49 protein-coding genes (2 of these 49 running past the window's edge) are annotated in these 56669 nt (G+C 75.0%); 23 read left to right on the forward strand and 26 right to left on the reverse strand.

Annotated elements, in window-relative coordinates; genetic code table 11:
• On the forward strand, positions 1-352 hold the 3' portion of the coding sequence (locus tag ACIRS1_RS01170; RefSeq protein WP_402835848.1) for a DUF1990 family protein. 215 nt of this gene lie to the left of the window's left edge; only the last 352 of its 567 coding nucleotides appear in the window; its start codon lies off the left edge, out of view; it ends in the stop codon at positions 350-352.
• 209 nt (positions 353-561) lie between these two features.
• Here ACIRS1_RS01170 and ACIRS1_RS01175 read toward each other — a convergent pair whose 3' ends face one another.
• On the reverse strand, positions 562-1008 hold the full coding sequence (locus ACIRS1_RS01175) for a YjbQ family protein (RefSeq protein ID WP_387897202.1): 447 nt from the start codon (positions 1006-1008) through the stop codon (positions 562-564).
• Between the two features lie 259 nt (positions 1009-1267).
• Positions 1268-1534: a hypothetical protein gene (locus ACIRS1_RS01180; protein ID WP_360219649.1), complete on the reverse strand. Its 267-nt coding sequence runs from the start codon at positions 1532-1534 to the stop codon at positions 1268-1270.
• A 768-nt stretch (positions 1535-2302) separates the two neighbouring features.
• Between ACIRS1_RS01180 and ACIRS1_RS01185 the strand changes: the two genes are divergently transcribed.
• The gene (locus tag ACIRS1_RS01185) at positions 2303-4501 is read left to right on the forward strand and encodes a CDP-glycerol glycerophosphotransferase family protein (RefSeq protein WP_402835851.1); all 2199 of its coding nucleotides are present in this window, start codon (positions 2303-2305) and stop codon (positions 4499-4501) included.
• A 191-nt stretch (positions 4502-4692) separates the two neighbouring features.
• On the opposite strand, the gene ACIRS1_RS01190 is transcribed toward ACIRS1_RS01185, so the two are convergent.
• On the reverse strand, positions 4693-4905 hold the full coding sequence (locus tag ACIRS1_RS01190; protein WP_360219655.1) for an EF-hand domain-containing protein: 213 nt from the start codon (positions 4903-4905) through the stop codon (positions 4693-4695).
• Between the two features lie 173 nt (positions 4906-5078).
• Here ACIRS1_RS01190 and ACIRS1_RS01195 point away from each other — a divergent pair, with 173 nt between their 5' ends.
• Positions 5079-5747, forward strand: a complete 669-nt coding sequence (locus ACIRS1_RS01195) for a lysophospholipid acyltransferase family protein (RefSeq protein ID WP_360219658.1) — start codon at positions 5079-5081, stop codon at positions 5745-5747.
• Positions 5748-5825: 78 nt separating this feature from the next.
• Here ACIRS1_RS01195 and ACIRS1_RS01200 read toward each other — a convergent pair whose 3' ends face one another.
• Together ACIRS1_RS01200 and ACIRS1_RS01205 are read right to left on the reverse strand one after the other, a co-directional pair.
• On the reverse strand, positions 5826-7706 hold the full coding sequence (locus ACIRS1_RS01200; RefSeq protein WP_402835853.1) for an ABC transporter ATP-binding protein: 1881 nt from the start codon (positions 7704-7706) through the stop codon (positions 5826-5828).
• A gap of 226 nt (positions 7707-7932) precedes the next feature.
• The gene (locus ACIRS1_RS01205) at positions 7933-8706 is read right to left on the reverse strand and encodes an SDR family NAD(P)-dependent oxidoreductase (protein ID WP_360219664.1); all 774 of its coding nucleotides are present in this window, start codon (positions 8704-8706) and stop codon (positions 7933-7935) included.
• 155 nt (positions 8707-8861) lie between these two features.
• On the opposite strand from ACIRS1_RS01205, the gene ACIRS1_RS01210 reads away from it, so the two are divergent.
• From ACIRS1_RS01210 to ACIRS1_RS01225, 4 genes are all read left to right on the forward strand, one after another.
• Positions 8862-9068, forward strand: a complete 207-nt coding sequence (locus ACIRS1_RS01210; protein WP_360219667.1) for a hypothetical protein — start codon at positions 8862-8864, stop codon at positions 9066-9068.
• An 80-nt stretch (positions 9069-9148) separates the two neighbouring features.
• Positions 9149-9883, forward strand: a complete 735-nt coding sequence (locus tag ACIRS1_RS01215; RefSeq protein ID WP_402835856.1) for a hypothetical protein — start codon at positions 9149-9151, stop codon at positions 9881-9883.
• On the forward strand, positions 9880-10815 hold the full coding sequence (locus ACIRS1_RS01220; RefSeq protein WP_402835858.1) for a DUF6895 family protein: 936 nt from the start codon (positions 9880-9882) through the stop codon (positions 10813-10815). The genes ACIRS1_RS01215 and ACIRS1_RS01220 overlap by 4 nt, the downstream gene beginning before the upstream one ends.
• Positions 10812-11903, forward strand: coding sequence for a serine hydrolase domain-containing protein (locus ACIRS1_RS01225; RefSeq protein ID WP_402835860.1), 1092 nt, complete (start codon positions 10812-10814; stop codon positions 11901-11903). The genes ACIRS1_RS01220 and ACIRS1_RS01225 overlap by 4 nt, the downstream gene beginning before the upstream one ends.
• Before the next feature lie 104 nt (positions 11904-12007).
• On the opposite strand, the gene ACIRS1_RS01230 is transcribed toward ACIRS1_RS01225, so the two are convergent.
• Entirely contained in the window at positions 12008-12670 is a 663-nt protein-coding gene (locus tag ACIRS1_RS01230) for a LysE family translocator (RefSeq protein WP_402835862.1), read from the reverse strand.
• A gap of 147 nt (positions 12671-12817) precedes the next feature.
• Here ACIRS1_RS01230 and ACIRS1_RS01235 point away from each other — a divergent pair, with 147 nt between their 5' ends.
• Entirely contained in the window at positions 12818-14167 is a 1350-nt protein-coding gene (locus ACIRS1_RS01235; protein WP_402835864.1) for a PLP-dependent aminotransferase family protein, read from the forward strand.
• Positions 14168-14274: 107 nt separating this feature from the next.
• Here ACIRS1_RS01235 and ACIRS1_RS01240 read toward each other — a convergent pair whose 3' ends face one another.
• The 3 genes from ACIRS1_RS01240 to ACIRS1_RS01250 are packed head-to-tail and all read right to left on the reverse strand — an operon-like array spanning position 14275 to position 17833.
• Entirely contained in the window at positions 14275-15210 is a 936-nt protein-coding gene (locus tag ACIRS1_RS01240) for an SDR family oxidoreductase (protein WP_402835866.1), read from the reverse strand.
• Entirely contained in the window at positions 15207-16241 is a 1035-nt protein-coding gene (locus ACIRS1_RS01245; RefSeq protein ID WP_402835867.1) for an alpha/beta fold hydrolase, read from the reverse strand. Before ACIRS1_RS01245 ends, ACIRS1_RS01240 begins: the two co-directional genes overlap by 4 nt.
• Entirely contained in the window at positions 16238-17833 is a 1596-nt protein-coding gene (locus ACIRS1_RS01250) for a flavin-containing monooxygenase (RefSeq protein ID WP_402835869.1), read from the reverse strand. Before ACIRS1_RS01250 ends, ACIRS1_RS01245 begins: the two co-directional genes overlap by 4 nt.
• Positions 17834-18097: 264 nt before the next feature.
• Here ACIRS1_RS01250 and ACIRS1_RS01255 point away from each other — a divergent pair, with 264 nt between their 5' ends.
• From ACIRS1_RS01255 to ACIRS1_RS01265, 3 genes are all read left to right on the forward strand, one after another.
• Positions 18098-18886, forward strand: a complete 789-nt coding sequence (locus tag ACIRS1_RS01255) for a MerR family transcriptional regulator (protein WP_402835871.1) — start codon at positions 18098-18100, stop codon at positions 18884-18886.
• 59 nt (positions 18887-18945) lie between these two features.
• A complete protein-coding gene (locus ACIRS1_RS01260; RefSeq protein WP_402835873.1) occupies positions 18946-19947 on the forward strand; it encodes an ABC transporter substrate-binding protein in 1002 nt (333 codons plus the stop codon).
• 324 nt (positions 19948-20271) lie between these two features.
• A complete protein-coding gene (locus ACIRS1_RS01265; protein WP_402835875.1) occupies positions 20272-21522 on the forward strand; it encodes an MFS transporter in 1251 nt (416 codons plus the stop codon).
• Between the two features lie 237 nt (positions 21523-21759).
• Here the strand turns inward: ACIRS1_RS01265 and ACIRS1_RS01270 are convergent, their stop codons facing one another.
• The 6 genes from ACIRS1_RS01270 to ACIRS1_RS01295 form a co-directional block, all read right to left on the reverse strand.
• Positions 21760-23415, reverse strand: a complete 1656-nt coding sequence (locus ACIRS1_RS01270; RefSeq protein WP_402835877.1) for a M4 family metallopeptidase — start codon at positions 23413-23415, stop codon at positions 21760-21762.
• Between the two features lie 649 nt (positions 23416-24064).
• A complete protein-coding gene (locus ACIRS1_RS01275; RefSeq protein ID WP_402835879.1) occupies positions 24065-26296 on the reverse strand; it encodes a serine/threonine-protein kinase in 2232 nt (743 codons plus the stop codon).
• A 111-nt stretch (positions 26297-26407) separates the two neighbouring features.
• The gene (locus tag ACIRS1_RS01280; RefSeq protein WP_402835881.1) at positions 26408-27226 is read right to left on the reverse strand and encodes an alpha/beta fold hydrolase; all 819 of its coding nucleotides are present in this window, start codon (positions 27224-27226) and stop codon (positions 26408-26410) included.
• A gap of 680 nt (positions 27227-27906) precedes the next feature.
• A complete protein-coding gene (locus tag ACIRS1_RS01285; protein ID WP_387897180.1) occupies positions 27907-28665 on the reverse strand; it encodes a dienelactone hydrolase family protein in 759 nt (252 codons plus the stop codon).
• Between the two features lie 72 nt (positions 28666-28737).
• Entirely contained in the window at positions 28738-29139 is a 402-nt protein-coding gene (locus ACIRS1_RS01290; protein WP_360219712.1) for a VOC family protein, read from the reverse strand.
• Positions 29140-29245: 106 nt separating this feature from the next.
• A complete protein-coding gene (locus ACIRS1_RS01295; protein WP_402835883.1) occupies positions 29246-30046 on the reverse strand; it encodes a (2Fe-2S)-binding protein in 801 nt (266 codons plus the stop codon).
• 242 nt (positions 30047-30288) lie between these two features.
• Here ACIRS1_RS01295 and ACIRS1_RS01300 point away from each other — a divergent pair, with 242 nt between their 5' ends.
• The 10 genes from ACIRS1_RS01300 (at position 30289) to ACIRS1_RS01345 (ending at position 42458) form a co-directional block, all read left to right on the forward strand.
• The gene (locus ACIRS1_RS01300) at positions 30289-31254 is read left to right on the forward strand and encodes a FecCD family ABC transporter permease (RefSeq protein WP_402836289.1); all 966 of its coding nucleotides are present in this window, start codon (positions 30289-30291) and stop codon (positions 31252-31254) included.
• Positions 31251-32285 (forward strand): FecCD family ABC transporter permease, encoded by a 1035-nt coding sequence (locus ACIRS1_RS01305; RefSeq protein ID WP_402835885.1) that lies wholly within the window; start codon positions 31251-31253, stop codon positions 32283-32285. The genes ACIRS1_RS01300 and ACIRS1_RS01305 overlap by 4 nt, the downstream gene beginning before the upstream one ends.
• Entirely contained in the window at positions 32285-33118 is an 834-nt protein-coding gene (locus ACIRS1_RS01310) for an ABC transporter ATP-binding protein (RefSeq protein WP_402835887.1), read from the forward strand. Before ACIRS1_RS01305 ends, ACIRS1_RS01310 begins: the two co-directional genes overlap by 1 nt.
• A 74-nt stretch (positions 33119-33192) precedes the next feature.
• Positions 33193-34194: an ABC transporter substrate-binding protein gene (locus tag ACIRS1_RS01315; protein WP_402835888.1), complete on the forward strand. Its 1002-nt coding sequence runs from the start codon at positions 33193-33195 to the stop codon at positions 34192-34194.
• Positions 34195-34290: 96 nt separating this feature from the next.
• On the forward strand, positions 34291-35499 hold the full coding sequence (locus tag ACIRS1_RS01320; RefSeq protein ID WP_402835890.1) for an acetyl-CoA carboxylase biotin carboxylase subunit family protein: 1209 nt from the start codon (positions 34291-34293) through the stop codon (positions 35497-35499).
• Entirely contained in the window at positions 35496-37235 is a 1740-nt protein-coding gene (locus ACIRS1_RS01325; RefSeq protein WP_402835892.1) for an IucA/IucC family protein, read from the forward strand. The genes ACIRS1_RS01320 and ACIRS1_RS01325 overlap by 4 nt, the downstream gene beginning before the upstream one ends.
• The gene (locus ACIRS1_RS01330) at positions 37232-38452 is read left to right on the forward strand and encodes an MFS transporter (RefSeq protein ID WP_402835894.1); all 1221 of its coding nucleotides are present in this window, start codon (positions 37232-37234) and stop codon (positions 38450-38452) included. The genes ACIRS1_RS01325 and ACIRS1_RS01330 overlap by 4 nt, the downstream gene beginning before the upstream one ends.
• Positions 38449-40203, forward strand: coding sequence for an IucA/IucC family protein (locus ACIRS1_RS01335; protein ID WP_402835896.1), 1755 nt, complete (start codon positions 38449-38451; stop codon positions 40201-40203). The genes ACIRS1_RS01330 and ACIRS1_RS01335 overlap by 4 nt, the downstream gene beginning before the upstream one ends.
• Positions 40200-41444, forward strand: a complete 1245-nt coding sequence (locus ACIRS1_RS01340) for a type III PLP-dependent enzyme (protein WP_402835898.1) — start codon at positions 40200-40202, stop codon at positions 41442-41444. The genes ACIRS1_RS01335 and ACIRS1_RS01340 overlap by 4 nt, the downstream gene beginning before the upstream one ends.
• Positions 41445-41660: 216 nt before the next feature.
• Positions 41661-42458, forward strand: a complete 798-nt coding sequence (locus ACIRS1_RS01345; protein WP_402836291.1) for an inositol monophosphatase family protein — start codon at positions 41661-41663, stop codon at positions 42456-42458.
• Between the two features lie 91 nt (positions 42459-42549).
• Here the strand turns inward: ACIRS1_RS01345 and ACIRS1_RS01350 are convergent, their stop codons facing one another.
• From ACIRS1_RS01350 to ACIRS1_RS01375, 6 genes are all read right to left on the reverse strand, one after another.
• Complete coding sequence (locus ACIRS1_RS01350; protein ID WP_402835899.1) at positions 42550-43755, reverse strand: cytochrome P450; 1206 nt, start codon at positions 43753-43755, stop codon at positions 42550-42552.
• 137 nt (positions 43756-43892) lie between these two features.
• Positions 43893-44663 (reverse strand): tRNA-dependent cyclodipeptide synthase, encoded by a 771-nt coding sequence (locus tag ACIRS1_RS01355; protein ID WP_402835901.1) that lies wholly within the window; start codon positions 44661-44663, stop codon positions 43893-43895.
• Between the two features lie 435 nt (positions 44664-45098).
• A complete protein-coding gene (locus tag ACIRS1_RS01360; protein WP_402835903.1) occupies positions 45099-46562 on the reverse strand; it encodes a pyridoxal phosphate-dependent decarboxylase family protein in 1464 nt (487 codons plus the stop codon).
• A 203-nt stretch (positions 46563-46765) separates the two neighbouring features.
• Complete coding sequence (locus ACIRS1_RS01365; RefSeq protein WP_402835905.1) at positions 46766-48235, reverse strand: diaminobutyrate--2-oxoglutarate transaminase; 1470 nt, start codon at positions 48233-48235, stop codon at positions 46766-46768.
• 132 nt (positions 48236-48367) lie between these two features.
• Positions 48368-49087 carry a response regulator gene (locus tag ACIRS1_RS01370; RefSeq protein WP_402835907.1) on the reverse strand — a complete coding sequence of 240 codons (720 nt, stop codon included), beginning with the start codon at positions 49085-49087 and terminating at the stop codon, positions 48368-48370.
• The gene (locus ACIRS1_RS01375) at positions 49084-50880 is read right to left on the reverse strand and encodes an ATP-binding protein (RefSeq protein WP_402835908.1); all 1797 of its coding nucleotides are present in this window, start codon (positions 50878-50880) and stop codon (positions 49084-49086) included. Before ACIRS1_RS01375 ends, ACIRS1_RS01370 begins: the two co-directional genes overlap by 4 nt.
• A 163-nt stretch (positions 50881-51043) precedes the next feature.
• On the opposite strand from ACIRS1_RS01375, the gene ACIRS1_RS01380 reads away from it, so the two are divergent.
• A complete protein-coding gene (locus ACIRS1_RS01380; RefSeq protein WP_402835910.1) occupies positions 51044-52507 on the forward strand; it encodes a cation:dicarboxylate symporter family transporter in 1464 nt (487 codons plus the stop codon).
• 284 nt (positions 52508-52791) lie between these two features.
• Here the strand turns inward: ACIRS1_RS01380 and ACIRS1_RS01385 are convergent, their stop codons facing one another.
• Both ACIRS1_RS01385 and ACIRS1_RS01390 read right to left on the reverse strand, forming a co-directional pair.
• Positions 52792-53757: a hypothetical protein gene (locus tag ACIRS1_RS01385; protein ID WP_402835912.1), complete on the reverse strand. Its 966-nt coding sequence runs from the start codon at positions 53755-53757 to the stop codon at positions 52792-52794.
• 86 nt (positions 53758-53843) lie between these two features.
• Positions 53844-54515 (reverse strand): RNA polymerase sigma factor, encoded by a 672-nt coding sequence (locus ACIRS1_RS01390; protein WP_402835914.1) that lies wholly within the window; start codon positions 54513-54515, stop codon positions 53844-53846.
• 319 nt (positions 54516-54834) lie between these two features.
• Between ACIRS1_RS01390 and ACIRS1_RS01395 the strand changes: the two genes are divergently transcribed.
• Positions 54835-55263, forward strand: coding sequence for a hypothetical protein (locus ACIRS1_RS01395; RefSeq protein WP_402835916.1), 429 nt, complete (start codon positions 54835-54837; stop codon positions 55261-55263).
• Between the two features lie 49 nt (positions 55264-55312).
• Here the strand turns inward: ACIRS1_RS01395 and ACIRS1_RS01400 are convergent, their stop codons facing one another.
• The 3 genes from ACIRS1_RS01400 to ACIRS1_RS01410 form a co-directional block, all read right to left on the reverse strand.
• Entirely contained in the window at positions 55313-55975 is a 663-nt protein-coding gene (locus tag ACIRS1_RS01400) for a GTP-binding protein (protein WP_402835917.1), read from the reverse strand.
• Positions 55956-56399, reverse strand: a complete 444-nt coding sequence (locus ACIRS1_RS01405) for a DUF742 domain-containing protein (protein WP_402835919.1) — start codon at positions 56397-56399, stop codon at positions 55956-55958. Before ACIRS1_RS01405 ends, ACIRS1_RS01400 begins: the two co-directional genes overlap by 20 nt.
• Before the next feature lie 265 nt (positions 56400-56664).
• Positions 56665-56669 carry the 3' end of a nitrate- and nitrite sensing domain-containing protein gene (locus ACIRS1_RS01410; protein ID WP_402835921.1) on the reverse strand. 3025 nt of this gene lie beyond the right edge of the window, so 5 of the gene's 3030 nt are visible here — the last part of the coding sequence; its start codon lies off the right edge, out of view — the gene reads right to left on this strand; it ends in the stop codon at positions 56665-56667.

Consider the following 56669-nt stretch of genomic DNA (forward strand, 5'->3'; position numbering starts at 1 on the left):
GCACGCGCCGGCCGAGGAGGGGGCGACGGTCCTGTTGCGGCTGAGCCTGCCGGGCGGGCGGTGGCCGCGGCTGGTCATCCCCTGCCGGGTGGTGTGGACGGTGGACCGGCCGGACCGGATCGGCTTCGCCTACGGCACGCTGCCCGGGCACCCGGAGTGCGGCGAGGAGGCGTTCCTGGTGTCGATGGACGCCGACGGAGCGGTGTGGTTCGAGGTGGCCGCGTTCTCCCGGCTGAGCGCCTGGTACGCGCGGCTGGGGCGACCGGTGGCGCAGCTCTGCCAGTACCTGGCGATCGAGCGCTACCTCGCCGCGGTGGCCGCCGCGGTCGCGGACCCCGCCGCGCACGGCTGACCGCGCGCGGGGCGGCGAGCCCCGGCCGACGGGCCCGAGCCGGCGGACGCGGGCCGGCGGATATGGGCCGGCAAGACGCGCTCGCGCCGACCGGAGCGTTCGCCCACCGCCCCGCCCAGGCACGGCGCGGCACGGCACGGCCCGGCGTGGCGCGGTGCCGTGCCGTGCCGGACTGGCCAGGTCCGGCCAGGTCCGGTCCGGTCGGCCGCTCAGCCGAGGAAGGAGAGCCGGACGGTTCGGCGCGGGTTGTCCCCGTTGGTGTCGATCAGCACCACGGACTGCCAGATGCCGAGCGCCAGTTGGCCCCCGATCACCGGCAGCGTGGCGTGCGGGGCGACCAGGCCGGGGACGACGTGGTCCCGTCCGTGTCCGGGGCTGCCGTGGCGGTGGCGCCAGCGGTCGTCGGCGGGGAGTAGCTCGCGCAGGACGGCGAGGAAGTCCTCGTCGCTGCCGGAGCCCGTCTCCAGGACGGCAATCCCCGCGGTGGCGTGCGGGACGAAGACGTTGAGCAGGCCGTCGCGGCCGGCGGCCCGCTCGGTGAGGAACCCGGTGCAGCGGTCGGTGATGTCGAGCGCGACCTCGCGGCTGCCCGTGGTGATCTCGAAGGTGGTGGTCTGGAAGGGGCTGGTGGGGGTGGAGTGGGTGTTGTCCGCCATGGCGCCATCCTCACCCACCGGGCCCGTGCCCGCGCAGTACCTCGCCGACTCCGCTCGCCGGGCCGGCACGCGGGCGTAGGGTGAGAGGTTTAGACCAGACGGGGCGCTCTGGGGCGGTGCCCGGGCCGTGGCCGGCCCCGCGCACTCCCCGGGTACGCCGAAGACCCGACGGTCCTGGTGGTCCGTCGGGTCGGGATCCCGGTGTGCGCGGCGGGCCGAGGCCCCCCGGCCGGGATTCCCGGGCCAGGGCCCGGAGGCCCTAGCCGCGTCCGCCGAAGAGGCTGCGGCGCAGCCGCCGCAGCGGCGACAGCAGCGAGACCCGCACGTGGCGGCGCCGGGTCGCCGGAGCGTCCGCGCCGCGCGGGGTCAGCTCCCTTATCAGCCCGAGCGCCTCGGCGGTGTCCACCGCCGGGAGCGCGGGCGCGCCGAGCACGGCCAGGTGTCGCTCGATCCGGCGGCCGGTCGTGCCGACACCGCACTGGATCGCCGGCACACGGGGCCGAGTCCGCACTTGCATGTGTTCCATCAGTTCTTCCCACCCCTACGAGGCGCCAGGGCCAGAGGCGAAGACTATCCGCGATGGACGGCCTTCGCGCAACCGTCCCTGGTGTTGTGCCACCGTACCGTGCGGCGTCAACTGACGATGCACCAGGGGCTACCCGGCCGGTCACGACTAGGCATCAATGATGGTGCACGACCAGCCGTTCGTCACCGGTGTCCGGAGGCACTGGCCCGGCGCCCGGTCCGGCCGAGTGCGCCGAGTGCGCCGGGCGCACCCGGCCGTCGCCGACGAGGGAACGACCGAGGGAACGACCGAGGGGGAGGACGGCGGGGCCGCGAGAGGGAGGACGGCGGAGGCGACGGCGGGAACGACGCGCGGCACATATAAAGGGGACAACCCCCCGGAGGTCGACATGGAGACCGGTCGACAGATCCCCCCGACTTCATGAAGTGAACACATTCGAGGGATTGACTCCCGGGATTCCTCCAAGCAATATCTCTGAGAACGCGCAGGTGCCCGCACCGCACCGATCGCGCGTTCGAGTGGTGAAGAACTCCGGCTCCTGCGAGCCACTGCCCGGCCGCCTCGACGCTGCGGCGGCCAGGCTCGCCAGGTGCCCGGACCGGCGGCCGGCCGTAGAGGGTCGGCCGGGCCGCCACCAGGCTGCCGGTGCCGCCCCGCCAGGGGCCCGGCACCGGCGGCTCCGGGGCCAGGGGCCCGTCCACCCGCCCCGATCCGGCCGACCGGACGTCCCCGCAGGTCGCGCCGCGCCGGTCGGTAGACTCGGCCAGCGTGTCCCTCCTCCTCAGCATCGTGCTCCCGGTCCACGGCGTGGAGCGGTTCCTCCCGCACTGCCTCGACTCGATCCTCGGCGACACCCCCGCCGCGGAGTCCCGCTTCGAGGTGATCGCGGTCGACGACCGCTCCCCCGACGGCTGCGGCGCGATCCTGGACGAGTACGCCGCCCGCGACCCCCGGCTGCGGGTCCTGCACCTCACCGAGAACCAGGGCCTCGGCGGCGCCCGCACCGCCGCACTGCCGCACGTGCGCGGCGAGTACGTCTGGTTCGTGGACAGCGACGACCGGCTGCCCGAGCGCACCGTCAGCGTCGTCCTGGACGAGCTGCGCCAGGAGCAGCGCCGCGAGACCCCCGCCGACGTCCTGATCACCGACTTCACCCACGTGTACCCCGACGGCGGGACCGAGCCCAACCCGTGGCGCCACGTGCTGCTGGGCTCCCCGCTGGTCGACGGCTGCACCCTGGCCGAGCACCCGGCGCTGTTCAACACCGTGATGTCGGTCTGGAACAAGGTGTTCCGCCGCGCCTACCTGGAGGGCCTCGGCGTCTCCTTCGGCCGCGGCTACTACGAGGACATCTCGGTCACCTACCCCGCACTGCTGGCGGCCGGGCGGCTGCGCTACCTGGACCGGCCCTGCTACGTCTACCGGCGCGGCCGGGAGGGCGCGATCACCGCGACCGCCTCCCCCCGGCACGCCGACGTCTTCGCCCAGTACGAGGCGATCTTCGCCTTCCTGGACCGCCCGGACCGCCCCGGGGAGCCCGTCCCGGCCTCGCTGCGCACCCTGGTCTTCGACCGGACCGTCCGGCAGGCCCTGAACGTCTACGACAGCCCCGGGCTCGTCCCCGTCGACCGGCGCAAGGAGTTCTTCCGCCGGATCACCCAGCACTTCGCCCGCCACCGCCCCGACGGCTACCAGTTCCCTGGCGGCGTGCGCGGCGTGCAGTACCGGCTGGCCGCCCGCGGTGCCCGGATCGCGTACGCCGAGCTGCGGCGCACCGGCCGCCTGCCTCGGGAACTCAAGCGCGGGGCGCGCGCGGTGGCCCCGGCGGTGAAGAAGGGCGTGCGCAGCAGCGCCCGGTTCACCGCGTACAACGCCTTCCGCCAGCTGCCGCTGGACGAGAACCTGGCCGTCTACGCGGCCTACTGGCACCGCGGCTACGCGTGCAGCCCGGCGGCGATCTACGAGAAGGCCAGGGAGCTGGCACCGCAGGTCCGGGGCGTGTGGGTGGTGGAGAACCGCAAGCAGGCCGCCACCATGCCGCCCGGGGTGCCGTACGTGATCGTCAACACACCCGCCTACCTCAAGGTGATGGCGACCGCCAAGTACTTCGTGAACAACGTCAACTTCCCGCGCACGATGGCGAAGCGGCCGGGCACGGTGCACGTCCAGACCCAGCACGGCACCCCCCTCAAGGCCATGGGCATGGACCTGCGGGACCGCCCCGAGGCGGCCGGCGGGATGGACTTCGACCGGCTCCGGGAGGCGATCGACCGCTGGGACTTCCTGGTCTCCTCCAACCCGCACACCAGCGAGCACTTCGCCCGCGCCTTCCCCGGCCGGTACGAGATGCTGGACACCGGGTACCCGCGCAACGACCGGCTGGCCAACGCCACCCGGGACGAGGTGCGCGCCATGCGCGAGCGGTTCGGGCTGCGGCCCGGCGGCACCGCCGTGCTGTACGCCCCGACCCACCGCGGCGACCAGGGCGGGTACGTCCCGCTGGTGGACGTGCGGGAGCTGGCCCGGCGGCTGGGCCCGCACTACACGCTGCTGGTGCGCACCCACTACTTCCACACCGGCGGCCCGGGGGACCTCGCGGCGGACGAGGGCTCGGCGGAGATCGTGGACGTCTCGGCGCACCCCACGGTGGAGGACCTCTACCTCGCGGCGGACGTGCTGGTGACGGACTACTCGTCGATGATGTTCGACTACGCCGTGCTGGACCGTCCGGTCGTGGTCTTCGCGCCCGACTGGGAGGAGTACCAGCGGGTGCGCGGCGTCTACTTCGACCTGTTCGCCGAACCGCCGGGGGCCGTCACGGTGGATCCGGAGGGGCTGGTGAAGGCGCTGCTGGCCGGCGATCCGGAGCCGGCCGCGCGGGCGCGGTTCCGGGCCCGGTTCTGCCCGTGGGACGACGGCGGGGCCTCGGAGCGGGTGGTGCGCCGGGTCTTCCCGGTGCCGTCCTGACGCCGGAACCGGGTCCGGTGCGAGAGCCGGCTCCTGACCCGGGAGCCGGGTCCTGACGCACGGGCGACGTCCCGGCCCCGCGGCGAACGCCTCGGCCCGGCGGATCCCCGCGGTGCGGGTGCGGGTAGGGAGCGGTTGGCTGCGGACGGGGCCGGTGCCGCCGTACGGCGACCGGCCCCGTCGGCGCGGGCTCAGCGCCGGCGGGCGGCCAGGAACTCGTCGAAGGTCAGCACACCGTCGTGGTCGGTGTCCATCGTGTTGATCAGCGCCTCGGCCATCGAGATGGTGACGTCGTGGTCGCCCATCTCGTTGGCGGCCAGCGCGTACTCGGCCGGGGTGATCCTGCCGTCGCCGTCCTTGTCGAAACGGTCGAACATGGCCTTGATCGCCTCAGTGGTCTCCATCGTGCCCTCCTGGTACTGCGGGTTGTGCTCGGTGCGGACGGCGGTACCCTACCCGGCCGTGGTGTGCGCCACGGTCGGCGGGAGTGGACGGGCGCGGGGGTGGGTGTCGTAGTCTGCGGATCTGATTGCAGGCCCGGGCACCTCCCGGGCGTTCGTTCGTCCAGGGAGGGACCATGCTCGACCTCGTCACCAGGCTGCTGCTGAAACCCGTCTCGCGCGGCATCTGGCGCCCGTCCATCGAGGGCATCGAGAACGTGCCGCGCAAGGGCGGGGTCATCCTGGCCAGCAACCACCTGTCCTTCATCGACAGCGTGGTGATCCCGCTGACCGCCCCGCGCCGGGTCCACTTCCTCGCCAAGGCCGAGTACTTCACCGGGACGGGGCTCAAGGGCCGGCTCTCCAAGGGCTTCTTCGAGTCGATCGGCGCGGTGCCGGTGGAGCGCGGCACCTACCGCTCCGCCCAGGCCTCGCTGGAGTCCGCGCTGGAGATCCTCGAGGACGGCAAGGCCTTCGGCATCTACCCGGAGGGCACCCGCTCGCTCGACGGGCGGCTCTACCGGGGCAAGACGGGCGTCGCCTGGCTGGCCCTCACCGCCGGCGTCCCCGTGGTGCCGGTGGCGCTGGAGGGGCCGGAGCACATCCTGCCGGTCGGCAAGCGGCTGCCGCGGCTCAGGAAGGTGACGGTCCGTTTCGGCGAGCCGCTGCACTTCGACGAGCTGCACGGGCAGGCCCGCTCGCTGAAGGCCCGTCGACAGGTGACCGACGAGGTGATGGCGGCGATCCAGCGGCTCTCCGGCCAGGAGGTCGCGGAGAACTACAACGAGGTGCCGAAGGCCGCGTAGGCCCGTCCGGCGACCCGGGCCGGCCGGTCGCTCCCGCGCGACCCGCCGCCCGGGTGCCCGGGTGCCCGGGTGCCCGGCTCACCGGACCAGGACGGCCGGCTCCTGGTCCAGGAGGACCGGCCCCGCGGCCGCGACGCCCGGCTCCAGGACGGGCGCGACCGGCTCCGGCGCCTCCCTGCGCAGCAGTGCCGCGTAGCGCCCGTCCAGCTCGACCAGCTCGTCGTGGGTGCCGAGTTCGACGACCTCGCCGCGGTCCAGGACGGCGATCTGGTCGGCGGTGCGTACGGTGGAGAGCCGGTGCGCGATGGTGATCGTGGTGCGGCCCGCGGCCAGGGTGTCCACGGCCTGCTGGACGGCGCGCTCGGTGCGGTTGTCCAGGGCGCTGGTGGCCTCGTCGAGGATGAGCACCGGCGGGTTGCGCAGGATCGTCCGGGCCAGCGCGAGGCGTTGCTTCTCGCCACCGGAGAAGCGGTAGCCGCGCTCGCCGACCAGCGTGTCGTAGCCGTCCGGCAGGGCGGCGACGGTCTCGTGGACCTGCGCGGCCCGGGCGGCCTCGACGAGTTCGGCGTCGGTGGCGTCCGGCTTGGCGAAGCGCAGGTTCTCGGCGACCGAGGCGTGGAAGAGGTAGGTCTCCTGGGAGACCACGCCGACCGCGCGGGCCAGCGTGTCGAAGGACAGCTCGCGCACGTCCACGCCGTCGATGGCGACCCGGCCGCCCGTGACGTCGTACAGCCTCGGCACCAGGTAGCTGAGCGTGGTCTTGCCGGAGCCCGTCTCGCCGACCACGGCCAGCGAGCTCCCGGCCGGGACGACCAGGTCGACGCCGGACAGCGTGGGCCGCTCCTGGTCCGGGTCGTAGCGGAAGTCCACGCCCTCGAAGCGGACCTCGCCGCGGACCTCGGCCAGGCCGACCGCCCCGGCCGGCTCGGCGATCTCCACCGGCAGGTCCAGGTACTCGAAGATGCGCTGGAAGAGCGCGAGCGAGGTCTGCACCTGCACGCCCGTGGAGAGCAGGCTGACGGTCGGGCGGAACAGGCCCTGCTGGAGGGTCACGAAGGCGACCAGGGTGCCGACCGAGACGATCGGGGCGCCGTCGGCGGCGGACAGCCCGGCGGCCCAGTAGATCAGCGCGGGCATCGCGGCCATCACGATCTGGATGGTGTTCATCCGCCAGCGGCCGGCCATGCTGGCCCGCACCTCCAGGTCGGCGAGCTGGTCAGACTGGCCGGTGAACTCGCGGGCGAGCGAGTCGGAGCGGCCCATCGTGCGGCCGAGCAGGATGCCGCTGACGGAGAGCGACTCCTGGACGGCCGAACTCATCGCGGCCAGCTGCTTCTGCCGTTCGGTGGTGATCCGCTTGCGCTCGTTGCCGACCCGGCGGCTGATCCAGACGAACAGCGGCAGCAGCACCAGCGAGACGACGGTCAGGCGCCAGTCGAGCGCGACCATGGCGACCACCGAGGCGATCACCGCGGTGAAGTTGGAGACCAGGCTGGTCGCGGTGGACGTCACCGTGGACTGCATGCCGCCGATGTCGTTGGCGATCCGGGACTGCACCTCACCGGTGCGGGTGCGGGTGAAGAAGGCGAGCGACTGCCGCTGCAGGTGGCCGTAGACGGCGGTGCGCAGGTCGTGCATGACGCGCTGGCCGACGGTGGTGGAGATCAGCGTCTGCAGCACGCTGAAGACGCTGTTCACCACGGCCGCGGCGATCATGCCGAGCACGAGCAGGCTGAGCAGTCCGGTGCGGCTCTGCGGGATGGCGGTGTCCAGCACGGCCCTCAGCAGGAACGGCGAGACGACCGAGACGACGGCGGAGGCGGCGACCAGCAGCCCGACGACGGCCAGTCGCCCCGCGTACGGGCGGAACAGCGCGAGGATGCGCCGCCACTGGGCCGGCGGGCGGGGGGCGCCCTCGGCGCGTTCGGGGGCGGTCCAGTCGGTGGCGTCGGGCCTCAAGGGCGGGCCTCCCAGGGTGTGCCGGGGTCGGCGGTCGGGCGGCCGCCAGCATAGCGAGAATAGCTCATAGTTAGACAAGCTAATAGTGAGGGTTACTCTATTCCCGCGCGGCCGCGGTGCCCGGCCGCCGACCGCCGACCCCGACCGGGCCGCCGACCGACCCGACCGGGCGGTCGGCCGACCGGCCGCCCGGCGTCACGATCCGCCCGCCCGGTCGGCCGGCGCCTCAGTCCGTCCGGTAGGTGCGCGCCGCCTTCGAGGACACGCCGCCGAGCTTGCCCGGGGGCAGCATCCGCGCGACGGCGACCGCCACCTTGTAACGACGGCCCGGCACCGACAACGACCTGCCGCGCGCCAGGTCGCGCATCGCCTCGTCGACCACCCGCTCTGCCGAGAGCCAGGACCAGGCCGGGATGTTGCCGGTGCCCATGCCCGCCCGCTCGTGGAACTCGGTCCGGGTGAAGCCCGGGCACAGCGCCATCATCCGCACGCCCGTGCCACCGAGGTCGCGCAGCACGCCCTGGGTGAAGCTCACCACCCACGCCTTGCTCGCCCCGTAGGTGCCCCGCGGCAGGAAGGCCGCCACCGAGGCGACGTTGACGACCGCACCCCGGCCGCGCTCGCGCATCCCCGGCAGGGCTGCCGTGGTCAGCCGCAGCACCGCCTCGACGTGGACCTTCACCATGTCCAGCTCCGCCTGCAGCGGAACGGCCCCGAAGGCGCCCTTGTTGCCGAACCCGGCGTTGTTGATCAGCAGGTCCACCGGGCGCCCGGCGTCGCCCAGCCGGGCCTCGACGGCGGCGATGCCCTCGTCCGTCGCGAGGTCGGCGGTCAGCACCTCCACCTCGACGCCGTACTCGGCGTGCAGGTCGGAGCTCGCCCGCTCCAGACGCCCGGTGTCCCGGGCCACCAGGACGAGACGGTAGCCGCCGCGGGCGAGTCGGCGGGCGAAAGCGGCTCCGATGCCGGCGGTCGCGCCGGTGATCAAGGCAGTGGTCATGCCCCTGACCGTACCGACTCCCCGCAGCCGAGCCCACACCCAGGGCAACGTCCCTGCTCAGCGGACTGCGGATGCAGGCGATCGGTCGTGCTCGTAGTGTCGGACAGAGGCATCGCCCGAACGGGTGATGAAATCCAGGCGAGGAGGCACATCTGATGCTTACTCAGTTCCGCACGGAAACCGCTTCGGCGTCACCCAGCGCGACGCTCGCCGAGGCCGAGACACTCGCGAGCCTGATGGTGGAGGACGAGGCCGTCGTGTCCGACGCGCCCACGTACCTGCCGGAGGCCGCGGGTGCCGCCCTGCTGCTCGGCCTGCTCCTGGCATCGCCGAAGCCGCCGAAGGAGAAGCCGACCCGGTGACGCGGGCCGGCCACACCACCTGAAGGCCGGGCCGGCCCCGCGAACGGGCCGGCCCGCCCCACCAAGGAGGAACACCACCGATGCCATTCGCCGAGACCTCGCTCCGCGACGACTACGCCGCGGCGGTCGAGCGGGTGGCGGGCCGGACCCTCGACGCCCTCCGGGGCGGCGGGGGTGCGGCCGCACTCGTCGACCCCGACACCGCCGTACCCCGCCCGCTGCTGGCCGCCGTGCGACTGCTCGGCGCCGACCTCCTCTCCCCCCAGCTGCTCACCGGAGCCGAACCCGACGGCCCCGCCGCCGCCCTGCTGGCCGAGGCCCGCCGGGCGCTCCCGGCACCGGCACCCCCCTCCCGAGAGGCCGCGCTGGTGATCGGATGGCAGGACTGGGCCGCCGGACAGGTGCTCGCCCGCACACCCTACGGCGAGGCCGTACCACCGCCTGCCCCGCTGCCGGGCCCCGACGAGCTGGGCTGGCAGGCCTGGTCGGTGCGGATGGCGCAGCTGTCCGTCCTCGCCCTGCCCGGACTCGACGGCCCGGTGCACGACACCGCCCGGGCCCGGGTCCTGGCCCTCGCCCGCGGCACCGTCCGCTCGATGATGCGCCGCGACCTCACCACCGCCGCCCGGCTCGCCCGCTGGCTCGGCTGGGCCGCCGCCGAAGGCCGACCGCTGCCGCTCGACGTCGACCCCGTCCTGGACCGGATCCGGCTGGCCGGCGACGGGAGCGCCCGCACCGGGCTCGAACTCGCCGTCGCCCGCCTGCTGCTCGACCGCTCCCGGCCGTCGACCGCCGAAGGGAACCAGGCCCCATGACCGACACCCACGTCCTCTCCGTCGCCCAGCAGGTCGGCTCCCGCGCGATGACCTGGCTGCACGCCGCCCACCGCGACGGCCTCGGCCGGATCCCCGACAACACCGTCGTCGACCTCGCCACCCCCAACGACGCCTACAAGCCGCTCGGCGAGATCGCCCTGGTCGCCTCCGTCGTCCTGCGCGACGGCGTCGCCGGGCCCGCCGGCACCCGGGCCGCCCGGGAACTGCTCGACTACGCGTGGGAGGAGGTCCGCGAGGGCGACCTGCTGTACGAACGCCAGCTGCGCCACGTCACGATGAGCGACCCGCTGGAGCTCTACGGCCACTTCGCCCGGGCCGGCTACCGCCACCCCGCCCTGGAGGAGCTCCTCGAATCGATCAGCCGCCTGCGCGCGGCCCACGCCACCGAGATCCAGGCCAACCGGCGGCTCGCCGTCGCCAACGCCCGCCGGCTGGTGGGGCTCAGCCACCAGCCGGACTGGGACGCGCTCGCCGCCCGCACCTGGCTCGGCGCCACGCCTGAGCCCTGGGCCGTCGAATGGGAGATCGCCTACCAGATCACGCACACCGTCTTCCACCTCACCGACTGGGGCGCCCACCCGGACGGCCTGCCCGAGCCGATGCGCGACCACGTCCGCGACTGGCTCCCGGTCTGGCTCGACGTCTGGCTGGAGATCGGGCAGTGGGACCTCGCCCTCGAACTCCTCATCGTCGACGCCTGCATCGGCGAACCGGCCACCGGCCGACAGGGCTGGGACGCGCTGGCCGCCGTCCAGCACGACGACGGACTGGTGCCGCGCGAGGCCAACGAGGCGGTGAGCGCGGACCGCGACGAGTCCTTCCGGGAGCACCAGCACACCGCCGTGGTCGCGGTCCTGGCCGGCGACGTCACCCTGGCCCGGGCGCTGGGCACCGGCGCGGCAGCCGCGTGAACGCACTGGACACCGCGGTGGCGGCGGTGGTGCGGGCGGCCGAACCCCACGCCACCGCCGTCACGGTGGCCGTGGCGCGGGGAGAACGGCAGGAGGTGCGCTGCCACGGGCGGACCGGGCGCGGCCGGGCAGCGGCCTGCACACCGGACACCGTCTTCGAACTCGGCTCGGTGAGCAAGACGTTCACCGCCCTCCTGCTGGCCGAGATGGCGGCCCGCGGCGAACTCGCCCTGGACGACCCGCTGGAGCACCGGCTGCCGCCGAACTGGCCACCGGTGCCCAGCCGTTGCTCCCAACCCGTCCGGCTGCTGCACCTGGCCACCCACACCTCGGGCCTGCCCCGGCTGCCGCCCGGGCTCCTGGCGGCCGCCCTGCCCCGCTGGCGCAGCAACCCCTACGCGGCGTTCGGGGACGACGACCTGCGGACGGCGCTGGCCCGAACCGCCCCTCGACGCAGGCCCGGTGAGCACTACCGGTACTCCAACTACGGAGTCGGGCTGCTCGGGCGGGCACTCGCCGAGACGGGCCGCTCCCCGTACGGGACGCTGCTCGCGGAACGGATCTGCGGGCCGCTCGGACTGCGCGCCACCGGGTGCGCACCGGACGCGCCGGGGCGGGCGACCGGGCACCTGCGCGGCCGGGAACTACCGCCGTGGCACGCCCCCGGACTGCCGGGAGCGGCCGCGGTGCGGGCCAGCGGGGCCGATGTGCTGCGCTACCTGCGGGCCCACCTCGACGGCCTGAACGGCATGAACGGCCTGAGCGGCATGAACGGCCTGGACGGTCCGAACGGCCTGGACGCCGCGGTGGGGACCTCCCTGGGGGCCGCCCTGCGGGAGGTGCAGCGGCCGCGGCTTCGACTGCCGCGGTCGGGCGACGAGGTCTGCCTGGTGTGGAACCACCGCCGCTCGGGCGGACACGACCTGTACTTCCACGCGGGGGCGACCAGGGGCTTCACGGTGCTCGTCGGGTTCTCGCCGCAGACGGCGGCCGCGGTGGCGGCGCTGGCCAACACCGGGTCGACGCTCGGCTCGCACGTCGTCCAGGCCGGGTACGAGGTGCTGCGGGTGGCAGCCCGGACGGCGTAGGTCCGTCGGGCGGATCCCGGCGAGTCCGGCGGCTCCCGGCGGCGCGGCGGATCCCGGCGGATCCCGGCGGATCCCGCGGGCCCGCGGCTCCCCGGCCGGGGAGCCTAGGCCGCGACGGCCTTGGCGCGGTCGGCGGCGATGTGCACCGCCAGGCCGGCGAGGACGGTGCCCATCGCGTAGCGCTGGACGCGCAGCCAGGCCGGGCGGCGGTTGAGGAAGGCCGCGATGCCGCCCGCACTCATCGCGATCAGGCCGTTCACGGTCACCGCGATCGCGATCTGCGTCAGACCCAGCACCAGGCTCTGCAGGGCGACGTGGCCGCGTTCGGGGGCCACGAACTGGGGCAGCAGCGAGATGTACATGATGGCGATCTTGGGGTTGAGCAGGCAGGTCAGGAAGCCCATCGCGAACAGGCGCCGCGGCGGGTCCGGGGTCAGCTGCTGCGGGGCGAAGACGGCCGTACCGCCCGGCTTCACCGCCTTCCACGCCAGCCAGAGCAGGTAGCCGGCACCCGCCAGCTTGATCCCGGTGTAGAGGGCGGGCACCACCGAGAAGACCGCGGCCACGCCCGCCGTCACCGCGACGAGGTAGACCAGGAATCCGACCGCGACCCCGAGCAGCGAGATCAGCCCGGCGCGGCGGCCCTGCGCGATCGAGCGCGAGACCAGGTAGATCATGTTCGGCCCCGGCGACAGCACCATGCCCAGTGCCACGACGGCGATCCCGAGTACCGCGTGGCCGTCCACGGCCGATGTCAACGCGTCCATGCAGGGAGGCTAGGACGGGTCACCGGCTCGGTGCAATGATGACTTTGCGCTCGGTGCAATGGCGCCGGCGGAGCCGGCCCACGGCACCGGGACGAGCCGGGACGGCACCGGGACGGTACCGGGCGACAGTACGGAGGGACGACACCGATGGACGACTACCGCCTGATCGCCGACCGGGTCGCCGCCGACATCACCGACGGACGCCTGCGGCCCGGGCAGCAGCTGCCCACCCAACGCGCCTTCGCCCGCAGCCGGGGCATCGCCGCCTCGACGGCGGGACGCGTCTACCGGGAACTCGCCCGGCGCGGACTGACCGTCGGCGAGGTCGGGCGCGGCACCTTCGTCCGCGCCGGGCGGAGCACGGAGGACGGCCGCATCGCGCTCGCCGAACCGACCAGCGCACCCGTCGACCTGGAACTCAACTACCCCGTCACCCCCGGGCAGGCCGAACTGCTCGCCGGCGGACTCGCGCCGCTGCTGCGGCCGGACGCGCTCGGCGACGCCCTGCGGCCGGTCGGCGCGGCCGGCACGGACGCGGCCCGGCAGGCCTTCGCCGGCCTGCTCTCCGCCGGCTCCTGGCAGGCCGAGCCCGCGGACCTGCTGTTCGCGGGCAACGGACGGCAGGCCGCCGCGGGGGCGCTGTCCGCACTCGTGCCGCCCGGGCAGCGGCTGGGCGTGGAGGCGCTCACCTATCCGGTGGTCAAGGCCGTGGCGCAGCGACTGGGCATCCGCCTGGTGCCGCTGGCCGTGGACGAGGACGGGCTGCTGCCCGAGGCCGTCGCGGCCGCCCACCGCGCGGCTCCGCTGCGCGCCGTGTACGTGCAGCCCCGGCTGCAGAACCCGCTCGGTGCGAGCATGCCGCCCGCGCGGCTGGCGGCGCTCGCGGAGGAACTGCGACGGCTCGACCTGCCGGTGGTCGAGGACGCCGTCTGGTCGTTCCTGCGGCCGGACCTGACGCCGTTGGCCGCGTTGGCCCCAGAGCGCACCGTTCTCGTGGACAGCCTGTCCAAGCGGCTCGCGCCCGGGCTGACCAGCGGGTTCGCGCTCGCCCCCGGCGCGCTGCGCGAGCAGGTGGCGGGCGCGCTGCGGTCGGGCGGGTGGACGCCGAACGGGTTCGCGCTGGAGGCGGCGGTGCGCTGGATCGGGGACGGCACCCTGGCCGCGACCGAGGCCGCCAAGCGGGCCGACGCGGCGGACCGGCAGGCGCTGGCGCGCGAGGTGCTGGCGGGGCAGCGGGTGCGAGCCGACCCGTGCTCGTACTACCTGTGGTGGGAGCTGCCGGGGGCCTGGCGGGCGGAGGCCTTCGTGGCGGCGGCCGCGCGGGCCGGGATCTCGATCACACCCGCGGCGGCGTTCGCCGTGGACCCGCGCCGGTCACCGGCCGCGGTCCGGGTCGGGCTCGCCTCGCCGACCCTGCCGGTGCTGGCACGGGCCCTGGGGACGCTGGCGCGGATCGCGACGGCGGGGGCCGGAGGGGCGGGGGGCCGGGGCGGCTGACGGCTGACGGCTGACGGCTGACGGCTGACGGCTGACGGCTGACGGCTGACGGCGAACAGATAACAGCTGACAGATTTCAACATCTGTCAGCTGTTATCTGTTATCTGTTACTTGTCATCCGTCACCGGGGCGTCGGCGCCGCGCCCCGGGCCGCTGTGGCTCCGCCGGACCGCCGTGTCCGCCGCGCCCCCGGCGCCGACGGCGCGCAGCCGGGAGGCCGCGGTGGCCGCGAGCTGCGGGGCGAGCTTGGCGACGTCACGGGAGCCCACCGCCGCGATCAGGCTCGGCAGCACCCAGCGGACGGGCTGCATCCCGCGCAGCCAGGCCTGGGCGTAGACGTGGGCGGACCGGCGGGCGATGCCCGCGGCGATCCGCTCCACCGCCGGCTCCAGCGGGTACGTCTTGTTCGCCGGCCACGGCAGTCGGGTGCGCATCTGCCGCAGCACGGTGTCCTCGTCGGCCCCGCGCACCATGTCCGTGTCGGTCCAACTCAGGTACCCCACACCGACCTTGACCCCCTGGTGGGCGACCTCGGCGCGGAGCGAGTGGGCGAAGGCCTCCACCCCGGACTTGCTGGCGCAGTACGCGCTCATCAGCGGCGCGGGCGTCAGCGCGGCCAGCGAGGCGATCTGCAGCAGGTAGCCCCGGCTCTCGGTCAGTGCGGGCAGGAAGGCCCGGGCGGTGGCGACGCTGCCGAGCAGGTTCACCTCGATCACCCGGGTGAAGGCGCGGTGGTCGCTGTCCGCGAGCGGCCCGCCGATGGCGATGCCGGCGTTGGCGACCACGGTGTCGATCCGGCCGTGGTGCTCCTTGATCCGGCGGGCGGCGTCGGTCAGCGCGTCGAGGTCGGTGACGTCGACCTCCCAGCTGGTCGCGCCGGGCCCGCACTGCGCCGCGACGGCCTTGAGCTCCTCGGGTTCCAGGCCGAGGAGGGCGACGGTGGCTCCGCGCCGCGCGAGCGTGCGGGCCAGCGAGGCGCCGACCCCGCGGGCGGCTCCGGTGATGACGACGACCTGTGCGGACAGCGGCGGAACGGCGTTCATGCGACGGCGGTCCTCTCGGTGGCGGGGCCGGCAGGGGTTTCGGCGGACACGGTGGGCTCGGCGGTGGGCGCTGCGGTGGGCTCGACGGCGGGCTCGGCGGCGGGCTCGGTAGCCGGCTTACCGGACAGGTACGCGGCGGCCAGCCGGTGGATCTCGGCGGCGACCTCCACCGGCCGCTCCAGCGGGGCCATGTGACCGACCCCCGGCAGCAGCAACAGCCCCTGTGGGTCGGCGAGTTCGGCGACCATCCGGTGCGCGTGCACGGGCGGGGTCAGCCGGTCGGCGGTGCCGACCACGACCGCCGTCGGCACGGTGAGCCGGGCGAGCCCGGCGTGGACGTCCAGCCGGTCGAGGACGCCGGCCCAGTGGACGCGCACGCCCGTCGGGCAGGCGTGCACGATCCGCGCCGTCGCCTCGACCTGCCCGGCCGCCGAACCCGGCCCCATGGTGGCGTACTTGAGCGCGGCGCGGCTGACGGACGTGACCGGCCCGAGCGGCAGCCGGGAGCGCAGCAGCTGCCGGTGCAGGAAGCGGCGCAGCCACGGCGGGCGCACCCCACCCGGCAGGACGGTGAGCCGGTCCACCAGCTCGGACGGCCCGGTGGAGATCAGGACGGCGACGGCGGTGCGCTCGGCGACCCCGGGGCGCCCGCCGGCGGCCATGATGGTCATCCCGCCCATGCTGTGCCCGGCGAGCACGGCCCGCTCCCCCGCCGGTACGGTCCGGGCGAGCACGGCGGCGAGGTCCTCGGCGAGCGCGCGGGTGGAGTAGCGGGCCCGGCTCGGCGGGATCTCGCTCCGCCCGTGGCCGCGCTGGTCGTACGCCACCACCCGGTACCGGTCGGCGAGTCGGCGGATCACCGGGGCCCAGAAGGCGGTCGAGCAGGTCCAGCCGTGGGCGAGCACCACGGTCGGCGCCCCGGGCTGGCCGTGCACCTCGACGTGCAGCCTGATGCCGTCGGCCGAGCGCACGCTCAACTCCTCGACGGGCGTGGGCGGGACGTACTCGGCGGGCAGACGGACGGCGCTCATGCGGACACCTCCTGGACGGCGGGGGCGGTGGTCGGTGCGGTGCGCATGATCAGTTCGTACTCGCCGAGGTCGACTCTTCGGGTGGCACGGCGGAACGCGGTGGTGGAGCCGGGCCAGAGCACGGTGTTCCGGCCGTTCGGGTCGAGGTACCAGCTGCGGCAGCCGCCGGTCGTCCAGACGGTGCGGTCCATACGGTGCTGGAGTTCGAGGTTCCACTGGCGCTGGGCGCGGACGGTGGGCTGCATCGCGGTGGCGCCGACGGTGTCGAGGGTGGTGAGCGCGTCGATCAGGTAGTTCAGCTGGGACTCGATCATCAGGATCATCGAGCTGTTCCCGAGGCCGGTGTTGGGGCCGATCACGAAGAAGAGGTTCGGGAAGCCGTGCACGGTCGAGCCGCGCAGGGCCTCCATGCCGCCCTTCCACTGCTCGGCCAGACTGGTGCCGTCGGCGCCGAACACCCGGGCGCCGATGGGCATGTCGGTGACGTGGAAGCCGGTGCCGAAGACGATGGCGTCCACCTCGTGCTCGGTGCCGTCGGCGGCGACCAGGGTGGAGCCGCGCAGTTCGCGCAGGCCCGAGGCGACCACCTCGGTGTTGGCGGCGGCGAGCGCGGGGTAGTAGGTGTTGCTGAGCAGGATGCGCTTGCAGCCGATGCGGTAGTCGGGGGTGAGCTTGGCGCGCAGGGCCGGGTCGGCGACGCCCTGGGCGAGGTGGCGTTCGGCAAACTGCTGGACCACCTTCAGCATGCCCGGGCGGCGGACGAAGGCGTCGACCTGGAGCTCGCGGAGCGCGAACAGGGTGCCGCGACGGATCCTGCCGGTGACGGGCAGGCGGTCGTGCAACCACTTCTCGAGCTGGCTGATCTCGCGGTCCCGGCGCGGCAGGACCCAGGCGGGGGTGCGCTGGAAGACCGTCAGCTTCCCGACCTCCGGCTGGATCGACGGGATGATCTGGGCGGCGGAGGCGCCGGTGCCGACGATGGCGACCCGCTTGCCGGCCAGGTCGTAGTCGTGGTCCCAGCGGGAGGAGTGGAACACCTTGCCGGGGAAGGAGGCGAGCCCGGGCAGGTCGGGGATCTGCGGGTCGGCGAGCGGTCCGGCCGCGGACACCACGGCGTCGGCGGTCCACTGGCCGGCCGAGGTGGTGATCCGCCAGCGGGTCCGCTCCGCCTCCCAGCGCGCCTCCAGCACCTCGGCCCCGAAGCGCAGGTGGGGGCGGAGGCCGAAGACGGTGGCGACCTTCTCCAGGTAGGCGCGGATGTCGGGCTGGCCGGAGAAGCTGCGCGGCCATTCGGGGTTGGGCGCGAAGGAGAAGGAGTAGAGGTGCGAGGGCACGTCGCAGGCGCAGCCCGGGTAGCTGTTGTCGCGCCAGGTGCCGCCGACCGAGTCCGCGCGTTCCAGGACGACGAAGTCGGTGATGCCGGCACGGCGCAGCCGTACCGCCGCGCCGAGGCCGCCGAACCCGGAGCCGATCACCGCCACCCGCACGTGCGGGGCGGCCTCTCCCACCGGGACGGCCTCGCCCACCGGGGCGGCCTCCTCCGCCGGGGCGCCGGACGCGCCGGAGCGGGGGCGCTTGCTGCTGGATGCCATGCGGCCTCCTCCTGAGGGTGGGCGGTGATCTTCGGGCTGCCTGACGGGTGCCGCCCATCATGTGCGGGCGGCACCGCCGGTGCCACTCATCACGTGCGAGCGGCGCCGTCGGGGCCGCGGTGGTGCTGCCTCCCGGGGGCCGGCCCCGGGACCCTGCCAATCGCGCCAGTAATCACTGGCACGATTGGCAGGGTAGCCCTTGCTGACACCGGATGGAAGAAGCGCGACCATCCTGATTCGGGAACCGCCCGAGGCGACGGACCTATGCTGATCGCCGTGGACAAGGTCAGAGCTGCTGCCGACGACAAAAAGCGCGAGTACCGCGTGGAGGAACTGGCCGAGGCGGCCGGCATCACCACCCGGACCCTGCGCTTCTACCGCGAGCGCAAACTCCTCCAGCCTCCCCGCAAGGAGGGCCGGATCGCCTGGTACGGCGAGGAGCACCTCGCCCGGCTGCGGATGATCGGCGAACTGCTGGAGCGCGGCCACACCCTGGGCGGCATCGCCGAGCTGATCGGCGCCGGCGAGAGCGGGCGGGACGTCGCCGAGCTGATCGGGCTGGAGGCCGCGATCGTCGCACCCTGGTCGGACGAGACTCCGGTGCGCCTGGACTGGGACGAACTGAGCGCCGTCTTCGGGGACCAGCTCACCGAGGAGAACACCGCCGAGTCGATCTCCCAGGGCTTCATCTCGGTCGACGACGACGGGATCACCCACGTCAGCCGACGGCTGATGGACGCCACCACCGCGCTGGTCGCCGAGGGCGTGCCGCTCTCGGCCGTCCTGGACGCCAGCAGGCGCACCCAGGAGCACGTGGACGCCATCGCGGAGGTCTTCGTCGACCTGGTCGGCGAGCACCTGCTCGGCGCCCTGGCCGGCGACGCCCCGCTGCCGCCCGGCGAGGCCGCGCGGCTCACCGAACGCATAGTGCGGGTCCGGCCGCTGGCCCGTACGGTCGTCGACGCCCAGTTCGCCCTGGCGATGGACCGCCGCGTGCAGGCCGACTACGACGACCTGCTGCGCCAGCGGCGCGAGACCGACCCCGACGCATGACCACCCCGACGGACGGGCAGGAATTCCCGCGCCCCGCACGCCCGTTGGAGGATCCGCCGATGCCCCGACCGCTCAGCCGCCGCACCGCACTCGGCCTCGCCGCCCGGCTCGCCCCGGGCCTCGTGCTCGGTCCCGCGCTCACCGGCTGCGGGGCGGACCAGCCCTCCCCGGGCACCGGCGCGTCCGCCCCGGGGGGCGGCCCTTCCGGCGGCGCCGGCTCCCGCACCGTCCGGCACGCCCGCGGCGAGACCCGGGTACCCGCCAGGGCGGCCCGGGTAGTGGTGCTGGACACCGACGCACTGGACTCGGCGGTCACCCTCGGCCTCACCCCCGTCGGCGCGACCACCGTCTCCGCGGGCGCGCCCTTCCCCGGCTACCTGCCCGCCGACCGGCTGGCGGGGACGAAGGCCGTCGGAGCCATCGGCCAGCCCAGCCTGGAGGCGATCGCCGCGCTGCGGCCGGACCTCATCCTGAGCAACCAGGTCCGCGACGACCAGCGGTACGACGAACTGTCGAAGATCGCGCCGACGGTGCTCTCCAAGACCACCGGGCCGACCTGGAAGGAGAACGTCCGGCTGCACGCCGAGGCGCTGGGGCGGCAGGGCGAGGCCGAGGCGGCCGACGCGGCGTACCGGACCAAGGCCCGGGACCTCGTCACCGCGCTCGGCGGCCCGGCCCGGGCCGCCGCCACCCGGGTCGCGATGGCCCGCTTCCTGGCCGGTGCACCGACCAGGCTCTACCTCAACGACACCTTCGTCGGCTCGCTGTTCAAGGACCTCGGGCTCGGCCGCCCCGCCAACCAGGACAAGCCCGGGTTCTCCGTCGAGATCAGCCCCGAACAGGTCGACCAGGCGGCGGCCGACGCCATCTTCTACTCGGTCTACGGGGACGCGGCCAAGTCCGACCAGGGCAGGATCACCGAGGGAGCGCTCTGGAAGAACCTGGACGCCGTCCGCAACGGCCGGGTGTTCCGCGTGGACGACAACCTGTGGATGCTCGGCATCGGCTACACCGGCGCCGGCCTGATCCTGGACCAGATCCGGGCGGACCTCACCGGCTGACGACCGACCACCGACCACCGACGGCTGACGGCTGACGGCTGACGGCTGACGGCGCACAGAACAGGATTGACGACGAGTCAGGCCCGTCGGCCGACCCGCCGCCGGGCCGCCGGACTGTCGGAAGCCACCGGCGCGGGGCGACCGCGTTGTCCACTCCTCCAACCCCTCCCCCGCCCACACCCCGACTGCACTGGGTGATCGGACGGTTACCCGGCCGCACCGGCCGCCCCTACCGTCGAGGCTCACCCGCAGGTCGCAGTCGCCTGACCGGGCCGACGACGGGAGGCGGGCGCCCGCGTCGGCTCCGTTTGGGGTCGTGCGCCGATGTCCGTGTCCATGGTCGTCAAGTTCCGAACAGCCGCCCGACTGACCGGCGGCCGGGTGCTGCTGTGGTCGCTGCTCGGCCGGCTGCCGAACGCGATGAGCCCGATCGGCACCCTGCTGCTGGTCAGCCGGAACACCGGCAGCGTGTGGTGCGGCTCCCTGGTGGCCGGGGCGCTGGCGGGCGGGCAGGCCGTCGGCGGCCCGCTGGTGGGCCGTCTCGCCGACCGGCGCGGGCAACGGACGGTCGGGCTGGTCGCCGCACTGGTGAACGCCACCGCGCTGGTCGCCCTGGTGGCGGCCTCGGAGGACGGGCTGGCCCTCGGCTGGCAGGTCGCGGCGGCGGCGCTGATCGGCCTGTCCGTCCCGCTGGTGGGCCCGCTGTCCCGCAGCCGGTGGGTCCGACTGGCCGCCGGGGAGCCGGAGTTGACTTCCACCATGCTGTCGCTGGACGGAATCGTGGACGAGATCGGCTTCACCGCCGGGCCCGCGCTGGTCGGCGTGCTCGCCACCGCCGTCTCCCCCTCGGTCGGGCTGCTCACGGCCGCCGCCCTGTCCGGCGTCTGCGCCACCCTGTTCGCACTGCACCCGACCGCCTCCCCGGGCGTCCCCAAGTCCCCGGCGGGGACGGGCGAGCGGCTGCTGAGCACCCCGTACGTCCTACTGCTGGCCGGGATGGCGCTGCTCGGCGCGTGCTTCGGCTCCGTGCAGGTCGGGGTGACGGCCACGACCGAGGCCCTCGGCCGGGCGGGCGCCGCCGGGCTGCTCTACGGCTTCATCGGCTGCACCAGCTCCGTGGCCGGGATCGCCACGGCCGCCCTCCCCGCCCGGTGGGGGCTGCCGTCCCGGCTGCGGGCCGGCACGGTGCTGCTGTTCACCGCCTCCTGCGTCCTGCTGGTCTCCGGCGGCGGACTGTGGACGCTGACCGCGGCCGTCGGCCTGCTCGGGGTGGCGGTGGCCCCGCAGATGATCACGATGTTCGGCCTGGTGGAGCGGACGGTCCCGGCCGCCCGGCTGGGCGAGGCGATGGCCGTGCTGGTCAGCGCGCTGATCCTGGCCCAGTCGGCCGGCACCTTCCTGGGCGGCTGGGCCACCACGCACTTCTCGCCCGCCGCGCCGTTCGCCGTGACCGCCGCCGCGGCCGCCACCGCCCTGCTGCTGGCCGCCTGCACCGCGACGGAGCGCCGCTACCGCCGCCGCGAACCGAGCGCCCCGGCCACACCGGACCCGGTCGGTGAACCGGTGGGCCGGTGAACCGGTAGGTCGGTGAACCGGTAGGTCGGTGAACCGGTAGGTCGGTGAACCGGTAGGTCGGTGAACCGGTAGGTCGGTGAACCGGTAGGTCGATGAGCACCGGAGGGCGACGGCGGGGGCGACGGTGAGCGCACGACGGCGGGGGTGACGGTGGTCCGCACACCGTCACCCCCGCCGTTCCGTCCTGCCGGCCGGCACCCACGGCCGGCAGGACCGTCGGTCAGGCCGCCACCGGCCTCAGTTGACGTTCACCGCCGTCCAGGCGGCGGCGACGGCGTTGCACTCGGCACTGTCGGCGCCGTACAGGTCCGAGGCCGCGCTGAGGGTGCCCGCCCGGGCGCCCGCGTAGTCGGTGGTGGAGGTGAAGTAGACGGTCAGGGCGCGGTACCAGATCTGCGCGGCCTTGTCCCGGCCGATGCCGCTGAGCGTCGAGCCGTCGGAGGTCGGGCTGTTGTAGTCGAACCCGTTGATGCTCTTCGCGCCGCTGCCCTCGGACAGCAGGTAGAAGAAGTGGTTCGCCACGCCGGACGAGAAGTGCACGTCCAGGTTGCCGACGTCGGCGGACCAGGAGTCCGCGGACTGGCCGTCCTTGCTGGGCTGGTCCATGTAGCGCAGCGGGCTGCCGTCGCCGCGCAGGTTGACCAGCTCGCCGATCTGGTAGTTCGGCGGGTTGGAGGGCAGGTTGGCGTACCACTCGACCATCGTGCCCATGATGTCGGAGGTGGCCTCGTTCAGGCCTCCGGACTCCCCGGAGTAGTTGAGGTTCGCGGTGGCGGCGGTGACGCCGTGGCTCATCTCGTGCCCGGCGACGTCGATCTCGGTGAGCGGGTGGGTGTCGCCGCTGCCGTCCCCGTACGTCATGCAGAAGCAGTCGTCGCTCCAGAACGCGTTGACGTAGTTGGAGCCGTAGTGCACGCGGCTGGCGGCGCCGACGCCGTCGTTGCGGATGCCGTTGCGGCCGAAGGCGCTCTTGTAGAAGTCCCAGGTCGTGGCGGCACCGAACTGGGCGTCCACGGCGGCGGACTCGCGGTTGCCGGCGGTGCCGTCGCCGAAGGAGTTGGACGTGTTGGCGAACGGGGAGCCGCTGCCCGTGGTCCCGTTGTTCATGTCGCTGGTGGACTGGCCGCCGCGGGAGTCGTCCTTCAGCGAGTAGCTCGACCCCTCCTGCGCGGTGGTGAGCGGCACCTGGCCGACGAAGACGCCGGTGCCAGTGCCGGCGGCGGTCTGCACCTTCTCGTGGGTGGACAGGACCTTGCCGCTGGCGGCGTCGGTGACGAGGACCTGGCTGCTCGGGGTGCCGTCGGCGCGCACGCCCTCGACCGTGGTGCGGTAGGCCAGGCGCGGGTTGCCGTCGCTCGCCCAGACCACCAGCTCGGCCTTGCCGGTCTGGTGCACGGCGCTCAGCGGGGACTCGTCCTTGTCGGCGGCCACGCCGACGGTGGCCTGGACCGCGCCGGTGGCCTGCGCGGCCGCCTGGTCGGCCGGGATCTGCGGGGTGAGGCTCGGCAGGCTCAGCTGCGCGGCGACGGCCTTGTTCACCGCCTTCACCGAGCCGTCGGCCTTCTGGTGGACGACCAGGTCGCCGCCGAGCACCGGCAGGCCGGCGTAGGTGCGCTCGAAGCGCAGGTGGCGGGTGCCGTCCTTGTCCACGACGGCGTCCTTGGCGACGAGCCGTTCCTGCGCGCCCAGGGCGAGGGCGCCGGTGAGCGGGCCGGACTGGTCGCCGGCCAGCGCCAGCACGGCCGCGTGCTGCCGGGCGGCCTGGGCGGCACGGGCTTCCCCGGCCTGGCCGACGGGGGCGGGGCTGGCCTGGGCGGCGGTGCTCACCTGGATCACACCGGTCAGGAGGGCCGTGGCCGAGAGAACGGCGACGGCCGCGAGCTTACGCTTCACGTACGAGTCCTTCCGGGAAACCGCGGCTGGCCGCGGTCACGCCGCGTCCCGGGGGCCGGGGTCGGCACCTGTGGGGGCGGAACGGGCGCTGACGTGCTGAAACCCCGGGCGTTCGAGCGGCGGGCCACCGAGGGGTGGGAGTGGGGGCCGGCGCCGGGGTTGAGAAGAAGCATGACGATGCACCAGATGAATTGACAGGTCTGCTTCAGGAATTGGCCAGGTCCCGCCAGCCCGGACCGCCTTCCACGGGGTAGGCAAAACAGGGCAATTCGACCCACCCCGACAGCAGTTCCCATCCGAACCATCACCGCCGACCTGCACCGATGCGCGGCCGGCGGCCGAACGCCCTCCGGGTCGACCGCCCCGAGTGGCCGCACATCGACTTTTACACCGCTGTAGAACTTCCCATACGGAATCTTGACATCCGGTTGGCGAGGTCCCGCCACCGGCCACCCTTGCCCTCGGCCGCCGCGACTGCTAGCCCCGGCTGCTCGCGTGTTCGCCCGACTCCGGTGCGCAGTCGGCGAGTTGAACGCGAAGGCCACCCGGCGGGCGGCCCGACGGACGGCTGTCGACGCACCGTCAGCTTCGCGTGGCGCTGCGTGAAGTGCACCAGACGACAAGGTGGTTGGCGGAAACGGCGGAGCCGTTACTGGAAGCGCCACTCCTGGGCGGCGTTGCCCGGCGTGCAGGCGACCATGGTGACCGGGCTGCCCGGGCCGTTGTTGGTCATGCAGACCTGGTTCTGGAAGTCGGCCAGGGTGTAGGAGCCCTGGGCCGTGCCGTTGCGCACCGTCCAGTTGGTCAGGAAGCTGAAGCCGCCGTTCAGCACCACCTTGCCGTCCGTGGTCTGGACGAGCTGCGGGCCGCCGCTGTTGCAGGCGTTGAACAGGATCCAGGCCCCGGGGTTGGTCGCCCGCACCCAGCCGTACTGGGAGGCGCCGCCGACCACGACCGGGTTGTCGCCGCCGCTGAGCGAGTCGCGGGACAGTCCGATGGGGCGGCCGTCCTGCACGCTGACGATGGTCGTCCAGCTGGTGCCGCCGCAGGACGCGGGGCGGGCCGGGGTCTGCGGCGCGGGCGGGTTGCCGCCACCCGACGGGGAGCCCCCGCCGGCCGGTGAACCGCCCCCGGCCGGGGACCCGCCACCGGCGGCGGCGCCACCGGCCGCGTTCTGGGCGGGCGGCTGCGGGTTGGGGTTGGCCGGCTGGTTGGGCGTGCCGCCGCCCGCGCCACCGTTCTGGCCGCCCGAGGCTCCGCCCCCGGACTGCGTACCGCCCGAGGCGGCTCCTCCGGAGGCGGACCCGCCGGCTGCCGCGCCGCCGCCCGCACCGGCTCCGCTGCCACGGCCCGCCGAGGTGCCGCTGCCGGCCTGCCCGGGCGCGGGGGCGGGCACCGGCGCGCCCTGCTGGTTCGGGGCGCCCGCCGACGGGTCGGCCGCGGGGGTCACCGCCGGGGTGTCGGACGGGGTCGGGGTGTCGGACGGGGTCGGGGTGGCGGGCGTCGTGGTGGCGGCGGCCGTGGGGGTCTCGGTACCCGCCGCGGGCGCCGCCGGCGCCGTCACGACCACGGTGGCCTGGGCGGCGGGCGGCACGGCCGCGTCCGAGCGGCCGGGCCCGCGGTCGACCAGCAGGACGGTGGCGGTGCCCAGCGAGATCACCACGGGAATGACGACCGGCACCAGCAGTGCCCGCCGCGAGCGGCGCCGGACCGGCTCGGTGACCGCCTGCGGCTCCACCTTCGCGACCTCGTCCGGTGCGGGGCGGTCGGCGGCTCCGCCGGCGGGCGCCGCGCCGTCCGCGGCCTTCTCCTCCGGTGCGCCTGCGGCGGCACCAGGGGCACCGGCGGCACCTCCGGGAGCAGCTCCCCTGAGGTCGATCGTCCCGCTGTCCGCCCGGGCGCCGGCGCCGTTCGCGCCCTCGGCACCCGCCCCGCCGGCACCTACCCCGCCGCCACCCGCCCCGCCGGCCGCGGCCCGCGCCGCTGCCGCCATCTCGGCGGCGTCGGCGTAACGGTCCTCGGGCTTCTTCGCCAGCGCCCTCGCGACCAGCTCCCGGACCGCCGCCGGGAAGGTCTCCGGCAGGTCCGGGGCCGGCTGCCGGACGTGCTTGAGGGCGACCTCCAGCACCCCCTCACCCGTGAACGGCGGCCGCCCGGTGAGCAGTTCGTAGCAGACCACGCCGATCGAGTAGAGGTCGGCGGCCGGGCCGGTCCCCAGGCCCTCGGCCTGCTCGGGGGCCATGTAGAGCGCCGTCCCGACGATCGCGTGCGAGGCGGTGATCTTGGTGCTGGCGATCGCCCGGGCGATCCCGAAGTCCGTGATGGTCACCCGGCCGTCGGCGCGCAGCATCAGGTTGGACGGCTTGAGGTCGCGGTGCACGATCTCGCGGAGGTGCGCGGCGTGCAGTCCGTCCAGGGCGGCCGCGACCAGGCCGAGCGCGCGGCCGGGCGCCATCGGGCCCTCCTCGGCGAGCACCCGGTCCACCGGCCGCCCGTCGATCAGCTCCATGACGATGTAGGCGCAGCGCTCCTCACCGCCGCCGTCCCCGCCGCCGCCGTCTCCGTCCCCGCCGCCGTCAGCCCCGTCGGCCCCGCCGTCGTCACCGGAGCCGCCCGCCGCGCCCGCCGGGCGCCCGCCGGTCTCGCCGTAGTCGTGCACGTCCACGACCGCCGGATGGTCGATCGCGGCGACGAGCTGGGCCTCCCGCCGGAAGCGCTGGATGAAGGTGTCGTCCTCGAACAGCGCCGAGTGCAGGATCTTGACGGCGACGGGGCGTGCCAGCACCGTGTCCTCGGCCCGCCAGACGGTGCCCATGCCCCCGCCGCCGATCCGCTCGACCAGCGTGTAGCGCCCGCCGAGCACGGCACCCGGACCCCTCATACCGCTTCCCCCATGTGTCATGACCCTCCCCAGCGGGCCGTTCGGCCCCCAGTGTGCCAGAGGGGGCCGAAGGCCCAGCAGGGGCCGTCCGAAGGGCGGTTGGGGTCCGGATCAGGCGTTCCGGGCCTGTCGGGCGTGCTCGACGACCTCCAGGACGGCGGCGACGACGGCCTCCGGCTGGTCGGTGTGGACGGCGTGGCCGGCTCCCCTGACCACGATGTGCGAGCCCCGGACGGCCCCCTCCGCGATCCTCGACTGCAGGATGGTCCAGCGCTCGCGCAGTGCCCTGGGCAGCCCGTCGCTCGCGCTCAGCACCGTCACCGGCACGTCGGGCAGCCGTCCGGCGGAGCGCCTGCTGCGGAGCTCGGGGACGGCGAGGGCGGCCAGTCGGTTCTCGTCGAGCGCGGCGCGCCACTGGTGGCGGCGGGCGACCTTGACCGCCACAGTCCCGGCCGCCGTCCCGCTCCCCACGCCGCCGGCCCCGTGCGCCGCACCCGTGACGCCGGGGGCACCGGGCGCCAGCGCCTCCCGGATCAGCCCGAGGCTCAGCAGGACGGCATCGGCGGTGCGGACGGCCGGCGGCTGGAACTCCTCGTGGGACGGGTCCACCAGGACCAGTCCGGCGACCAGCTCGGGCTGCTGCCAGGCCAGGAGTTGGGCCAGCAGGCCGCCCCAACCGTGCCCGACCAGGACGGCCGGTCCGGCGTCCAGGTGCTCCACCAGGGCGGCCAGGTCACCGACCGGGGTCTCCAGGGTCGGGCCGGCGGACCGCTCCGGGTCGCTCGCGCCGAGCCCGGCCCGGTCGTAGGCCACCACCCGGCTGTGCGCGGCGAGTTCGGGCAGCACCGGCGCCCAGGTCTGCGCCGGGCTGCCGCAGTCCGCGAGCAGGACCACCGGCGGGCCGCCGAGCCCCGCCTCGGACCATCGCAACGCCCTTCCGGAGCGGTCGAGTTCGCCCCGGCGAACCCCTCCGGGGACGCGTTCGCCGAGCGCCTCCCGGCCCGCGGCTCCCCCCGCCCGCGGGCGCGGCGCCGTCCGTCCGCCGTTCCGGGTGGTCCGTGCGTCGATTCTGTTCAGCGTGTTGCGCATGTGCGTTTCCCCCTGGGTACTGTCCGCGCCCCGGCTCGGGTGCCGGGTGTCGCGGGTTCTCCTGCAAACCGCGGCGGTCGTGGCCGCGGACGCCTCCACCGGCGGCCCGGCCCCGGGCCGCCGGTCGTCCATCGGGCCCGGTCGTTCATCGGGCCCCGACCGTCCATCGGGCTCCGACCGTCCGTCAGGCGCCGGGCCGTGGAGGCAGACAGGCCTCAGACCCTGGCCTCCCGGCGACACGGCAGCCCGAATCCTTCGTGTCCGTCAGGTGACCTCCCGGCGAAGAGCGGGCGCCCTCCGGCGCCGGCGTCCGGCGCTCCCGGTCCTGCACCCGGCCCCTCGCCGCCCCGTCCCGCCCCGTCAAGCCCTGCCCCCGTCCCGCCCTGTCGCGACCCATCCCGCCCCCTGGCCGTCCGGCCCGTGATCCACCCCGTCATCAGCCCCGTCATCGGCCCCCGGCAGGCCTCGGGCCCGTGTCACCGCCCGCCCGCCCCCGTACGCGCGGGCCGGCTCAGGGCGGCTCAGGCCTGCAGCGTCCGCTTCAGCAGGTCGAGCAGCGCGTCCCAGTGCCGTGCGTCCCCGGCCGCGTCGTAACGGGTGGTGTCGGCCTGGGTGTAGCCGTGCAGGGCGCCCGGGTAGACCTCCGCCCGGTGCCGGACGCCGGCCGCGGTGAGGGCCTCGGCGAGCCTGGTCATCTGCTCGGCGGGCATCGACCCGTCCTGGTCGGCGTGGCCGAAGTACAGCTCGGCGGTGATCCGGTGGGCCCCGAGGTGCGGGCTGTCCGGTGCCGGGGTGGCGAGGTTGCCGCCGTGGAACCCGGCCGCGGCCGCGACCCGCTCCGGGTGGCTGGCGGCCGTCCGCAGGGCGAGCACGGCGCCGCGGCAGTAGCCGGTGAGGCCGACCGGGCCGTCCTGGACGAGCGGGGAGTCGGCCAGCCACCGCAGGTACGCGTCGGCGTCGCGGGTGGTCGCCTCGGGGGTGAGCGTGGCGAGCAGCGGGATGAGCCGGTCGAAGACCGACGGGTCGCCGTCCGGGTCGATGAGCTCCGGCAGGTCGACGACGGGCGCCCGGCCCTGCCGGTAGTAGCAGTTGGGGACCAGCACGGTGTAGCCGGCGGCGGCGAGGCGGTCGGCCGTCCGGCGCAGGTGGGGCCGCAGTCCGAAGGCGTCCATGTAGAGGATGACGCCGGGGTGGGCCCGGCCGTCGTCGGGGTGGGCGAGGTAGGCGTCGGCGGTGCCGTCCGCCGTCGGGACGTCCACGGTGGTTCCGCGCGTGCTCATGGTGAGGGGCCTCCTTCGGTCCGCGCGGAAGGGTAGCCGTTCGGGCCCGGCCGAGCACGGCAATTTCCCGGCTCAGGCTCCCCAGCCGCGCGAGCAGAGCACCAGGCGGTAGCCGTCCGGGTCGGCCACCGTGACGCCGAACTCCTCCCAGTACGGGTTGTGGGCGGGCACCCGGGTGCCGCCGGCCGCCTCCAGCCGGGCGACCAGGGCGTCGTCCACCGGCGCGCCGAGGTAGACCACGAACAGGTCGTCGACCGTCGGGGTGGGCTCCAGCGGGTGCTCCGGATCGTGGGTGAGCTCGAAGTGCCAGGCGCCCCCGGGCGGTCCGACCATGAGCAGGTCGTGCTCGCCGGACACCCGCTCGGTGGTGCGCCACAGCACGTCGAGGCCGAGACCGCCCACGTAGAAGTGCTCGGCCGCCCGGAGGTCCCGCGAGGGGCGGGCGATCCGGACCCGTGTCGTCGCATCGATCATGCTCGTGACCCTAGCCGATGCCACTGACACCGGAGCGGCCCCGCCGGGTCGCCTCCGGCCGGCCGGAGGCGACCCGGCCGCCCCCGCCCGCTCCCCGGACGTGCCGTCAGAACCTGCGCAGCCGTTCCTCGTCACCGGTGCGCGGGCAGGTCAGGCAGGCGGTGGCGGCGGGCCCGACGGCGTAGTAGAGGCAGCAGCCGAGCCGGGTGCGGGTGTGGTGGCCGCGCCCGTCGGGGGTGTGCAGCCGGCGGAAGTCGGCGGCGCCGGGCAGCGGGAGGGTGCCGCCGGGCAGCAGCGCCCCGGCGGCCGCGACGGCGGCGTCCTCGTCGCCGAGCATCCGGCCGAGGTACCAGACGGCGGAGGCGAGGTCGTCCGTCACCATGCCCCACAGGGCGCGGCCCCGGCGGCGGGTGGGGGCGGCGAAGGCCGCGAGCAGCGGTTCGAGGTGGCCGACGACGGCGGCCCGCAGCTCGGCGCGCAGCTCGTCGTCTCCGGGGAGCTCGACGTGGCCCCGCGGACGCAGGGCGAGGTCGCCGGTGGGGGCGTGCAGCCACAGGTCGGAAGGGTCGATGACGGGGACCCGCCGGGAGAGGTGCCAGGGGCCGGCGATGAGCAGGCAGACCGACCAGGCGTAGTGGTGCAGCAGCCGGGACGCGGTGACGTGGGGCCGGGGGACGCGGCCGTGTTCGGCGGCGATGCGCTCCTCCGCGCCGGCCAGCACGGCGGCCAGGGCCCGTTCGTCGTCGGCGATCCGGGGCGCGCCGTACCAGCCGTCGGCGGCCTCGGGCGCCGGGTCCGCGGCGTCGAGCAGACGCAGGCTCAGCACCGGGCAGAGGCCGAGCAGCCTCCGGTAGTCACCGAGCAGCGCGGACGCCGGTGCGACGGGCAGGGGTGGTCCCGGGATCATCTTCGCTCCCTAGATCGACTCCACATGATCGAATAAGGTGAGGCTCACCTTACAATGTCGCGGATGGCATGCCATCTCGGGCCGTGCCCTCGTGCCGGTCCGCGGTCGAACGGGCGGCGGGCGGGCGCCCGAGATTGACGAACTTAGGCAAACCTAACCTAAGATGTCGACTCGTGTTGAGAACCGACCCGACGGCCGCCACGGCCCCGGCGACGCCCCGGTCCTCGGCGGTCCGGCGGCCCCTGCTGCTGATCGCCGGAGCGGGCGCGCTCGTGCTGTGCGCCGCGCTGAGCCTCGCGCTCGGCTCCCGATCCATCCCGCTGTCCACCGTCGTGGACGCGCTGACCGGAGCCGCCCACGGCGGCGACGCCGACGTCGTGACGGGCCTTCGGCTGCCCCGCACGGTGATCGGGCTGGCCGTCGGAGCCGCGCTCGGCGTCGCCGGGGCCGTCGCCCAGGGCGTCACCCGCAACCCGCTGGCCTCCCCCGTCACCCTCGGGATCAACGCCGGCGCCGGCCTCGCCGTCGTCGCCGCGATCTACGCGCTGGGCCTCGCCCGGCCCGTCCAGTACGTCTGGTTCGCCTTCGCCGGAGCCGCCGTCGCCGCCGTCGCCGCGTACGCGATGTCCCGCCGCGGCGGGGACCTCGACCCCGTCCGGCTCGCCCTCGGCGGCACCGTGCTCACCGTGGTGCTCACCTCCTGGACCTCCGCCCTGATGCTGGCCAGTCACCGCACCCTGGACGAGGCCCGGTTCTGGCTGGCCGGCTCGATCGCCGGGCGGCAGCTCGACGCCCTCCTGCCGGTGCTGCCGTTCCTGGCCGTCGGCCTGCTGGGCGCCCTGGGCATCTCCCCCGCGCTCAACGCCCTCGCCCTCGGCGACGAGACCGCCCAGTCGCTGGGCGTGCCGGTCGCCCGGATCCGGCTCGCCGGCGGGCTCGCCGTCGTGCTGCTCGCCGGCAGCGCCGTCGCCGTCGCCGGACCGGTCGCCTTCATCGGCCTGGCCGCGCCGCACCTGGTCCGCCCGCTGCTCGGCAACGACCACCGCTGGCTGCTGCCCGGCTGCCTGATCACCGGTCCGCTGCTGCTGCTCACCGCCGACGTGCTCGGCCGGCTCGTGGTGCGCCCCTCCGAGATCGAGGTCGGCATCGTGACCGCCTTCCTCGGGGCCCCGCTGCTCGCGGTGCTCGCCCGGAAGGTGGCCCGGTGACCGCGCTCGCCCTGCCCGTCCGCACCCTCGCCCGGCGCCGGGCCCGCACCGCCGCCTGGTCGGCCCTGGCCGCCGTCCTGCTGGTCCTGCTCACCGGCGTCGCGCTGGGCACCGGACGGCTGAGCATCTCCGCCTGGGACGCGCTGCGCGCCCTCGTCGGACAGGGCGACCCCGGAAACGTGCTGGTGGTGCGGCAGTTCCGCGCACCGCGCGTGGTGTCGGCGCTCATCGCGGGCGCCGCACTGGCGATGGCCGGCTCCATGCTGCAGCGGCTCTTCCGCAACCCGCTCGCCTCCCCCGACACCATCGGCGTCACCGGCGGAGCCTCCTTCGGCGCCGTCCTGATGATCGCCACGGGCGCCTCCCAGCAGCTGATCCCGCTGGCCGCGCTCGGCGGCGGGCTGCTCGCGGCCCTGCTGCTCGGCGGCTTCGCCTGGAAGTCCCGGATGGCCGTCACCCGCCTGGTGCTGGTCGGCCTGGCGGTCCAGCAGGGCCTGGCCGCCGCCGTGAACCTGATGATCGTCCGGTTCCCGGCCGAACTGGCCTCCTCCGCGATGCAGTGGACCACCGGCTCGCTCTACGGCCGCAACTGGACCGAGGTGTGGATCGGCGGCACGGCCATCGCCCTCACCGCCGGCGCCGTGCTGCTCTGCCAGCGCCGGGTCGCCGTCCTCGACCTCGGCGACGACTCCGCCGGCGGGCTCGGCCTCGACCCCGGGCGCGACCGTCTCCTCCTGCTGCTGCTCGGCATCACCCTCGCCTCGCTGGCCGCCGCCCTCACCGGCCCGGTCGCCTTCGTCGCGCTCGCCGTGCCGCACCTCGTCCGACTGCTCGCCGGTCCCCCCACCCTCGGCACCCTCGGGCTCACCGCGCTCACCGGCGCCGTCCTGCTGCTCGGCGCCGACCTCCTCGTGCTCCACGTGATCCCCGTCCACGGCCTGCCGGTCGGTGCCGTCACCGCCACCCTCGGCGCGCCCTGGCTCCTGGCGCTGATGATCCGCCAGGGCCGGCTCCCCGTGAGGAACAGCTGATGACCACGGCCCCCACCGTCGACCCCACCGCCAACCGGCTCGCCGCCCACGGCCTCCACCTGCGCTACGGCGACCGCACCGTCGTCGACGGACTCGACCTCGAACTGCCCGGCGGCGCCGTCACCGCGATCGTCGGACCGAACGCCTGCGGCAAGTCCACCCTGCTGCGCGGACTGGTCCGCCTGCTCGGCCCGGCCGCCGGCACCGTCACCCTGGACGGCTCCGACATCCACCGGATGCCCGCCCGGGCGCTCGCCAAGCGGATGGGCCTGCTCCCGCAGCAGCCGGTCACCCCCGAGGCGATCACCGTCGAGGCACTCGTCCGACTGGGCCGCTACCCGCACCAGCGGATGCTCAGCCCGTGGTCCGCGGCCGACCAGGAGGCCGTCGAGGAGGCGCTGCGGCGCACCGGCACCGCCGAACTGCGCGACCAGCAGGTCGACCGGCTCTCCGGCGGGCAACGCCAGCGCGCCTGGATCGCGCTCGCGCTCGCCCAGGACACCGAGCTGCTGCTGCTCGACGAGCCGACCACCTTCCTCGACCTCCGCCACCAGCTCGACGTCCTCGACCTGGTGGCCGACCTGCACGCCGAGGCCGGCCGCACCGTCGTCATGGTGCTGCACGACCTCGGACAGGCCGCCCGGTACGCCGACCACCTGGTGGTGCTCAAGGACGGCCGGCTGGCCGCCGCCGGCGCGCCCTCCGAGGTGCTCACCGCCGAGCTGGTCGAGGCCGTCTTCCAGGTGCCCTGCCGGGTGGTGCCCGACCCGGAGACCGGCACGCCGCTGGTCGTCCCCCGGGCCCGGACCCGCGCCGGAGCCGCCGCCGGCTGACGGCCGCGCCCGGACACCCCTCCTCCCGTCTCTCCCCTCCCCGTCCCCCGTTCGACCGGATCCAAGGAACCCCCATGAACCGCCGACTGCCCGTCGCCGTCCTCGCCGCCGCCCTCTCCACCACGCTGCTCGCCGCCTGCGGCAGCGACGGCGGGACCAAGCAGGGCGGGGACGCCGCCCAGGCCGGCGCCTCCGCGAGCGCCGGAGCCACCGCCGGCTTCCCGCGGACCGTCACCCACGCCGCCGGAACGGCCCAGATCAAGGCGCAGCCCCAGCGCGTCGTGGTGCTCGACAGCGGCGAGCTGGACGACGTCACGCTGCTCGGCATCACGCCCGTCGGCGCGGTGTCGCCGCACATGAAGACCGAGGGCGGGTTCCCCTCCTACCTCAAGGACAAGATCAAGGACACCAAGGACGTCGGCCCGATGAACGAGCCGAACCTGGAGCTGATCGCCTCCCTCAAGCCCGACCTGATCCTCTCCTCCAAGGTCCGCCACGCCAAGGTCTACGACCAGCTGAACGCGATCGCCCCGACCGTGCTCGCCGAGACCACCGGCTTCCCGTGGAAGCAGAACCTCGCCCTCTACGCCCAGGCCCTCGGCAAGGAGGACCAGGCGAAGAAGGCGCTCGCCGACTACGAGGCGCGCGCGGCCAAGCTCGGCGAGGCGATCAAGGCGAAGAACGGCGGCACCGTGCCGACCGCCTCGGTGGTCCGCTTCGTCGCCGGGCCGACCCGCCTGTACGCCAAGTCCTCCTACAGCGGCGTCGTCCTCAAGGACGTCGGCCTCACCCGCCCGGCCCCCCAGGACGTCGACCAGAACATCCTCGAGGTCAGCGCCGAGCAGATCAACCAGGCCGACGCCGACCTGGTGTTCGTCACCACCGCCGACGACCCGTCCAAGACCAAGGAGAGCGAGGTCCAGCAGACCCCGGTCTGGAAGGGCCTGAACGCGGTCAAGAACGGCAAGGTCTTCAACGTCCCGGACGAGACCTGGATGTCCGGCATCGGCGTCCAGGCCGCCGACGCGATGCTCGTCGACATCGCCAAGGCCGCGGGCGTCGACGCCCCGAAGTAACCGCCGACCGCCGGCGGCGGGCGGGCGCGGGGCGCCCGGTCCGCCCGCCGCCGCCGGCTCGCCACCACCCCGAGGACAACCCGAGGACCCCTCCCCATGCGGCTCTACCTGCTCGCCCTCAACCCCACCGACTCGGTCACCGATGGCTTCCTGCCCGCCGCCGACCGGCTCGGGCTCGACGTCACCGTCCTGACCGACCACGCCGAGCCCCACCTGAAGGCCTACGCCGACCTCCCGTTCACCGCACCCGAGGTGCTGGAGTGCGACGTCCGGGACTTCCGCGCGGTGATCAGCCTGCTCTCCCGGCACCACGCGCCAGACGCGGTGTTCAGCAACAGCGACCACCTGCAGACCCAGACCGCCCTGGCCGCCGAGTACTTCGGCCTGCCCGCGAAGGACTGGAAGGCCGCGCTGCGGGCCAAGGACAAGGGCCAGCTGCGCCGCCACCTCGCCCTGACCGGCCAGGACGCCGTCTGGTCCGCCGAGCTGGCCCCCGGACAGGATCCGGCCGAGCTGGACCCGCCGTTCCCGTGCGTGGTCAAACCGCGCGAGGGCGTGGCCAGCGAGGACGTCGTCCTGGTCGCCGACGCCGCCGAACTCGCGGCGCGCTGCCGGGAGATCCAGCACCGCCGGGCCGGCGCCACGCTCGTCGTCGAGGAGTTCCTGGAGGGGCCGCTGTGCACCCTGGAGACGCTCGGCGACGGCCGCCGCCGGCACGTCCTCGGCGGCTTCCGCACCCGCCTGTCGCCGCCGCCGGACTTCATCGAGGAGGTCCTCGAGTTCGTCCCCGCCCACCCCGCCGCGGTGGTCGGGCAGGTGCTCGCCCAGCTGGACGCGATCGGCGTCGGACTCGGCGCCTGCCACACCGAGTTCGTCGTCCAGCCGGACGGCCGCGCCCGGATCATCGAGGTCAACTACCGCGCCATCGGCGACCAGTGCGACCTGATGCTCGCCGAGATCCTCGGCGTCCCGCTCTTCGAGCACATCCTCGCCGTCCACCTCGGCCGCGAACTCCCCGCCGACCTCGGCGAGTCGTGCGCCGCCACCCCGCGCCGGGCCCGCAACGAGGCGGTCCTCGCCGACCGCGCCGGCGTGCTCACCGCCGCCCCCGGACCGTACGACGAGGAACGCGACGGCGTCCGGCTCGCCTACCGCCCGCTGCGCCCGCTCGGCGAGCGGCACGAGCACTACCGCACCAACCGGGACTACCTCGGCGTCATCTGGGCCGTCGGCACCGACCAGGGCGCGGTGGACACCGCCGTTGCCCGCTTCCTCGCCGCCAACCGCTGGGAGGTCACCCCGTGACCGCCGACGAGCAGCTCACCCTGCGCGTGCTCTCCGCCCTGCTGCGCGAGGACGTCCTCGGCCTGCGCACCCGCTCCGCCGCGCAGGAGCGCGCCGACGGCCGCTGGCTCGTCCCGGCGGACGCCCCGCTCGCCCTGCCCGTCACCGCCGAGGGGTTCCAGAGCGAGTACGCCGCCCGGCTGCCGCTGCTGGAGCTCGACGGGCGGACGGTCACCGGTCTGGACGCCGTCGTGGCGGCCCTCACCGCCCTGGCCGAGGCCGAGGACCGGCCCGGCTGGGCGGCCTTCGCCGAGGAGTGCCGGCAGACCCTCGCCACCATGGAGCTGCACGAACGGGCCCGCGACGAGGTGCACGCCCGGCTCACCGACCTGTACGGCGCGGACCCGGCCGACTGGACCGGCCCGGCCGCCGCACTCGGCCACGACACCCTCGCCGCCTACCTCGACCACCCCGTCTACCCGACCGCGCGCGGCCGGGCCGGTCTCGACGAGGCACAACTGCGCTCCTACGCGCCCGAGTTCCACCCTGCCTTCGAACTGCGCTGGCTGGCCGTGCCGACGGACGCACTCACCACCCACGGCGAACACCCGCTGCCGAGCTGGTGGCCCACCCCGGCCTGGCTCGGCCTGGCGGACGCGTGCCCGGGCGACGGCTGGACCACCCTGCCGGTCCACCCGCTCACCGTCGGGACCGCACTGGAGGAGGCGCTGGCGGCCACCGGCCTGGCCGGCCACGCGGTGCTCGCCGACCGGCCCTACCTGACCGTCGTGCCGACGCTCTCCATGCGCACCGTCGCCGTCGCCGACGACCCCACCTGCCACCTCAAGCTCCCGCTCGCCACCGCCACCCTGGGCCGGCTCAACCGCCGCACCATCAAGCCGGGGACGCTGCTCGACGGCGCCGCCGGCCAGCGCCTGGTCGAGGCCGTGCTGGCCCGCGAGCCGCGGTTCGCCGACCGGATCCTGCACGCCGACGAGCAGAGCTGGGCGCACGCCGGGCACGAGCTGCTGGCCGTGCTGCTGCGGCGCTACCCGGCCGGGCTGGAGCGGGCCGTCACCGTCCCGTTGGCCGCCCTGCTGGCCCCCGCACCCGGCGGGCGCCTGGTGCTCGACCATCTCGCCGACCGCTTCCACGGCGGCGACCCCCTCGCCCTCTACGACGCCCTGCTGGAGCTGCTGCTCGACTGGCAGGCCACCCTGTTCGGCTACGGCGTCGCCCTGGAGTCGCACCAGCAGAACACCTCGCTGGTTCTCGACGAAAACGGCCTGCGCCTGCTCTACAAGGACGACGACGGCCCGCGCGTGCACACCGCCCGGCTCACCGCGACGCTCGGCGAACTCGCCCCGGCCCGCGAGGAGTTCGACGACACCCGGATCTTCGGCGAGGACGACCGGCCGCTCACCGACCTGTTCACCACCATCACCGGCCACCTGTGCACCGGCGCGCTCGCCTTCGGCCTCGCCGCGCACGGCCGCGCCGGACTCGACGAGCTGCTGGCCCTGCTGCGCAAGCGCCTGGCCGAGGCCGTCGACCGGATCGGACCGGCCGGCGCGGCGCTGCGCACCGACCTGCTGGAGGCCGACCGCCTGCCGGTCAAGGCCATGGTCACCGCCGGAACCCTGCTCAGCAAGCAGCGCTCCGGCGCCGCCGACGTCAACAAGCACTACACGACCGGCCCCAACTACCTGCTGGAGCGGGCGATACCGGGCAGGTCCCCGGCCGGGGACGCCCGATGAGCGTGGAAACCCTCCCGCAGCGGACCGGCGGCCGCACCACCGCGGCGGACGGGATCGGCCGACGCCAGGTGCACGCCGTGGCGGCCTGCTACTTCGTCGCCTCCTTCGCCGCACTCGGCCTGCCGCCCTACCTCACCACCATCCTGCCGACCCTCGGGGACCCGCAGGCCCGCTGGGCCGGGGTGCTCTACGTCGTCCCGACGGTGTTCAGCGCGCTCGGCGCGCCGCTGTGGGGCCGGCTGGCCGACCGCTTCGGCCGCAAGCGGCTGCTGCTGCGCGCGCAACTCGGGCTCACCGTCTCCTTCCTGCTGGCCGGGGCCGCCGACAGCCTGCCCGCGTTCACCGCCGCGCTGGTGCTGCAGGGGTTCCTCGGCGGCACCTTCGCCGCCACCAACGGCTACCTCGCCGCCGCCCTCGACGGCTCCAGGCTGTCCCGCGCGCTCACCCTGATGCAGGGCTCCGCCCGCGCCGCCCTGGTGACCGCACCCATCCTGGTCGGCGCGCTGTCCCCCTGGATCGACCCGCACCGCCAGTACCTGGTGATGGCCGTCCTGCCGCTCGCCGCGGCCGTGTTCCTCGCCCTGCTGCCCGAGCCGGCCCGCCCGGCGACCGGCGCGGACCCCGCGGAGCCCGCCGGGCCGGCGGCGAGCACACCGCTCCTGCCGCTCTACGCCTTCGAGTTCGCGTTCGTCTTCGCCACCGTCATCTCCTTCCCCTACCTCATCGCGCTCGCCGAACAGCGGCTGCCGGGCGTCTCCGGCACCACCACCGGAGTACTGTTCGCCGTGCCGCACCTGTGCTACCTGGTCTTCGCCGCGCGCACCCACACCGCCTTCCACACCCGCCCGCACACCGGCATCGCGCTCGGCTTCGGCCTCGTCGCGCTGGGCCTGGCCGGGCACGCCGTCGCGTACTCGCTGCCCGTCTTCGTCGCGGTGCGGCTGCTGCTCGGGGCCGGACTGACCCTCGGCCTGGTGAGCCTGTCCGTGCTCGCCGCCGGGGCCGCCCGCGGCCGCCAGCCGGGCCGGATGTTCGGCACCCTCGAACTCGTCTCCAAGGGCGGCGCCGTGGCCGCCGGCGCGGTGGCCGCGCTGGCCAACGGCCGGTACGGCGCCGCCGCCCCCGTGGTGGCGGGCACGGCCGCCGCTCTCCTGGCCGCCGTCGCGGCCACCGCACTCACCCTCCCGTCCCTCCGCCAGCGATGGAGTCGCCGATGACCGACGAGCCGATCACCCACGCCCGGGTCAGTCACCACCCGCTCGACCGTGAACTCCCGTCCGCCGACCAGGCGGTGGCTCACACCCTGCTCAACTGCCTGCTGCGCGAGGTCTCTGCGCCGGAGCACCAGACCGCCGCGGCCGACGGCCGCCTGCTGCTGCGCCTGCCCCGGCGCGGCGCCCTCCTCCGGGTCGCCCTGCGCCGCACCTCGCTGCTCGGAGCGCACCGCTTCACCGGCCCGGTCGAGATCGAACGGAACGGCGGCTGGGAGGAGTTGGGCTGGCACGAGCTGGCCGCGCACGTCCAGGGCGAACTGGAGCTGCGCACCGGGACGGTCAACGAGGAGTTCCTCGACCAGGTCGCCTCCAGCCACGAGGGCGTGCGCCAGGGGCTGGAGAACCGTCCGGCCCCCGGCGCGGACCGCTACCTGGAGTCCGAGCAGGCCCTGTTGTTCGGCCACCGCTTCCACCCGGCGCCCAAGTCCCGCTCCGCCGCCCGCGGCGACTGGCGCCACTACGCGCCGGAGTCCCGCGCCGCGTTCCGGCTGCGCCACCTCGCCGTCCGTTCCGAACTGCTCGCCGGGCAGTCCCCGGACGAGCGGTCGAACGCCCTGCTCGACGGGCTCGGCGACGTCCCGGAGGGCTACCGGCTGCTGCCGGCCCACCCCTGGCAGTACCGACTCGTCGGCAACCACCCGCTGCTGCGCGGGGCGCTGGCCCGGGGCGACGTGCTCGACCTCGGGCCGCGCGGCGAGGAGTTCGCCGCCACCGCCTCCGTCCGCACCCTGTACGGCGCGGACGCCTTCCTCAAGTTCAGCCTCAACGTCCGCATCACCAACTGCCTGCGCAAGAACGCCGCGTACGAGCTCACCGGCGCCGTCGCCCTGACCCGGCTGCTCGCCCCCGCGCTCGCCGACCTCGCCCGACGCTTCCCCGACGCGGCGGTGCTGCGCGAGCCCGCGTTCCGCACACTGGCCCTGCCCGGCGCCGACGGCCGGCTCGACCAGGCGCTCTACGAGGGCTTCGGCCTGATCGTCCGCGAGGGCTTCGGCGGCCTGCTGCGCCCCGGGGTCACCCCGCTGCTGGCGGCCGCCGTCGCCGACGAACACCCCACCAGCTCAGCGCACGTCTCCCGGCTGCTGGGGGACGACCCGGACGGCGGGCGGGCCCTGGACTGGTGGCGCGCCTACCTGCGGCTGCTCCTCCCGCCGGTGCTCGCCGCCTACTTCGACCACGGCGTGGTCCTGGAACCGCACCTGCAGAACGTGCTCGTCGGCGTCGACGCCGACGGGCACCCCGCCCAGGTCCTCTTCCGCGACCTGGAGGGCACCAAGCTGGTGCCCGAGCGCAACGCCGCCGTCCTCGCCGCCCTCCCGCCCGAGGTGGCCGGGCCGATGACCTACGACGCCGAGCGCGGCTGGGACCGGGTGGTGTACTGCCTGCTGGTCAACCACGTCGCCGAACTGCTCGCCGCGCTCGCGGACCGCCACCCCGGGCTGGAGGGCCCGCTGTGGCAGGCCGTCCGGGACACCCTGGAGGAGTACGCGGCAGCGCACGGCCGCCCGCCCCGACTGCGGGCGCTGCTGGCCGGCGTCCCGCTGCCGGCCAAGGCCAACCTGCTGACCCGCTGGGAACGCAAGGCCGACCGCGAGGCCGGCTACGTCCGCCTGCCCTCCCCGCTGGCCGGCTCGGTCCTCGCCGAGGCCGCCCGCATGCCCGTCCCGCTGTCCCTCGGGAGCGCCGTCCGATGACCGAGACCGTCCGCCGACACGCCGCCGCCCTCGCACCCGAGGAGCTGCCCGCCTACGTGTACGACCTGGCGGCGCTGCGCGCGCACGCCGCCGTCGTCCGGGCCGCGCTGCCCGACCGGGTCGAGTTGTACTACGCGGCCAAGGCCAACCCGGAGGCGCCCGTCCTGGCCGCGCTGCGCGACGCGGTGGACGGCTACGAGGTCTCCAGCGGCGGTGAACTCGCGCACGTGCGGGCCGCCGTCCCGGGAGCCCCGCTGGCCTTCGGCGGGCCCGGGAAGACGCCCGCCGAGATCGCCGCCGCGGTGGACGCCGGGGTGCACCGCTGGCACGTGGAGAGCGAGCAGGAGCTGCACCGGCTCGACGCCGTGCTCGCCGACCGGCCCGGCACCGTCGTCGACGTGCTGCTGCGCGTCAACCTGCCCGTCACCACGGGCGCGCTGGACGAGGTGGCGCTCGCGATGGGCGGCCGGCCCACGCCCTTCGGGCTGGACCCGGAACAGGCCGAGGAGTGCGTGCGGCTGCTCACCGGCGGCGCCGACGGCGATCGCCACGGTGATCGCCACGGCGACGGCGGCGGACGGCTCGGGCGGCGGCTGCGCCTGCGCGGCGTGCACGCCCACCTGGCCAGCGGGCTCGCCGCCGCCGAGCAACTGGCCGTCGCAGGGCAGATCGTGGCCTGGTCGGCCGCGCTGGCCGAGCGGCACGGATTCCCGCTCACCGAGGTCAACATCGGCGGCGGAATGACCGTGGACTACGACGACCCGACCGAACACTTCGACTGGAAGGCCTTCGGGGAGGGGCTGGACGAGCTGCTCGGCGACCGTCCCGGGCTGACCCTGCGCATCGAACCCGGCCGCGCACTGACCGCCCACTGCGGTTGGTACGCGACGGAGGTGCTGGACGTGAAGCAGAGCCACGGCGAGGACTTCGCCGTGGTCCGCGGCGGTACCCACCACCTGCGCACCCCCGCGACCCGGGGGCACTCGCAGCCCTTCGAGGTCCTCCCGGTGGAGGGCTGGCCGCACCCGTGGCCGCGCCCCGCCGTCACCACCGGCCGCGCCACCCTGGCCGGACAGCTCTGCACGCCGAAGGACGTCCTCGCCCGGGCCGCGGACGGCGCCGACGGCCTGCGGGCGGCCGACCGCGTGCTGTTCGCCATGGCGGGGGCCTACGCCTGGAACATCTCGCACCACGAGTTCCTGATGCACCCTCGCCCGGGCTTCCACTACCTGGGCGGGTGAGGGCCGACGGTTGACGGGTAACGGATGACAGGTGACAGATAACAGATTTCGAAAGTTGTCATCTGTTATCTGTCACCTGTTACCCGTCGGCTGCCAGATGTCAGCCGCCGGTCGTCCCCTCTGCCCCTCCCGCCCCCTGCCACCCCGGGGCCGCCGCAGGTCACGTCCGCGCACTCGTGGGACAGTGGAGGCAGCGAAGGGAGCGCGAAGGTGCTGATGGACAAGGTGGCGGAGATACTCGCCGAGGCGTCGGCCGAGGCGGTGGAGCCGCGCTTCCGGGCGCTGGCCGCCGGCGAGGTGATGGAGAAGGCACCCGGCGAGGTCGTGACGGTCGCGGACCGCGAGGCCGAAGCGATCATCGCCCGCCGCCTGCGCGGGCTGCTGCCGGTCCCCGTGGTCGGCGAGGAGGCCGTCGCCGCCGACCCGGCACTCGCACGGGCCCTGCACGACGAGCCGGCCGCCTGGCTGGTCGACCCGGTCGACGGCACCGCCAACTTCGTCGCCGGCCGCCCCGACTACGCCGTCATGTGCTCCCTGGTCCGCTCCGGACGGACCGTCGCCTCCTGGATCTGGCAACCCGCCACCGCCACCGCCTACCGCGCCGAACTGGGCGCCGGGTCCTGGCGCGACGGCACCCGGCTGACCCGGCCGCCGGCGCCGCACGACGCCGCGAAGCTGCGCGGATCGGTCAAGAGCCGCTTCCTGGAACCGGACCGCCAGGAACGGCTGCGGGCCAACGCCGCGGCCTTCGGCGAGGTCTCGCCCGGCCGGCACGCCGCCGGGATCGAGTACCCCGACGTCGTCGAGGGCCGCTGCGACTTCATCCTCTACTGGCGCACCCTGCCCTGGGACCACGCCCCCGGCTCCCTGCTCGTCACCGAGGCCGGCGGCGTGTCCTCCCGGCTGGACGGCAACCCGTACCGCCCGGAGGCCCCCGGCGGCGAGGACGGCCTGCTGGTCGCGGCCGACCCGGAGACCTGGGAGCTCACCCGCGCCGTCCTGCTCCGGGACTGACGACCGGCGCGGGCGCGCGCTCCCGGGACTGACGACCGGCGCGGGCACGCCCGTCACCAGGCCACGGGCCGGTCACCACACCACTGGCCCGTCACCACACCACGGGCAGCCGCTCCGGCATCCGCTTGATGAACCCCGGCCGCCAGGCCAGCTGGTCGGCCGGCAGGGCGAGCCGCAGGCCCGGCAGCCGCTCCACCAGCGCGGCGATCGCGATCTCGGCGTGTGTGCGGCCGAGCGCCGAGGCCGGGCAGAAGTGCCGGCCCGCACCGAAGGCGAGGTGCGGGTTGTCCGTCCGGTCGAAGTCGATCCGCTCCGGGTCCGGGAAGACCGCCGGGTCGTAGTTGGCCCCCTCGACCAGCACCAGCACCAGCTCGCCGGCCCGCACCAGGACGTCGCCCACCTGCACGTCGGCCGTCGCCAGCCGCGGCAGCGCGTCGCCGATCGACAGGTTGACCCGCAGCAGTTCGTCCACCGCGCGCCCGATCAGTGCGGGCTCGCGCCGCAGCCGCTCGGCGAGTTCGGGCTGCTCGCAGAGGTAGACGACGGCGTTGAGCAGGAACGAGGAGGTGGACACGGCGCCCGCCCCGAACAGTGACAGCGCGACGGTGGCGAGCAGTTCGTCGCTCACCCGGTCGGAGACGTCCGGGGAGCGGCGCAGCTCGACGAACCGGCCGAGCAGGCCGTCGACCGGCGCCGGGTCGGCGTTGAGCCGCCCGAGCATGTAGCCGAGGTCCTTGTACCAGTTGGGCGCCGAACCCGCGAAGGGCACCGGGCTGGTGAGGAAGGCGATGTCGATGCCGGCCATCAGCCGCCGCCAGTCGTCCGACGGGATGCCGAGCAGCCGGCAGTGCAGGGCGGCGGAGTAGGGCTCGGTGAAGCCGTCGCGCAGTTCGCCGGGCGCGCCCTGGGCCACCAGGTCGTCGATCAGCCGGTGGGCCTCGGCCTGGAGCCAGCCGTCGAGCTCCCGGTCGGCGCGCGGTGAGAGGGTCTTCATGACGGCGTTGCGCAGCCCGGCGCTGTTGATGTTGCCCATGTTGTCGACCACCTCGGGCGGGATGGTCAGCGCGTACTGGCGCGGCACACCGGGGTTGGCGGTGTCCTTGAGGCTGAACCGTTCGTCCTCGAGCACCTGCTTGGCGAGCGCGTAGCTGCTCACCAGCCAGGCCGGGTCGCCGGTGAGGGTGCGGATGCCGGCGATCGGGCGTTCCTCGCGCAGGCGGATGGCCTCCTCGGGCAGGACGTCCCCCCTCCTGGGGAGCGGGAAGACGGTCGGGTCGGTCGTCAGAAGGTCGGTCACGGTGGTGGCTCCTCGGGCGGATCGGCGGCCGGGCGCGGGCGGCAAGCAGCACGGGCGGCATGCGGAACGGCCGGCGGCGGTGAGGTGACAGCGGGCGGGCGGCGGCGGTCAGGCGCCGGCGATCGGGCCGGCGGCGGTCAGGCGGCGCGGGCGGGCAGGGAGGGCAGCGGCGGTACGGACGGCACGGCCGCCGGGCGGACCACCGCGTAGGCCTGGCCGGGCGCCGCCCGCAGACCCTCGTCACGCCCGAACAGCACGTGGGTGAGCGGGAGCTGCAGGTGGTAGCAGCTGACCGAGGTGGTCACCCCGAGCAGCGCCGGGGTGTCCAGGAAGAACGGCAGCTCGGCCGTGATGTACCGGACGCCGGCCGCGAGTTGCGCCTCGCTGGGCGCCAGCCCCTCATCCAGCCGGGCGGCCAGGAATCCGCGCGCCATGTTCTCGGCGGCGGTCCGGTACGCCGGATCGGTCTGCAGCGCCTCGACGGCCTGCCGGTGCAGGCGGCGGTAGTGGTCGTCGCCGGTGAACTCGGAGAGGGCGTGCATCCGGACGGGGCAGGGGCGGCCGGACTCCTCCACCCCGCGTTCGATCCGGCGGGCGGTGGCCTTGACCTCCTTGGCGGCGCGCCGCCGGGCGTGTTCCGGCGTGTAGCCGAAGGTCTCGAACTGGGTCGCCACGTGGAGGTCCGCGTAGACGATGTCGATGCGCTCGAAGAACCCGCTCCCCCACCCGACGAGTTCGGCGATCCGGCGGTGACTGAAATAGCTGTTCCCCGGGCTGACGCCGATGAGCAGGTGCTCCCCGCGCCGCCAGATCTCCCGGCAGCGGCGGGAGTACGGCAGTGCCTCGTAGCCGGCCGATACGTCGGCCGTCGGGCGTATCGGGATCTCGTCCGGGAGGGTTTCGCGCATGCCTTTGGCTCCGCTTCGCAGCATTGGTCACTGGACGGTGTTCACGTGGATTTACCGGGATTCACAGAAGTGCACGGCGGGTAGGCGGAGTTCACCCGGATGTCAGGTTCCGCTCATCGCGGATCACGGCTCGTGCCTGGTCAGGCGGCCTACCCCGGGGTGCCGTGTGCGCAAGGTGGGGCTGCGACCACATGAAGTTACCGCCGCTGTTCGGGATCTCCGCAAGCCCTGCCCGGGGGTTGGCGAAATGTGATCACCGGGCGGCCGGAAACAGCCTGTACGCCCTCGCGAAGGTATGTCCACGGACGCATTCCGGGAGCGGTTGGATATCGCCCCGGCACCCTCTCACACCAGTGTCGCTTCCTCCAACATCGGCGCCGGAGAAGGTATTTGTTTTGGAATCGAAAGGAGAACGACGCCGTACGAACGGTCCGGCTAGCCGGACCGGTCCCCCGAGGCCCGCCGGCCGGCCACCACCACCTCGCGCAGCAGTGCGCGCACCTCCCCCGGCGTGGTGTGCGGGTTGAGCAGGGTGAGCTTGAGCCGCACCCGGCCCGGCCCACCGCCGGGCAGCTCGGTCCGCCCGACCACGGCCCGCCCGGAGCGCAGCAGCAGGCGCCGCAGCCTCCCGTTGACCTCGTCGAGGACCGCCTCGTCCGCCAACCCCGGCGGCCGGTAGCGGAACAGCAGGGCGGTCAGCACGGGTTCGGCGTGGAGTTCGAGCGACGGCTCGGCGCGGACCGCCTCGGCCGCGACCAGGGCCAGCTCGTGGCAGGCGTCCACGAGCCGGCCGAGCCCGTCGCGGCCGAGGGTGCGCAGGGTGACGGCGAGCTTGAAGGCGTCGGCCCGCCGGGTGGTGCGCAGCGAGCGGCCCAGCAGGCTGGGGTAGCCGGCCTGCTCGTCGTCGACGGGGTTGAGGTACTCCGCGCGGCGGGCGAGCGAGACGTAGGTCTCGGTGCGCCGGACCAGGAAGACGCCGGCGGCGGCGGGCTGCCAGCCGAGCTTGTGCCAGTCGAGGGAGACGGAGTCGGCGCGCTCGATGCCGTCGAGGAGCGGGGCGAGGCGGTCGGAGAGCAGGGCACCGCCGCCGTACGCGGCGTCGACGTGCAGCCAGGCGCCGTAGCGGCCGGCGAGGTCGGCGGCGGCGTGCAGCGGGTCGACGCCGCCGGTGTCGGTGGTGCCGGCCGTCGCCACGACGGCGATCGGGGTGCGCCCGGACCAGCTGACCTCGGCCAGGACACGCTCCAACTCCGCTGCCTCCATCCGTAGTTGGCGGTCGACCGGGACGGTTGCGACGGCTCGCTCGCCGAGGCCGAGCAGGGCCGCGGCGCGCTGGACGGAGAAGTGCGCGGTCTCGGAGGCCACGATGCACGGCCGGACACCGTCCGGGATGCCGTCCAACTCGACGATGCCGTCGAGCTTCTGGTCACGCGCCAGCATCAGCCCCATCAGGTTGGACTCGGTGCCGCCGGAGGTGAGGACGCCCGCGGAGCGGGCCGGGTCGTAGCCGACCAGGGCCGCGAGCTCCGCGAGCAGGGCGGTCTCCATCGCGGTGGCGGCGGGGGCCTGGTCCCAGGAGTCCTGGGAGGGGTTGAGGGCGCTGACCGCGAGGTCGGCGGCGGCGGCCACCGCGAGCGGGGGGCAGTGCAGGTGGGCCGCACAGGCCGGGTCGGCGGGATCGGCGGCGCCGTAGGCGAGGAGTCCGGTGAGCCGGGCGAGGGCATCGGGGCCGGAGGCGCCCGCCAGGGCGTCGGCGACCAGGGCGCCGATCTCGGCGGGGCTGCCCGCGGGCAGTGGACCGCCGCGCCGGGCGATGCCCTCGTCGAGCGCGTCGAGGACGGTGGCCAGCAGCGGCCCGAGCGCGCCGGGCCCGCCGGCGCCGCCGGCGAGGGCGTCCAACGGGGCCGGATCGTCCGGCAGTTCGGGCAGGTCGCCGGGGCTTCCGCCGCCGCCCGGCCCGGAGCCCCCACCCGGCGCCGAACCCGCGGCCCCACCGGAGCCCGCGCCCTCTCCGGGGCCGGGGCCGGGGCCAGGACCAGAGCCGGAGCCGGAGCCCGAACCGGAGTCAGCCCCGGAACCGGAGCCCGCCCCGGGCCCGGCGGTCACTCGGCGCCCCGGACCGCGGCGGCCGACCCGGCCCCACGCCCCTGCCCGCTCCCGGCCGACCCGGCAGACCCGACGGACGCGGCCGACGCCGACGCGATGGCGTCGGCGAGCCGGTCGAGGACCGCGGCGGCCTGCTCGTCCGTGATGGTGAGCGGCGGGAGCAGCCGCAGCACCGCGTCGTGCCGGCCGCCGAGTTCCACGATCAGGCCGCGTTCCAGGCAGGCCTCCCGGACCCGGACGGCGAACGCCGGGTCGGCGGGGTGGGCTCCGCAGGCGTCCGGCGCTCCGGTCGGGTCGACGAGCTCGACGCCGATCATCAGGCCGCGCCCGCGCACATCGCCGATCACCGGCAGTTCGCCGGCGAGGTCGCGCAGTCGGCCGGCCATCCGCTCGCCGACGAGGGCCGCACGCTCGGCCAGCCCGTGCGCGGCGACGTACCGCAGGGTGGCGGCGCCTGCGGCCATGGCGAGGGTGTTGCCGCGGAAGGTGCCGGTGTGCGCGCCGGGCCGCCAGCCGTCGTAGTCCTCGCGGTAGACGACGACGGCGAGCGGCAGGCTGCCGCCGATCGCCTTGGAGAGCACCATGGCGTCCGGGACGACGCCGCTGTGCTCGACGGCCCACATCGCGCCGGTGCGGCCGACGCCGGTCTGCACCTCGTCGACGATCAGCGGGATGCCGCGCTCGGCGGTGATCCGGCGCATCGCGCGCAGCCAGCCGTCGGGCGCCGGGACGACGCCGCCCTCGCCCTGGACGGCCTCCAGAACCATCGCGGCAGGGGGCACGACCCCGCCCGAGGGGTCGTCCAGCAGCCGCTCGACGTAGGTCGCGGCGAGGTCGGCGCCCGCCTCGCCGCCGACGCCGAACGGGCAGCGGTAGCCGTACGGGTAGGGCAGCCGGACCACCTCGCCCCCGCTCGGCAGCGGCTCCTTGACGGCGACGTTGCCGGTGAGCGCGAGGGCCCCCGCGGTCATGCCGTGGTAGCCGCCGGTGAAGGCGAGCGCGCCGGCGCGGCCGGTGGCGGTCTGCATCAGCTTGAGTGCCGCCTCGACGGCGTCCGTCCCCGCGGGCCCGCAGAAGTGGATCCGGGCGCGGGCGGCGAACTCGGCGGGCAGGCTCTCGAACAGCGCGGTGGTGAAGTCGTCCTTCTCGGCGGTGGCGAGGTCGAGCAGGTGCAGCGGGGCGCCGCTGTCGAGGGTGCGGCGGATCGCCTCCAGGACCACCGGGTGGTTGTGCCCCAGGGCCAGCGTCCCGGCACCGGAGAGGCAGTCCAGGTAGCGCCGCCCGTCGGCGCCCTCGACGGTCATGCCGTTGGCGCGCACCGGGACGATGGGGAAGGACCGGGCGTACGTCCGGGCGGCGGACTCGCGCACGCGCTGACGGCGCAGGACGGCCTCACCGGAGGACGGGGACCGGCCCTGTGTCGCGGTGGTGGCCTGGGCCTGGGCGGGAACGGCGGCGAGCGACAAAGCGGACCCCCAGAGGAAGTTAGGTAAGCCTAACTTTATCGCCCCTGACCTGGAGGGATGCCCCCGGGTGCCCAGAACCACCCGAGCGGGTGAACTTCCCCCGGTCCTGCCAACGAGCGGCGCGCCGAAAGGTCACGCCCGGCCCTTCCAGCGGTAGCAGAGCTCCGGCCGGCCGACGTTGCCGTACTGCGGCTCCCGCACCGCCCGCCCGGTGTCGACCAGGTGCTCGAGGTAGCGGCGCGCGGTGATCCGGGAGACCCCGGCGGCGGCGCCCGCCGCGGCCGCGGACAGCCCCGTCGCCGCGTCGCGCAGCACCGAGGCGACGGCGTCCAGGGTGGGCGCGCTCAGCCCCTTCGGCAGGCTGTTCCGCTCCGGCGTGCGGAGCAGCGCGAACGCCTGGTCGACCTCGTCCTGCCCGGTCGCCTCGCCGGTGCGCCCGAGGCTGTCGCGGTACCGGGCGTAGCGCTCCAGGCGGTCGTGCAGGGCGGCGGCGCCGAACGGCTTCAGCAGGTACTGGACGACGCCCGCGGACACCGCCTGGCGGACCATCGCGAGGTCCCGGGCCGAGGTCACCGCGATGACGTCGGTGGTGTGGCCGGCGGCGCGCAGCGTCCGGCAGAGCTGGAGGCCGTGGCCGTCCGGCAGGTAGAGGTCGAGCAGCGTGAGGTCGACGGGCGTCCCGGCGCTCCGGGCGCGGTCCAGGAAGCGCAGCGCGTCGGCGCAGCTGTGGACGGTGCCGGCGGCGCGGAAGCCCGGTTCGCGCTCCACGTAGAGGGTGTGCGCGGCGGCGGCCACCGGGTCGTCCTCGACGACCAGCACGGAGATCCCCGGCGGGGGTGCGGCCGCGCTCACGGGGACGGCACCGCTTCCCGCTCTCGCCCGGCGCCCGGGCGGGCCGGACCGTCCTGCCGTCGCGCGCGGGCCGGCCCGGCGAGCGGCAGCCGGACGGTGAGCACCGCGCCGCGGTCCCGGCCGACCTCGACCGTGCCGCCGTTGCGCCGGGCGGCCTGGGCGACCAGCGCCAGCCCGAGGCCGTGACCGTGGCCGTCCTGCTTGGTGCTCCAGCCGCGGCGGAACACGTCCTCGACGGCGGACGGGTCGATCCCCGCACCGGTGTCGGCGACCCGCAGCAGCAGGTGCCCGTCCGCGCCCGGCCCCGGGCCCGCATCCGCACCGTCCACTCCCGCGCCGGCACCGTCCGCAGCCGCACCGTCGATCCGTGCGGTGACGGTGACCTCCGGCGGCACCGGGCTCCGGGCCGCGCCGGCGATGGCGGCGTCCACGGCGTTGTCGATCAGGTTGCCGAGGACGGTGATCAGGTCCCGCGGGGAGAGCCCGGGCGGGATCACCCCGTCGTCGATCCGGCTGTCCTCGGTGAGGGTCAACTCGACGCCCCGCTCGGCCGCCTGGGCCGCCTTGCCGAGCAGCAGCGCGGCCAGCACCGGTTCGCCGACGGCCGCGACGACCCGGTCGGTGAGCTGCTGGGCGAGCGCGAGTTCGGCGGTGGCGAACTCCACCGCCTGTTCGTGGCGGCCGAGTTCGACCAGGGAGACGACGGCGTGCAGCCGGTTGGCAGCCTCGTGCGCCTGCGCCCCGAGCGCTTCGGTGAATCCGCGGACGGAATCCAACTCGCCACTGAGGGACTGCAGTTCGGTGTGGTCGCGCAGGGTCACCACGCGGCCGAGGCCGGTGCCGATGGTGGAGGTGTTGAGCACCACCACCCGCTCGGCGGTCAGGTGCACCTCGTCCCGCACCGGTTCGTCCCCGAGGACGGCGTCGACCAGCGCCTGCGGCAGCCCCAGGTCCGCCACCGGCCGGCCGTCCACGGCTCCGGCCAGCCCGAGCAGGTCGCGGGCGGCGTCGTTGCAGAGCACCACCCGGTGCGCGCGGTCGAGCAGCACCAGCCCCTCGCGCACCGAGTGCAGGGTGGCCTGGTGGTACTCGTAGAGGTGGCTGAGCTCGGCCGGTCCCATGCCGTGGGTGTGCCTGCGCAGCCGGGAGTTGGCCAGATAGGTGCCGGCGCCGCCCATCGCCAGCGCGGCGACCGCCACCCCGACCAGGGCGAGCAGCGGGCCGCTCAGCTGCGCGGAGATGGACTCCACCGTGAGGCCCGCGCTGACCAGCGCGATCACCCGGTGCCGGTCGTCCAGCACCGGGGTGACGACCCGGACGGACGGGCCGAGCGTGCCGGTGTAGGTCTCGCTGCGGGTCCGCCCCGCGAGCGCCCAGTCGATGTGGCCGAGGAAGCGCTTGCCGATCTGGTCGGGCAGCGGGTGGGTCCAGCGCACCCCGCCGGTGTCCATCACGGTGATGAAGGAGACCCCGGTGTCCACCCGGACCTGCTCGACGTAGGGCTGGAGCAGCGCGGTCGGGTCGGGCTCGGTGACGGCGGCGCGCACCGACGGCGCGTCGGCCACGGCGTGGGCGACGGCGGTGACCTGGCGGCGGGCCGCGTCCTCGGTGCGCCCGGCGGTGAACAGGTAGGCGAGCACCGCACCACCGGCCACCACCGCGGCGACGATGACCACCTGGACGACGAAGAGCTGACCGGCCAGGCTGCGCACCGGTCCGCGCGGGAGGCGGGGGCCGGGACGGGGCGGGAGGACTCGCCGCCGCGCGGGGGCGGGGGCGGTGCGCACGGACATGCCTGCCAGTGTGCACCACGCCCCGACGGCCGTCAGGGGGCCCGTCGCACCCGTCCGCCGTGAACTCTATGAACGCAAACGTGACCTCCGTCACGGCCGGGCCCGATAGTCGGAGCGGCCCACCACCCGGGGCCGCCAGGACCGCAGGGCGAAGGAGCCGCAGATGTCGATCGATGCAGCCGCACGGGCGGGGGGATCCAGACGCCGGGACAGGACGCACTACCTCTACCTCGCCGTGATCGCCGCCGTGGTCGCGGGCGTGGTGGTCGGGCTCGCGGCCCCCGGTTTCGCCGTCGAGCTGAAGCCGGTCGGCACCGGCTTCGTCAATCTGATCAAGATGATGATCAGCCCGGTGATCTTCTGCACCATCGTGCTGGGCATCGGCTCGGTGACCAAGGCCGCCAAGGTCGGCAAGGTCGGCGGCCTCGCCCTCGGCTACTTCCTCGCCATGTCGACCGTCGCCCTGGCCATCGGCCTGGCCGTCGGCAACCTGCTGGAGCCCGGTGGCGGCCTGCACCTGACCGCCGCGCTCGCCAAGTCCGGCCACGCCCAGGCCGCCGCCGGCGGGGCCCAGTCGACCACCGACTTCCTGCTCGGCATGATCCCCACCACGATGTTCTCGGCGCTCACCGAGGGCAAGGTGCTGCAGACCCTGCTGGTCGCGCTGCTGGCCGGATTCGCCCTGCAGGCCATGGGCCCGGTCGGCGCCCCCGTGCTGCGGGGGATCGAGCACCTGCAGCGCCTGGTCTTCCGGGTCATGTCGATGATCATGTGGGTGGCGCCGATCGGCGCCTTCGGGGCGATGGCCGCCGTCGTCGGGGCGACCGGGACCGCCGCCCTGAAGAGCCTCGCCGTCATCATGATCGGCTTCTACGCGACCTGCGTCCTGTTCGTCGTCGTGGTGCTGGGCACGCTGCTGCGCCTGGTCGCCGGGGTCAACGTGTTCGCGCTGCTGCGCTACCTCGGCCGTGAGTTCCTGCTGATCCTCTCCACCTCCTCCTCCGAGAGCGCGCTGCCCCGTCTGATCGCCAAGATGGAGCACCTGGGCGTGAGCCGCCCGGTCGTCGGCATCACCGTCCCGACCGGCTACAGCTTCAACCTCGACGGCACCGCGATCTACCTGACCATGGCGTCGATCTTCATCTCCGAGGCGATGGACAAGCCGATGTCGATCGGTGAGCAGCTCTCGCTGCTGGTCTTCATGGTGATCGCGAGCAAGGGCGCGGCCGGGGTCACCGGCGCCGGACTGGCCACCCTGGCGGGCGGACTGCAGTCCCACAAGCCCGCGCTGGTGGACGGCGTCGGCCTGATCGTCGGCATCGACCGCTTCATGTCCGAGGCCCGCGCCCTCACCAACTTCGCGGGCAACGCCGTCGCCACCGTGCTGATCGGCCAGTGGACCGGTGAACTCGACGCCGGGCGCGCCCGCCGGGTGCTCGCCGGCGAGCTGCCCTTCGACGAGCAGACCCTCGTCGACACGCACGGCGGGCCGGACACCGGGTCGCACGGCGCGCCGCACGGCACGCACGGCGCCCCGGCCGGGACGCCGGTGGCCACCCCGGCGGCGGCGGGAACCGACTCCCCGGAGACCGTCCCCGCCCAGAACGGCGCGGCCACGGCCGCCTGAGCGCTCCGCCGCTCCCCACACTCCCCCGGTCCGGCGCCACCACCTCCCCCGGAAAACGGCGCCGGACCGGGGGTCCCGCGACCACCACGGGCCGCTGGCCCGGACGGCGGCCCGCCCGCCGCCCGGGCCAGCGGCCTTCCGGGCCGGACCGTCCGCCCTCCCGGGCCGCCCGTGCTCCCCGAGCCGTCCGCGCTTCCGGGCCGCCCCGCCGTCCCGAGCCGTCCACCCTCCGAGCCGCCCCCCGCTCCGGGCCGGACCTCCGGTGATCCCGCCCACGGCCTCGGTCAGAGGTCCTCCGAGCCGCTCACCGCCCAGGCCAGACCACAGGCCGGGTCCTCCAGCGCGACGTGCAGATGGCGCAGCCCCGCCGCCGGCTCCAGCCAGACGAAGCAGCGCATCCGGGCCACCAACGCGTCGACCTCCGCCCGCTCCGGACCGTCCAGGCCGTCCACCCCCGCCATCGCGGCCAGGGCCCGCCACAGCGCCAGCCGGCCGTGCGCCGAACCGCGCTCCCGGCCCGCCGCGGCGGCCTGCACCAGTGCCGGATAGGCCAGCGCGAAGGGCAGGTAGCCGCCGGTGACCCTCGCCGTACGGGCCAGCTGGGCCGCCGCCTGCGGGGCCGGTCCGCGGACGCAGACCACCTCCGCCCAGTCCGCCAGCGCGGCCAGCGCCCGGGTGGCCCGCTGCCCGCCCAGGCGTACGCCCGGTGGCGGCAGCAGCACCTCGGCCAGCCCCTCCCGGCTGGCCGGCAGGGTCAGCAGGGCGCTGCGCGCGCCCCCGCACGGCAGGTACTCGCGCACCCGCGCACCCTCCTCCCACCCGGCGTTCTCCCACGGCTCCAGCCGCAGCGGCACGCCCTCCGGATCGGGCTCGGCCCCGTAGGAGAGGTCCTCGCCGAGCAGCACCCGGGTCTGGGCGACCAGGCGGCGCACCGGCGCCGGGCTCAGCAGCGGGGCCAGTCGCAGCCAGGAGTGCCGGGTCGCCAGCACCTCCCAGATCGGGCCGGCGTCGTGGTCGACGACCCCGGCGACGGTCCCCGGACCGCCCTCCCGGTCGAACAGCCGGACGGCCAGCTCCGGCGGCGCCGAGTAGGCGATCAGGTGGCCGAGCGGCGCCGTCAGCGCCGCCGCGGACTCCTCCCCGGCCCGCTCCACGGCGGCCGCCCGGCCTTGCCGGTAGGCGGCCAACAGTTCGGGCCAGCGGCCGTCGTCGGCCAGGGCGCGCAGGCGGTGGTCCTCGTACGTGATCACGATTTTCAGCGTACGGGCCGGGGTCGCCCATCAGCTGACATCCCGTCAGTCCGGTGCGTCGGGGGCCGCCCGCGCCCCGGTCGCCGCTACCCGCGGCGCCGCTCCCGGGTGCACCCCCGGCCGCCGTCCCGGCCGCAGCCGCGCTCCCTCCCCGGATCCCGGGCGGGCGCCTGGCCGGGCACCCGTCCGGACTCCTGCCCGCGACCGACCCCCGACTCGCCCCTGCCCTCACCCTCGCCGCCCCGCTCGCGTTCCCGTTCGCGTTCGCGTTCGCGTTCGCGTTCGACGGCGGCGCGCAGCCGCCCGTGCGCACGGCGCCGGGTGACAGCAAGCGTGCTGCGGTGCAGGCCCAGCAGCTCGGCGGCCTCGTCGACGGTGTAGCCGTCGAGGTCCACCAGGGCCACCACCCGGGCCTGCTTGGCGGTCAGGCAGCCCAGCAGCCGGAGCACCTCCCAGCGCGCCTGGAGCTCCGCCACCCCGCCGACCGGCGGACCGGCCGCCGCCCCCTCGCACCGGAGCTCGACGACCTCGACGGGCCCCGGCAGCACCGCCCGCCGACGTTCGCGACGCCACTGGTCGCGCAGGATGTTGGCCATCGTGGTGAATACGTAGGCGTACGGCTGGGGGTGGTCGAGGAACCGCTCTGGCCGCCGCGCGATCCGCAGGTACGCGTCGTGCAGCACGTCCCCCGCCGTCGACGGGCTGCCGGTGAGCGACACGGCCGCCTGCTGGAGCCTGGGCAGCAGAGCGGTGAACACCCGGTCGAAATCGGCCGACCGGCGATCGGCCGACCCCGGACCGAAATCCTTGCCGCACCCACCGCTCCGCCGACCGCTGCAATCCGCCATGCCGCTCTCCCCGGAAATCGGCACCCCGAACGCCCCGGCGGGCCCGGTCGCGACCATCGGGGAATCCCTGTGACCCGCATCACATCATAGGTCGTCGTTTCACCGTCCGCAGTCATTCGTGTGCAATACGTCATCGGCCGTCCGGGGCACCGGAGTTGACGCCCGCCACCGCCCCCGACGGCCGGAGGCGCGCACACCCGATCGGAACCTTCGAGCGAGGAGAACCGCCATGCGAGGCTGCATCGCCAGGATGACCGCCGTGTTCGGGACGGCCGCCGCGGCGGTCCTCGGGGTCCTCGGCACCACCGCCCCGCCCGCCACCGCCCTGACCGCCGGCGCCCTGTCCGCCACCGCCGTGCCCACCGGCACCACGGCAACCACCGCGACCACCGCGGACCGGACCCTCACGACGGAGGCCCTCGCCACCTCGCCCGGGGTCACCGCCGCCTCCTACCGCTGCGTCATCACCGCGGACTACGGCTGGCGCTGGGAGGGCCGCTGCAACGTCTACTCGGGCCAGTTGCGCACCGTCACCTACTGCGCCGACGGCTCCCACACCACCGGCCTGTGGATCGGCGCGCGACCGCAGGCCTGGGACGTCTGGGGCAACTGCCCGGGCTCCAGCTGGACCAGGATCCTGTTCCAGACCCGGGGCTGAGGCCGCGGAGCCGGCCGGGGGCCGGCTCCGCACCGGCCGGGGCCGGCCGTCAGCGCACGGGTGCGGCGTCGGCGAGCAGCCGGGCGGCGTGCACCCGGCCGGCGTGCTCGACCAGGCCGACCAGGACCTCCTTGCCCGAGGCCCGCAGCCGCGCGTCGCACAGGACCACCGGCGTGCCCGGGTCCAGGTCCAGCGCGCGGGCGACCTCGTCGGGGCCGTACTCGCGCGTCCCGGCGAAGCGGTTCACCGCGACGACGAAGGGGATGCCGCGGAGCTCGAAGAAGTCCACCGCGGGGAAGCAGTCGGTCAGTCGGCGGGTGTCGGCGAGCACGACGGCACCGAGGGCTCCGCGCGCCAACTCGTCCCAGACGAACCAGAACCGGTCCTGCCCCGGGGTGCCGAACAGGTAGACGGACAGGCCCCGGCGGATGGTGATCCGTCCGAAGTCCATCGCCACCGTCGTGGTCGTCTTGCGCTCCACGCCGCCGAGGTCGTCCACCTCCCGGCCGGCCTCGGTCAGGCGCTCCTCGGTGCACAGCGGGCGGATCTCGCTGACCGCTCCGACCAGCGTCGTCTTGCCCGCCCCGAAGCCGCCGGCCACCAGGATCTTGAGCGCGAGGGCACCGTCGTCGGGTCCGGACGGCCCGGACCGCCCGGTCGGTCCGTAGCGCCGCAGCGGTACGGGCGGGTGGTCAGAGTGCGTGAAGTCCATGGACGACCTCCTGGAGGATGCGCTCGTCGGGGAGCAGGGCGGGCAGAACGGGGTGGCGTACCCGGATGAGTCCGGCCGCCTGCAGATCGCCGAGCAGCACCCGCACGACGCCCGCCGGCAGGTCGAGCTCGGTGGCCAGCTCGGCCACGGACAGTGGCGTCCCCCGGCACAGCGCGAGGATCCTCGCCTGCTCGGGACCGACCAGCAGCGCGGGCGAATCCGCGAAGTCACCGGGGCCCGCGGGCTCCCCGAGGGCCAGCGGTTCGCTCACCACCAGGGCGATCAGGTCGAGGCGACGGCCTCCGGCGCCGGTCCGGCCGCCCGTCACGGCGTACGGACGGACCAGCGGGCCGGCGTCGCCGTCGAACCACCGGGCGTGGTGGGCGGCGGCGAGGGGGTTGCGGGGGTAGGGCCCCGGGGCCACCGCCCCGGCGCCGCAGTCCTGCGCGGGCGCCTGCTGTGGCGGTGGTTCCCGTGGTGTCGGCGGTTGCTGCTGTGGCGCTGGTTGCTGCTGTGGCGACGGCGCCTGCCGCGGGGGCCGGTGGGGGCGGGCCACGGTGCTCACCGACCGCCCGTCGCGCACGGCGGCGTGGTCGCGGTGGGCCGGACCGCGCAGCGGAACGCGGGGGCGCGCCGGACCTGCTCGTCGAGGAGCCGCCTCCAGACCGCCGCAGGGTGGTCGGTACCGGTCACG

The sequence above is a fragment of the Kitasatospora sp. NPDC101176 genome, assembly GCF_044768035.1.
In the GTDB taxonomy this organism is placed as follows: domain Bacteria; phylum Actinomycetota; class Actinomycetes; order Streptomycetales; family Streptomycetaceae; genus Kitasatospora.

Excerpts from the sequence above, each read along its gene's own strand:
- ACIRS1_RS01175 (WP_387897202.1), bottom strand. The coding sequence starts at position 1,008 with ATGGCGGACAACACCCACTCCACCCCCACCAGCCCCTTCCAGACCACC.
- ACIRS1_RS01180 (WP_360219649.1), bottom strand. The coding sequence starts at position 1,534 with ATGGAACACATGCAAGTGCGGACTCGGCCCCGTGTGCCGGCGATCCAG.
- ACIRS1_RS01190 (WP_360219655.1), bottom strand. The coding sequence starts at position 4,905 with ATGGAGACCACTGAGGCGATCAAGGCCATGTTCGACCGTTTCGACAAG.
- ACIRS1_RS01195 (WP_360219658.1), top strand. The coding sequence starts at position 5,079 with ATGCTCGACCTCGTCACCAGGCTGCTGCTGAAACCCGTCTCGCGCGGC.
- ACIRS1_RS01205 (WP_360219664.1), bottom strand. The coding sequence starts at position 8,706 with ATGACCACTGCCTTGATCACCGGCGCGACCGCCGGCATCGGAGCCGCT.
- ACIRS1_RS01210 (WP_360219667.1), top strand. The coding sequence starts at position 8,862 with ATGCTTACTCAGTTCCGCACGGAAACCGCTTCGGCGTCACCCAGCGCG.
- ACIRS1_RS01215 (WP_402835856.1), top strand. The coding sequence starts at position 9,149 with ATGCCATTCGCCGAGACCTCGCTCCGCGACGACTACGCCGCGGCGGTC.
- ACIRS1_RS01220 (WP_402835858.1), top strand. The coding sequence starts at position 9,880 with ATGACCGACACCCACGTCCTCTCCGTCGCCCAGCAGGTCGGCTCCCGC.
- ACIRS1_RS01230 (WP_402835862.1), bottom strand. The coding sequence starts at position 12,670 with ATGGACGCGTTGACATCGGCCGTGGACGGCCACGCGGTACTCGGGATC.
- ACIRS1_RS01235 (WP_402835864.1), top strand. The coding sequence starts at position 12,818 with ATGGACGACTACCGCCTGATCGCCGACCGGGTCGCCGCCGACATCACC.
- ACIRS1_RS01240 (WP_402835866.1), bottom strand. The coding sequence starts at position 15,210 with ATGAACGCCGTTCCGCCGCTGTCCGCACAGGTCGTCGTCATCACCGGA.
- ACIRS1_RS01245 (WP_402835867.1), bottom strand. The coding sequence starts at position 16,241 with ATGAGCGCCGTCCGTCTGCCCGCCGAGTACGTCCCGCCCACGCCCGTC.
- ACIRS1_RS01250 (WP_402835869.1), bottom strand. The coding sequence starts at position 17,833 with ATGGCATCCAGCAGCAAGCGCCCCCGCTCCGGCGCGTCCGGCGCCCCG.
- ACIRS1_RS01255 (WP_402835871.1), top strand. The coding sequence starts at position 18,098 with ATGCTGATCGCCGTGGACAAGGTCAGAGCTGCTGCCGACGACAAAAAG.
- ACIRS1_RS01260 (WP_402835873.1), top strand. The coding sequence starts at position 18,946 with ATGCCCCGACCGCTCAGCCGCCGCACCGCACTCGGCCTCGCCGCCCGG.
- ACIRS1_RS01265 (WP_402835875.1), top strand. The coding sequence starts at position 20,272 with ATGTCCGTGTCCATGGTCGTCAAGTTCCGAACAGCCGCCCGACTGACC.
- ACIRS1_RS01275 (WP_402835879.1), bottom strand. The coding sequence starts at position 26,296 with ATGAGGGGTCCGGGTGCCGTGCTCGGCGGGCGCTACACGCTGGTCGAG.
- ACIRS1_RS01285 (WP_387897180.1), bottom strand. The coding sequence starts at position 28,665 with ATGAGCACGCGCGGAACCACCGTGGACGTCCCGACGGCGGACGGCACC.
- ACIRS1_RS01290 (WP_360219712.1), bottom strand. The coding sequence starts at position 29,139 with ATGATCGATGCGACGACACGGGTCCGGATCGCCCGCCCCTCGCGGGAC.
- ACIRS1_RS01295 (WP_402835883.1), bottom strand. The coding sequence starts at position 30,046 with ATGATCCCGGGACCACCCCTGCCCGTCGCACCGGCGTCCGCGCTGCTC.
- ACIRS1_RS01310 (WP_402835887.1), top strand. The coding sequence starts at position 32,285 with ATGACCACGGCCCCCACCGTCGACCCCACCGCCAACCGGCTCGCCGCC.
- ACIRS1_RS01315 (WP_402835888.1), top strand. The coding sequence starts at position 33,193 with ATGAACCGCCGACTGCCCGTCGCCGTCCTCGCCGCCGCCCTCTCCACC.
- ACIRS1_RS01320 (WP_402835890.1), top strand. The coding sequence starts at position 34,291 with ATGCGGCTCTACCTGCTCGCCCTCAACCCCACCGACTCGGTCACCGAT.
- ACIRS1_RS01330 (WP_402835894.1), top strand. The coding sequence starts at position 37,232 with ATGAGCGTGGAAACCCTCCCGCAGCGGACCGGCGGCCGCACCACCGCG.
- ACIRS1_RS01335 (WP_402835896.1), top strand. The coding sequence starts at position 38,449 with ATGACCGACGAGCCGATCACCCACGCCCGGGTCAGTCACCACCCGCTC.
- ACIRS1_RS01340 (WP_402835898.1), top strand. The coding sequence starts at position 40,200 with ATGACCGAGACCGTCCGCCGACACGCCGCCGCCCTCGCACCCGAGGAG.
- ACIRS1_RS01345 (WP_402836291.1), top strand. The coding sequence starts at position 41,661 with ATGGACAAGGTGGCGGAGATACTCGCCGAGGCGTCGGCCGAGGCGGTG.
- ACIRS1_RS01355 (WP_402835901.1), bottom strand. The coding sequence starts at position 44,663 with ATGCGCGAAACCCTCCCGGACGAGATCCCGATACGCCCGACGGCCGAC.
- ACIRS1_RS01375 (WP_402835908.1), bottom strand. The coding sequence starts at position 50,880 with ATGTCCGTGCGCACCGCCCCCGCCCCCGCGCGGCGGCGAGTCCTCCCG.
- ACIRS1_RS01380 (WP_402835910.1), top strand. The coding sequence starts at position 51,044 with ATGTCGATCGATGCAGCCGCACGGGCGGGGGGATCCAGACGCCGGGAC.
- ACIRS1_RS01395 (WP_402835916.1), top strand. The coding sequence starts at position 54,835 with ATGCGAGGCTGCATCGCCAGGATGACCGCCGTGTTCGGGACGGCCGCC.
- ACIRS1_RS01400 (WP_402835917.1), bottom strand. The coding sequence starts at position 55,975 with ATGGACTTCACGCACTCTGACCACCCGCCCGTACCGCTGCGGCGCTAC.